Origin of the sequence: Burkholderia stagnalis, assembly GCF_902830275.1 — a bacterium.
Classification (GTDB): Bacteria; Pseudomonadota; Gammaproteobacteria; order Burkholderiales; family Burkholderiaceae; genus Burkholderia; species Burkholderia stagnalis.
The window spans coordinates 1-47,936 of record NZ_CADESW010000033.1 but is presented as its reverse complement, the minus strand read 5'-3'; the positions used below and the strand labels follow the sequence as shown (position 1 = coordinate 47,936).

At 65.8% G+C, this 47,936-nt stretch carries 41 protein-coding genes, 1 tRNA gene and 2 pseudogenes; 24 read left to right on the top strand and 20 right to left on the bottom strand.

Annotated elements, in window-relative coordinates:
* A pseudogene (locus HWY45_RS34230) lies at positions 1 to 125 on the top strand (3-hydroxybutyrate dehydrogenase); the annotation flags it as partial.
* Positions 126 to 241: 116 nt separating this feature from the next.
* Here HWY45_RS34230 and HWY45_RS34225 read toward each other — a convergent pair.
* Complete coding sequence (locus HWY45_RS34225) at positions 242 to 1,441, bottom strand: amino acid aminotransferase (protein ID WP_059878805.1); 1,200 nt, start codon at positions 1,439 to 1,441, stop codon at positions 242 to 244.
* A gap of 248 nt (positions 1,442 to 1,689) precedes the next feature.
* Between HWY45_RS34225 and uvrB the strand changes: the two genes are divergently transcribed.
* From uvrB to HWY45_RS34200, 5 genes are all read left to right on the top strand, one after another.
* The gene (gene uvrB / locus HWY45_RS34220; RefSeq protein ID WP_059567696.1) at positions 1,690 to 3,780 is read left to right on the top strand and encodes an excinuclease ABC subunit UvrB; all 2,091 of its coding nucleotides are present in this window, start codon (positions 1,690 to 1,692) and stop codon (positions 3,778 to 3,780) included.
* Positions 3,781 to 3,998: 218 nt separating this feature from the next.
* Positions 3,999 to 4,550, top strand: coding sequence for an iron transporter (locus HWY45_RS34215; protein ID WP_059878808.1), 552 nt, complete (start codon positions 3,999 to 4,001; stop codon positions 4,548 to 4,550).
* 56 nt (positions 4,551 to 4,606) lie between these two features.
* A complete protein-coding gene (locus tag HWY45_RS34210) occupies positions 4,607 to 4,939 on the top strand; it encodes a cupredoxin domain-containing protein (RefSeq protein ID WP_010090024.1) in 333 nt (110 codons plus the stop codon).
* A 52-nt stretch (positions 4,940 to 4,991) separates the two neighbouring features.
* On the top strand, positions 4,992 to 5,834 hold the full coding sequence (locus tag HWY45_RS34205; protein ID WP_059567692.1) for an FTR1 family iron permease: 843 nt from the start codon (positions 4,992 to 4,994) through the stop codon (positions 5,832 to 5,834).
* Entirely contained in the window at positions 5,831 to 7,228 is a 1,398-nt protein-coding gene (locus HWY45_RS34200; RefSeq protein ID WP_059878811.1) for a 4Fe-4S binding protein, read from the top strand. Before HWY45_RS34205 ends, HWY45_RS34200 begins: the two co-directional genes overlap by 4 nt.
* A gap of 261 nt (positions 7,229 to 7,489) precedes the next feature.
* Here the strand turns inward: HWY45_RS34200 and hemP are convergent, their stop codons facing one another.
* From hemP to HWY45_RS34185, 3 genes are all read right to left on the bottom strand, one after another.
* A complete protein-coding gene (gene hemP, locus HWY45_RS34195; RefSeq protein ID WP_059809818.1) occupies positions 7,490 to 7,738 on the bottom strand; it encodes a hemin uptake protein HemP in 249 nt (82 codons plus the stop codon).
* A gap of 139 nt (positions 7,739 to 7,877) precedes the next feature.
* Positions 7,878 to 8,360, bottom strand: coding sequence for an SRPBCC family protein (locus HWY45_RS34190; RefSeq protein ID WP_059567686.1), 483 nt, complete (start codon positions 8,358 to 8,360; stop codon positions 7,878 to 7,880).
* Between the two features lie 101 nt (positions 8,361 to 8,461).
* Positions 8,462 to 9,334, bottom strand: coding sequence for a pirin family protein (locus tag HWY45_RS34185; RefSeq protein WP_059878814.1), 873 nt, complete (start codon positions 9,332 to 9,334; stop codon positions 8,462 to 8,464).
* Positions 9,335 to 9,455: 121 nt separating this feature from the next.
* Between HWY45_RS34185 and HWY45_RS34180 the strand changes: the two genes are divergently transcribed.
* Positions 9,456 to 10,430: a LysR family transcriptional regulator gene (locus HWY45_RS34180; RefSeq protein WP_059878817.1), complete on the top strand. Its 975-nt coding sequence runs from the start codon at positions 9,456 to 9,458 to the stop codon at positions 10,428 to 10,430.
* Between the two features lie 339 nt (positions 10,431 to 10,769).
* Here HWY45_RS34180 and HWY45_RS34175 read toward each other — a convergent pair whose 3' ends face one another.
* The 9 genes from HWY45_RS34175 to HWY45_RS34135 form a co-directional block, all read right to left on the bottom strand.
* On the bottom strand, positions 10,770 to 11,198 hold the full coding sequence (locus HWY45_RS34175; protein ID WP_059567681.1) for an ExbD/TolR family protein: 429 nt from the start codon (positions 11,196 to 11,198) through the stop codon (positions 10,770 to 10,772).
* Positions 11,199 to 11,211: 13 nt separating this feature from the next.
* A complete protein-coding gene (locus tag HWY45_RS34170; protein WP_059567679.1) occupies positions 11,212 to 11,943 on the bottom strand; it encodes a MotA/TolQ/ExbB proton channel family protein in 732 nt (243 codons plus the stop codon).
* A 35-nt stretch (positions 11,944 to 11,978) separates the two neighbouring features.
* A complete protein-coding gene (locus tag HWY45_RS34165; RefSeq protein WP_059567677.1) occupies positions 11,979 to 12,713 on the bottom strand; it encodes an energy transducer TonB in 735 nt (244 codons plus the stop codon).
* A 220-nt stretch (positions 12,714 to 12,933) separates the two neighbouring features.
* Positions 12,934 to 13,170 (bottom strand): (2Fe-2S)-binding protein, encoded by a 237-nt coding sequence (locus tag HWY45_RS34160; RefSeq protein ID WP_017331683.1) that lies wholly within the window; start codon positions 13,168 to 13,170, stop codon positions 12,934 to 12,936.
* Between the two features lie 138 nt (positions 13,171 to 13,308).
* Positions 13,309 to 14,169 (bottom strand): glutamate racemase, encoded by an 861-nt coding sequence (murI, locus tag HWY45_RS34155; protein WP_059809809.1) that lies wholly within the window; start codon positions 14,167 to 14,169, stop codon positions 13,309 to 13,311.
* A 51-nt stretch (positions 14,170 to 14,220) separates the two neighbouring features.
* The gene (gene bfr / locus HWY45_RS34150) at positions 14,221 to 14,697 is read right to left on the bottom strand and encodes a bacterioferritin (RefSeq protein WP_059567672.1); all 477 of its coding nucleotides are present in this window, start codon (positions 14,695 to 14,697) and stop codon (positions 14,221 to 14,223) included.
* Positions 14,698 to 14,856: 159 nt separating this feature from the next.
* Positions 14,857 to 16,380, bottom strand: coding sequence for a fumarate hydratase (locus tag HWY45_RS34145; RefSeq protein ID WP_059567671.1), 1,524 nt, complete (start codon positions 16,378 to 16,380; stop codon positions 14,857 to 14,859).
* 34 nt (positions 16,381 to 16,414) lie between these two features.
* Entirely contained in the window at positions 16,415 to 17,035 is a 621-nt protein-coding gene (locus tag HWY45_RS34140) for a TIGR00645 family protein (RefSeq protein WP_059567669.1), read from the bottom strand.
* Positions 17,036 to 17,152: 117 nt separating this feature from the next.
* A complete protein-coding gene (locus HWY45_RS34135; protein WP_059878820.1) occupies positions 17,153 to 18,052 on the bottom strand; it encodes a DMT family transporter in 900 nt (299 codons plus the stop codon).
* A 302-nt stretch (positions 18,053 to 18,354) separates the two neighbouring features.
* Here HWY45_RS34135 and acs point away from each other — a divergent pair, with 302 nt between their 5' ends.
* From acs to HWY45_RS34110, 5 genes are all read left to right on the top strand, one after another.
* Entirely contained in the window at positions 18,355 to 20,337 is a 1,983-nt protein-coding gene (gene acs, locus HWY45_RS34130) for an acetate--CoA ligase (protein ID WP_059878823.1), read from the top strand.
* 76 nt (positions 20,338 to 20,413) lie between these two features.
* Positions 20,414 to 20,758 carry a DUF4212 domain-containing protein gene (locus tag HWY45_RS34125; RefSeq protein WP_059878826.1) on the top strand — a complete coding sequence of 115 codons (345 nt, stop codon included), beginning with the start codon at positions 20,414 to 20,416 and terminating at the stop codon, positions 20,756 to 20,758.
* Positions 20,759 to 20,761: 3 nt separating this feature from the next.
* Complete coding sequence (locus tag HWY45_RS34120) at positions 20,762 to 22,777, top strand: sodium:solute symporter family protein (protein WP_059878828.1); 2,016 nt, start codon at positions 20,762 to 20,764, stop codon at positions 22,775 to 22,777.
* A 60-nt stretch (positions 22,778 to 22,837) separates the two neighbouring features.
* Positions 22,838 to 22,927: transfer RNA gene (locus HWY45_RS34115), tRNA-Ser, on the top strand.
* Between the two features lie 206 nt (positions 22,928 to 23,133).
* Positions 23,134 to 23,454 (top strand): hypothetical protein, encoded by a 321-nt coding sequence (locus tag HWY45_RS34110; RefSeq protein ID WP_230946947.1) that lies wholly within the window; start codon positions 23,134 to 23,136, stop codon positions 23,452 to 23,454.
* Positions 23,455 to 23,478: 24 nt separating this feature from the next.
* Here the strand turns inward: HWY45_RS34110 and HWY45_RS34105 are convergent, their stop codons facing one another.
* Positions 23,479 to 24,219, bottom strand: coding sequence for a hypothetical protein (locus tag HWY45_RS34105; protein ID WP_059878836.1), 741 nt, complete (start codon positions 24,217 to 24,219; stop codon positions 23,479 to 23,481).
* Between the two features lie 324 nt (positions 24,220 to 24,543).
* On the opposite strand from HWY45_RS34105, the gene HWY45_RS34100 reads away from it, so the two are divergent.
* From HWY45_RS34100 to HWY45_RS34050, 11 genes and pseudogenes are all read left to right on the top strand, one after another.
* Positions 24,544 to 27,321, top strand: coding sequence for a type VI secretion system Vgr family protein (locus tag HWY45_RS34100; protein WP_059878839.1), 2,778 nt, complete (start codon positions 24,544 to 24,546; stop codon positions 27,319 to 27,321).
* An 18-nt stretch (positions 27,322 to 27,339) separates the two neighbouring features.
* A complete protein-coding gene (locus tag HWY45_RS34095; RefSeq protein ID WP_059879036.1) occupies positions 27,340 to 29,592 on the top strand; it encodes a T6SS effector phospholipase Tle3 domain-containing protein in 2,253 nt (750 codons plus the stop codon).
* Positions 29,589 to 31,070, top strand: coding sequence for a virulence factor (locus HWY45_RS34090; RefSeq protein WP_081069692.1), 1,482 nt, complete (start codon positions 29,589 to 29,591; stop codon positions 31,068 to 31,070). The genes HWY45_RS34095 and HWY45_RS34090 overlap by 4 nt, the downstream gene beginning before the upstream one ends.
* A gap of 11 nt (positions 31,071 to 31,081) precedes the next feature.
* Positions 31,082 to 31,345, top strand: a complete 264-nt coding sequence (locus tag HWY45_RS34085) for a PAAR domain-containing protein (protein WP_059878842.1) — start codon at positions 31,082 to 31,084, stop codon at positions 31,343 to 31,345.
* 125 nt (positions 31,346 to 31,470) lie between these two features.
* Positions 31,471 to 32,756 (top strand): annotated as a pseudogene (locus HWY45_RS34080) (virulence factor).
* A 412-nt stretch (positions 32,757 to 33,168) separates the two neighbouring features.
* Entirely contained in the window at positions 33,169 to 34,233 is a 1,065-nt protein-coding gene (locus HWY45_RS34075) for a toxic anion resistance protein (RefSeq protein ID WP_059878845.1), read from the top strand.
* A gap of 10 nt (positions 34,234 to 34,243) precedes the next feature.
* A complete protein-coding gene (locus HWY45_RS34070) occupies positions 34,244 to 34,996 on the top strand; it encodes a VWA domain-containing protein (protein ID WP_059878848.1) in 753 nt (250 codons plus the stop codon).
* 49 nt (positions 34,997 to 35,045) lie between these two features.
* Complete coding sequence (locus HWY45_RS34065) at positions 35,046 to 36,062, top strand: DUF475 domain-containing protein (protein ID WP_059809792.1); 1,017 nt, start codon at positions 35,046 to 35,048, stop codon at positions 36,060 to 36,062.
* Between the two features lie 90 nt (positions 36,063 to 36,152).
* Complete coding sequence (locus tag HWY45_RS34060) at positions 36,153 to 36,809, top strand: TerD family protein (protein WP_059567647.1); 657 nt, start codon at positions 36,153 to 36,155, stop codon at positions 36,807 to 36,809.
* Positions 36,810 to 36,845: 36 nt separating this feature from the next.
* Positions 36,846 to 37,688: a hypothetical protein gene (locus tag HWY45_RS34055; RefSeq protein ID WP_059878851.1), complete on the top strand. Its 843-nt coding sequence runs from the start codon at positions 36,846 to 36,848 to the stop codon at positions 37,686 to 37,688.
* A gap of 113 nt (positions 37,689 to 37,801) precedes the next feature.
* Positions 37,802 to 38,422, top strand: coding sequence for an HAD family hydrolase (locus HWY45_RS34050; protein WP_059878854.1), 621 nt, complete (start codon positions 37,802 to 37,804; stop codon positions 38,420 to 38,422).
* Positions 38,423 to 38,469: 47 nt separating this feature from the next.
* Here the strand turns inward: HWY45_RS34050 and pelG are convergent, their stop codons facing one another.
* From pelG to HWY45_RS34020, 6 genes are all read right to left on the bottom strand, one after another.
* The gene (gene pelG / locus HWY45_RS34045; RefSeq protein WP_059878857.1) at positions 38,470 to 39,840 is read right to left on the bottom strand and encodes an exopolysaccharide Pel transporter PelG; all 1,371 of its coding nucleotides are present in this window, start codon (positions 39,838 to 39,840) and stop codon (positions 38,470 to 38,472) included.
* A 39-nt stretch (positions 39,841 to 39,879) separates the two neighbouring features.
* Positions 39,880 to 41,535 (bottom strand): GT4 family glycosyltransferase PelF, encoded by a 1,656-nt coding sequence (gene pelF / locus HWY45_RS34040; RefSeq protein ID WP_230941857.1) that lies wholly within the window; start codon positions 41,533 to 41,535, stop codon positions 39,880 to 39,882.
* Between the two features lie 14 nt (positions 41,536 to 41,549).
* On the bottom strand, positions 41,550 to 42,461 hold the full coding sequence (locus tag HWY45_RS34035) for a hypothetical protein (protein WP_059878860.1): 912 nt from the start codon (positions 42,459 to 42,461) through the stop codon (positions 41,550 to 41,552).
* Positions 42,448 to 43,896, bottom strand: a complete 1,449-nt coding sequence (locus tag HWY45_RS34030) for a PelD GGDEF domain-containing protein (protein WP_059878863.1) — start codon at positions 43,894 to 43,896, stop codon at positions 42,448 to 42,450. Before HWY45_RS34030 ends, HWY45_RS34035 begins: the two co-directional genes overlap by 14 nt.
* A gap of 83 nt (positions 43,897 to 43,979) precedes the next feature.
* On the bottom strand, positions 43,980 to 45,932 hold the full coding sequence (locus HWY45_RS34025; RefSeq protein WP_059878866.1) for an Agd3-related carbohydrate deacetylase: 1,953 nt from the start codon (positions 45,930 to 45,932) through the stop codon (positions 43,980 to 43,982).
* Positions 45,933 to 46,009: 77 nt separating this feature from the next.
* On the bottom strand, positions 46,010 to 46,249 hold the full coding sequence (locus tag HWY45_RS34020; protein ID WP_059878869.1) for a hypothetical protein: 240 nt from the start codon (positions 46,247 to 46,249) through the stop codon (positions 46,010 to 46,012).
* 607 nt (positions 46,250 to 46,856) lie between these two features.
* On the opposite strand from HWY45_RS34020, the gene HWY45_RS34015 reads away from it, so the two are divergent.
* Positions 46,857 to 47,936: endo alpha-1,4 polygalactosaminidase (locus HWY45_RS34015; protein WP_176118433.1), on the top strand; the 1,080-nt coding region annotated here is incomplete at its 3' end.

Here is a 47,936-nt window from a genome sequence, read left to right as displayed (position 1 = left end):
CCGTCGACGGCGTGTTCACGACCGTCGAGGACGTCGCGCAGACGGTGCTGTTCCTGTCCGCGTTCCCGAGCGCCGCGCTGACCGGCCAGTCGTTCGTCGTCAGCCACGGCTGGTTCATGCAGTGAAGCCGTGCCCGTTGCCGAGACGCGCTGCATTGGCGACATAAAAAAACGCGCTCCACGGAGCGCGTTTTTCACATCGGCGGGGGAGCACCAGGCGATGCCGCCCCCATGCCGACCCATTACTTCAGGACGGCGGCGACCGCGTTGGCGACCACGTCGAGGTTGCGCGTGTTCAGCGCGGCGACGCAGATCCGGCCCGTGCCGACCGCGTAGATGCCGAACTCGTCGCGCAGGCGGTCGACTTGCGCCGACGTCAGGCCCGAGTACGAGAACATCCCGCGCTGTGCATTGATGAAGCTGAAGTCGCGATCGACGCCGCTCGCCTTCAGGCGCTCGACGAGGCCGTTGCGCATCGCGCGGATGCGATCGCGCATTTCGCCGAGTTCCTGCACCCACGAGGTGTGCAGTTCCGGCGATGCGAGCACGGCCGCGACCACGGCGCCGCCATGCGTCGGCGGGTTCGAGTAGTTCGTACGGATCACGCGCTTGAGCTGCGACAGCACGCGCGTGGCTTCGTCCTTGCTCGACGTGATGATCGACAGCGCGCCGACGCGCTCGCCGTACAGCGAGAACGACTTCGAGAACGACGACGACACGAATGCATTCAGGTCCGCTGCGGCGAACAGGCGCACGGCGGCCGCATCGGCCTCGATGTTTTCGCCGAAGCCCTGGTATGCGATGTCGAGGAACGGCACGAGGTTGCGCGCCTTGACGACGTCGACGACCTGCTGCCATTGCGCGTCCGTGAGATCCACGCCGGTCGGGTTGTGGCAGCACGCGTGCAGCACGACGATCGTGCCCGGCTCATAGCCGTTCAGCGCCGACAGCATGCCTTCGAAGTTCACGCCGTTGGTCTGCGCGTCGTAGTACGGGTACGCGACGACTTCGAAGCCGGCCGCTTCGAACAGCGCGCGGTGGTTTTCCCAGCTCGGATCGCTGATCGCGACCTTCACGTTCGGGTTCACCGTGCGCAGGAAATCCGCGCCGATCTTCAGCGCGCCCGTGCCGCCCAGCGCCTGGGCCGTGACCACGCGGCCCGCCGCGATCAGCGGCGAATCGTTGCCGAGCAGCAGCTTCTGCACGGCGGCGTCGTATGCGGCGATGCCGTCGATCGGCAGGTAGCCGCGCGGCAGGCCCGCGTCGACACGCACTTTCTCCGCCTCACGGACCGCGCGCAGCAGCGGAATCTTGCCTTCCTCGTTCGTGTACACGCCGACGCCGAGATTGACCTTGGTCGGACGGGTATCGGCGTTGAAGGCTTCGTTCAGGCCCAGGATCGGGTCGCGGGGAGCAAGCTGGACAGCGGAGAAGAGCGACATGATGGTTCGGCAGTAGTGAAAAGAGGGTCAGGCTTTCTTCAGGCGGGGCGGGCGCGGCAGGCCGCGCGCGGACAGGCATGACGCCGAAAGCGCAGCAGTCCGTCATTGTAGCGAATCCGCGCGAGTTTTTCGCATGGCGATGTGCCGCGTCACGATTTCCGGCGGCGACCGGGCGTCAGGAGCGGACAGCAGTCCGGGCGGCCGCGAAGCGCTAGAATGGCCTTTTGTTTTCGCCCCGGCCGCATTCCATGTCCGAACATCACGCCGCAGTCGGCGACGCGCTCGACGAATCGAAATTCGTGACCTTCGAAGGGTCGCCTTTCCAGCTGTACCAGCCGTATCCACCCGCCGGCGACCAGCCGACCGCGATCGCGACGCTCGTCGAGGGCATCGAGGACGGCCTCGCGTTCCAGACGCTGCTCGGCGTGACCGGCTCGGGCAAGACCTACACGATGGCGAACACGATCGCGCGGCTCGGCCGCCCGGCCATCGTGTTCGCGCCGAACAAGACGCTCGCCGCGCAGCTCTACGCCGAATTCCGCGAGTTCTTCCCGCGCAATGCGGTCGAGTACTTCGTCTCGTACTACGACTACTACCAGCCCGAGGCTTACGTGCCGCAGCGCGACCTGTTCATCGAGAAGGACTCGTCGATCAACGAGCACATCGAGCAGATGCGGCTGTCGGCGACGAAGAGCCTGATGGAGCGCCGCGACGTTGTGATCGTCGCGACGGTGTCGGCGATCTACGGTATCGGCAACCCGTCCGAATACCACCAGATGATCCTGACGCTGCGCACGGGCGACAAGCTCGGCCAGCGCGACGTGATCGCGCGGCTGATCGCGATGCAGTACACGCGCAACGAGCAGGATTTCCAGCGCGGCACGTTCCGCGTGCGCGGCGACACGATCGACATCTTCCCGGCCGAGCATGCGGAGATGGCGGTGCGCGTCGAGTTGTTCGACGACGAAGTCGACACGCTGCAGCTGTTCGACCCGCTGACGGGCCGCGTGCGGCAGAAGATCCCGCGCTTCACCGTGTATCCGTCGTCGCACTACGTGACGCCGCGCGACACCGTGATGCGCGCGGTCGAGACGATCAAGGACGAGCTGCGCGAGCGCCTCGAGTTCTTCTACGGCGACAGCAAGCTCGTCGAGGCGCAGCGCCTCGAGCAGCGCACCCGCTTCGATCTCGAGATGCTGCAGGAGCTCGGTTTCTGCAAGGGCATCGAGAACTACTCGCGGCACTTTTCCGGCGCGGCGCCGGGCGAGCCGCCGCCGACCCTCGTCGATTACCTGCCGCCCGACGCGCTGATGCTGCTCGACGAGTCGCACGTGCTGATCGGCCAGCTGAACGGCATGTACAACGGCGACCGCGCGCGCAAGGAGAACCTCGTCAACTACGGCTTCCGGCTGCCGTCGGCGCTGGACAACCGGCCGCTCAAGTTCCACGAATTCGAGCGCAAGATGCGCCAGGTGATCTTCGTGTCGGCGACGCCGGCCGACTACGAAAAGCGCGTGACCGGACAGATCGCGGAGCAGGTCGTGCGCCCGACCGGGCTCGTCGATCCGGAAATCGAAGTGCGCCCGGCCAGCTCGCAGGTCGACGACGTGCTGACCGAGATCAACGCGCGCGTGAAGGCCGGGGAGCGCGTGCTGATCACCGTGCTGACGAAGCGGATGGCCGAGCAGCTCACCGAGTTCCTCGCCGATCACGGCGTGAAGGTGCGCTACCTGCACAGCGACATCGATACCGTCGAGCGCGTCGAGATCATCCGCGACCTGCGGCTCGGCACCTTCGACGTGCTGGTCGGGATCAACCTGCTGCGCGAAGGACTCGACATCCCCGAAGTGTCGCTCGTCGCGATCCTCGACGCGGACAAGGAAGGCTTCCTGCGCGCCGAGCGCTCGCTGATCCAGACGATCGGCCGCGCGGCGCGCAACGTGAACGGCAAGGCGATCCTCTACGCGGACAACATGACCGAGTCGATGAAGCGTGCGATCGGCGAAACCGAGCGGCGCCGCGCGAAGCAGATCGCGTACAACGAGCAGATGGGCATCACGCCGCGCGGCGTGGTGAAGCGTATCAAGGACATCATCGACGGCGTCTACAACGCCGACGAGGCGCGCGCGGAGCTGAAGGAAGCGCAGCAGCGCGCGAAGTTCGAGGACATGTCCGAGAAGCAGCTCGCAAAGGAAATCAAGCGCCTCGAGAAGCAGATGGCCGATTACGCGAAGAACCTCGAGTTCGAGAAGGCGGCGCAGACGCGCGACCAGCTCGCGCTGCTGCGCGAGCGCGTGTTCGGTGCGAACGTCGGCGACCACATCAGCGGCGGCCGGTAAATCTTTCCAAGTGTGAGCAAAGGCACCCGGTAATCGGCCTGTAAGCCTTGTCGGATCAGGGTTTTGCACCGTTGCCGGTTTGTCCGGTGGCGCGTTCGGTGCTACACTTCGCGAGAATTGAGAATAGTTCGCATTAACGTTCTTCGTCGCGTTAGTGTTCATCGGCGACCGTTCCATGGGACGGCCGTGCTTCTGTCAGAGAAAAACAAGGAGTGTCCATGTTGGGTTCTTCGTTCATCCGCACGTCGGTTGCGGTAGCGGCGGCGCTGGCCGCCATGTCGGCATCCGCCGCCGAATATCCGATCGGCAAGCAGCAGATCCAGGGCGGAATGGAAATCGGCGCGGTGTACCTGCAGCCGATCACGATGGAACCGGAAGGGATGATGCGCAAGGCATCGGATTCGGACATCCACCTCGAAGCCGACATCCACGCGGTCAAGAACAACCCGACCGGCTTCGCCGAAGGCGACTGGATGCCGTACCTGCAGGTCACCTACAAGCTGACGAAGCAGGGCGACGCGAAGTGGAAGGCGGAAGGCGACCTGATGGGCATGGTCGCGAGCGACGGCCCGCACTACGGCGACAACGTGAAGCTGAACGGCCCGGGCAAGTACCACCTGACGATGACGGTCAAGCAGCCGATGCAGACGGGCCACATGGCGTTCGGCCGTCACGTCGACAAGGAAACCGGCGTGGGCGCGTGGTTCAAGCCCGTCACGCTCGAGTACGACTTCCCGTTCGCCGGCATCGGCAAGAAGGGCGGTTACTGATCGGTGGCATAACGGACGGCGCGCCTCGGGCGCGCCGTCGTCGTAGAGAACCAAGAATGAAATTCCCCCAGAAATTCGTCGCCGCGGCCGCCGCGCTGCTGCTCGCCGGCGCCGCGCAGGCCGCCGATCTGCCGACGTTCAAGCTCGAGATGGCGGACGGCAAGCTGAATCCCGCCCGTATCGAGGTGCCGGCCGGCCAGCGCTTCAAGATCGAGATCAGGAACACCGGCAAGGGTGCCGCCGAATTCGAGAGCGTGCAGCTGCGCAAGGAGAAGGTGCTCGCACCGGGCGCCGACTCGTTCGTCGTGGTCGCGCCGCTTTCGCCGGGTGAATACAAGTTTTTCGACGATTTCCACCAGCAGGCGCAGGGCGTGATCGTCGCGAAGTAATGCGGTTTTGTCTGCGTGCGGGGGCTGATGTCCCGCGCGTCAGGAGGGTTCAATGGGTCAGATCTTGTTCATCGTCTGGCGGGAGAGCGTCGAGGCGCTGCTCGTCGTCGGCATTCTCTATGCGTGGCTGAAGAACGGCGACGACGACGCCCGTCGCGGCATTCCCTATCTGTGGACCGGCGTCGCGGCCGGGTTGCTGATGGCCGTCGGGCTCGGCGCCGCGCTCGTCGGGTTCACCGAAGTGCTGTCCGGCGACGCGCAGGATTATTTCCAGACGGCGATGGTGTTGATCGCGTGCGTGCTGATCGTGCAGATGGTGCTGTGGATGCGCCAGCACGGACGCACGCTGAAGCGCGACATGGAACAGTCGCTGCAGCAGAGCACGCGCGATTCGAACTGGTGGGGCGTCGCGGTGCTGGTCGCGCTCGCGATCGCGCGCGAGGGCAGCGAGACGGTGATTTTCCTGTACGGTCTCGGCTTCGGCCAGTCGGGCCATGTGGACGGCGGCCAGATGCTCGCCGTCATCATCGGCCTCGGCCTCGCGTTCCTGACGTTCTATCTGCTGCAGCTCGGCGGCAAGTACTTCTCGTGGCGGCATTTCTTTCGCGTCACCGAAGTGATGCTGCTGTTCCTCGGCGCGGGCCTGTTCCAGACGGGCGTCGACAAGCTGATCGACAAGGAAATCCTGCCGCTCGGCATCTCGCAGGTGTGGGATACGTCGGCGATCCTCGACGACTCCGGCACCTTCGGTTCGCTCGTCGCGACGCTCACCGGCTATCGCGCGCATCCGGCGCTGATGAACCTGATCGCGTACGCGGTGTACTGGGCGGTGGTCTGGCTGCTGCTCAAGCGCGCGAGCCGGCGCCCGGCCGTTGCCGCAGGGCGCGCCGCATGAGTACCGTCGCCGGCGCAAAAGCGGGCTGGCTCGCCCAGGCCGGCCAATGGATGCAGCGCCACGGCGGGCTGATTCGCGGCATCCAGTGGGGCGTCGTGGCCGTTTATGCGTTTCTGATTCTCGTGCCGGCGATCCTGCCGCTGCCGGACGATTCCGCCCATCTGTGGAGCAACCTCACGCTCATCGCGCAGTTCGCGTTCTGGGGCATCTGGTGGCCGTTCGTGCTGCTGTCGATGGTGATGCTCGGCCGCGTCTGGTGCGGCGTGCTGTGTCCGGAAGGCGCGCTCACCGAATACGCGAGCAAGTTCGGCCGCGGCGGCGCGATCCCGCGCTGGATACGGTGGGGCGGCTGGCCGTTCGTCGCGTTCGGGATCACGACGATCTACGGGCAGATGGTCAGCGTGTACCAGTACCCGCTCGCGGTGCTGTTCGTGCTCGGCGGCTCGACCGTCGGCGCGATCGTGATCGGCGTGCTGTACGGCCGCGAGAAGCGCGTGTGGTGCAAGTACCTGTGCCCGGTCAATGGGGTGTTCGGGCTGCTCGCGCGGCTCGCGCCGATGCGCTACAAGGTCGACGAGGACGCGTGGCGCCGTTCGTACAAGAACGGCGAGCACGGCCATCGCGTGATTCCGATCAACTGCGCGCCGCTCGTGCCGTTGCGCAACATGAAGGGCGCGGCGGACTGCCATATGTGCGGCCGCTGCAGCGGGCATCGCGACGCGATCTCGCTGTCGTGGCGCTCGCCGTCGGACGAAGTCGTGACGCTCGGCGCGCAGAAGGCGAACCCGTGGGACACCGCGCTGATCCTGTACGGCCTGCTCGGCGTCGCGATCGGCGCGTTCCACTGGACCGTCAGCCCGTGGTTCGTGCAGATCAAGCAATGGCTCGCGGGCTGGCTGATCGATCGCGACATCACGTGGCCGCTCGAGACCAATGCGCCGTGGATCCTGCTCACACATTATCCGGACCGCAACGACGTGTTCTCGTGGCTCGACGGCGGGCTGATCGTCAGCTACATCGTCGGCACCGGGCTCGTGTACGGCACGGCGCTGCTCGTGCTGCTGGCCGGCGCGACGCTGATGCTCGGCCGCTTCGATCGCGTCCGTCTGCACCATCTCGCGCAGTCGTTGATCCCGATCGCCGGCGCGGGCGTGTTTCTCGGCCTGTCGGCGACCACGGTGTCGCTGTTGCGCGCGGAGCATGTACCGCTCGGCTGGGTCGCAGGCGTGCGCATGGCGATCCTGATCGGCGCGAATGCGTGGAGCGCCTGGCTCGCGTGGCAGGTGGCCGGCCGTTATGCGGGCTGGCCGCGCCGCGTGGCGGCATTCGCGTGGTTCGTCGCGGGGCTGGCCGTCATCGACAGCGCGTGGTGGCTGATGTTCTGGGGCTTCTGAAGCGGGCGAGGGCCTGACGCTGTTCCGGCTCTCGCGATGAACCTTCGCGAACGAGCGGATCGATGAAATGAAAAAGCGACACGTCATTCGACGTGTCGCTTTTTTTCTTGCTGCGAGAACCAAAAAAGTGGCTTGGCTTGCTGCAACGGCTGCTTGAGTGTGTTTGCACGAAGGGGTCTAGATCTCGCGTGCAAGCCGTTACGCTGGCTAATGCCCAACACCTCTCAGGGAGGTGGTCCCCACAATACCCTGTACAACGTACTACTTCGTCAGAATCAACTTGCCGAGCCGCGTGGCGCGCAACTGATAGGTTTCCCCATTGTGCGCGATGCTGACGTGGCTACGGCCCTGCAACAACGCATCGCTGCTGACGACGCGCGTGCCTGAGTCGCGGCTTGCGCTGGCGGGCTTCGCCGGCGTCGTGACCGCTGCCGTTTTCTGGCGGCTGACGCCTGGGGCGCCGGTGCTACGGCGCAAGGTCAGCGTGGTCTGGCGCGTGATGTCGGTCATTCGGTTGATCGGTCAATGTCGATACGATGGAATGAATTCTAAATGATAACCATTCCCATTTACTAAGACTCTTTATCGATCGAAATCGACATGCCGATAGCTTGAATCAAATGGCGGCCGAGGCCGGCCGCCGTTGCCGTCAGTGCAGCGGATCGGGATCCTTGCGGCCTTGTGCGTATTCGCGGATCAGCCTCACGGTATCGATATCCGACGTGCGATACGCTTCCTTGACGATCTCGTGGGTCTGTCGCGCATCCTCGGTGTCGTTGCTGACGGCGAGCGTCGTGCGGTACTCGAAGCGCAGGAACAGCTCTTGGTCGTCGCGTTCCTCGATCGTCATCGTCAGCGTGCCGCCGATTTCGCCGTCCGCCGCGTGAATGTCGTAGCGGACCTGGTGGTTCGGCGTGAACGTCACGCGGTCGCGCACGGTTGCGCTGCCGTAGTGCAGTTCGCGCTCGAGCGTGGTGTCGGTGCGCTCGTGGACGACGCAGCTGTCGAGGCCGATCACGAACAGCTGCGGCTGCTCGGCGCGCAGCACAAGACCTTCCCAGAGCTGCTCGCGGGTCAGGGTTGGCACGGCCGGATCGTCGGCGTTGATCTGGATCAGGTGTTCGAAGTTCAAGGGGACGGGTTCCTGGTGGTGGCGGGTGCCACATGGTTCAAGAACTTATTGTGACGTAAATCCGGCGCGTTCGCGGCACCCGTGCACCCGAATCGACACGGTCAGGATGCAATGCGGCCCATGCGTCCGCTCTGGTAGTCGGCCACGGCCTGCCGGATCTCGTCCTCGGTGCTCATCACGAAGGGGCCGTAGCGCACGACCGGCTCGTTGAGCGGCACGCCGCCGATCAGCAGCAGGTCGAGCGGGTCCGCGCCGGCGGAGAACGTGACTGTGTCGCCGTCGCACCGATAGATGACCATGTGGCGCGCGTCGATCGCCTGCCGGTCCGGTCCATAGAGGCCGGTGCCCGCGATCGGATACGCGAATACGCGATAGCCGGCCGGCACCGGCTGCGTGACCGTCGCGCCCGGCTCGAGCGTGAAATGCTGGTAGAGGATCGGCGTGCGCGTCTCGATGGCCGCCTTGACGCCGAATGCCTCGCCGGCGATCACCCGGACGCGTGCACGGCCGTCCGGCGACGTCGCGGTCGGGATGCGATCGGCGGTGATCTCCTGGTAGCGCGGCGCGATCATCTTGTCGCGGCGCGGCAGGTTGACCCATAGCTGGAAGCCGTGCGAGCGGCCGCCGGTGCGCGCGAAGGCCGGATCCGGCATCTCGCTGTGCACGACGCCGGCGCCGGCTGTCATCCATTGCACGTCGCCGGGGCCCAGCGCGCCTGCATGACCGGCGGAATCGCGGTGCCGAAAGCGCCCGTCGAGCACGTAGGTCACGGTCTCGAAGCCGCGGTGCGGATGATCGGGGGCGCCCTTGGCTTCGCCCGGGCCGTAGTCGACCGGGCCCATCTCGTCGAGCAGCAGGAACGGATCGAAGTCCATCAGCAACCGGGTCGGAAACGGACGATGGACCACGAAACCGCCGCCTTCGGTCGTGCGAAGCGCGGGATACGTGCGGTCAAGCGAGCGAGCGATCGTCATGCGGGGGCCCTCGAAAAATTGGAATAGCGTCATTTTTGAAACATGCGGCTATTATATTGGGCGATTTACCGATTAATTCGCTGCAGTTCGCAATGGATTGTTCTGCAGATGGAACGATGACATGAATATCGATGCACATAACCTGAACGACCTGATGTACTTCTCGCAGGTCGTCGAGCATGGCGGCTTCTCGGCTGCCGAACGCGTGCTGGGGATCTCGAAATCGCGCCTGTCGCGGCGCCTGACGGAGCTCGAGGCGGCGCTCGGCGTGCGGCTGCTGCAGCGCTCGACCCGCAAGCTCGCGCTGACCGAGGCGGGGGAACTGTTCTACCAGCATTGCCAGGCGATGCTGGCCGAAGCGCAGGCCGCGATGAACGCGGTGCAGCAACTGCGTGCGTCGCCGCGCGGCTCGGTGCGGGTCAGCGTGCCGGTCACGCTGTCGCAGACGATGCTGTCGCGGATCCTGCCCGAATTCCTGCACCGCTACCCGGAAGTGAAGGTCCACATTCGTGTGACGAACCGCGTGATCGACCTGTTCGAGGACTCGATCGACGTCGCGCTGCGCGTGCGCTCCGAGCCGCCGCAAAACGCGAACATCGTCGTGCGGCCGCTGTGGCGCACCGAGCAGATGCTGGTCGGCGCGCCGAGCCTGCTGAGCCAGAACGCGCCGCCGCTCGTGCCGGACGACCTCGCCCATTTCGAGACACTCGACACGCCGAGCGTCGACGGCCGCCACGTGTTCAACCTGATCGCACCGGACGGCACGCGCCATGTGCACGAACACGATCCGCGCCTCGTGACCGCCGACCTGATGACGATCCGCGAGGCGGTGCTCGACGGCCTCGGGATCGCCGCGCTGCCGGAGATGATGTACGGCAACGCGCTGCGCGCCGGGCAGCTGTCGCCGGTGATGCCGGGCTGGACGCTGCCGGTGCCGCAACTGTATGCGGTGTTCGTGTCGCGCCAGGGGATGCCGCCGGCGGTGCGCGCGTTCGTCGACTATCTGGTCGAGAAGCTCGACCATGGCGAATACCAGCAGCCGGGCTGCCCGGAACGCACGAAGAAAGAGGCGGCCGAAGGCGCATCGGCCGACTGATCACGGACCTTCAAGTACTGCAAATTTGTTTTGTCATTGAAGCGTCGCCTGCAATCGCAAGTTTCAATCGGGGAAGCCTTGAATGCGCGGGCGGGCGGGCCTATATTGGAATCCCATTTCGCGAAGGATGTTCTGAGCGGAGTACGGTGGCCGCATATGTTGCGAGCCAGATAGGGCAGAAAGCGCAGTCCGTGCAGACCACGGTAGCCGCATTTGCGTTGCTCGAGGCGCAACCGATACCGCCGAAGAGCCCGCCGCCCGAAGGCGCCCGCGTGCGCATGAAAAAAGGCCTTCATCTGGCGATGAAGGCCTTTTACTTTGTGTGCGCCCTGGCGCGCGTTACTTCGCTTTCGCCTTCGGCTCAGTCACGAAGCCGAGCTTCGTCAGGCCGCCGGCCTGCGCATCCGACATCACTTCGGCAACCCGCTCGTACGCCACCTTGCGGTCCGCGCGCAGGTGCAACTCGGGTTGCGGCTTGCGTTGCGCGGCCTCGGCGATGCGTGCCTGCAGCTGTTCGCGCGTGACCGCGTGATCGTCCCACAGGATCGAGCCGTCGCCCTGGATCGCGACATCGACTGTTTGCGGCTTGTCTTCGACCGGCTGGCTGCTTGCGTGCGGCAGGTCGATCTTCACCGCATGCTGCATCGCCGGGATCGTCACCAGGAAAATAATCAGGAGTACGAGCATGACGTCGACGAGCGGCGTCATGTTGATCTCGCTCATCACGCCATCGTCGTCATCGTCGCTGAAACCGGTGTTCATTGCCATCGTTCACCCCGCTTCAGCTTGCGCGGGCTGCGAGACGCAGGCCGTCGCGGGTCGACGACGATGCGAGGCGCGCGCCCGTCACGAAGTAGGCGTGCAGGCCGTGCGCGAAGCGGCGCAGCTTGCTGACGACGCCCTTGTTCGCACGCGTGAGCGCGTTGTAGCCGAGCACCGCGGGAATCGCGACGAACAGGCCGAAGGCCGTCATGATCAGCGATTCGCCGACCGGGCCCGCGACCTGGTCGATCGACGTCTGGCCGGTTGCGCCGATCACGAGCAGCGCGTGGTAGATGCCCCAGACCGTGCCGAACAGGCCGACGAACGGCGCGGTGCTGCCGATCGACGCGAGGATCGCGAGGCCGCTCTGCATGCGCGAGATGCCTTCGTCCATCGTGTCCTTCAGGCAGCGCGTGACCCAGTCGGACACGTCCATCCGGTCGTGCAGGTGCGGCTGCGTCTGGTGATGATGGTCGGCGGCTTCCTTGCCGGAGAGCGCGAGCGCGAGGAACGGGTTGTCGGCCGGCGTCGATGCCGCGAGGCCGAGCTTCTTGATGCCGTCGTCGAAATCGTCCGAATGCCAGAACGCCTGTTCCGCGTTCTTAGTGAGACGGTTCAGGCGGATCACGTTCCAGCCCTTGATGACGATCACCATCCACGACAGGATCGACATCACGAGGAGCGCGATCGCAATGGCGCGCGTGACGAAATCACCTTGCGCCCAGACGTGCGCGATACCGTAGCTTTGCATTTTTCTTCCTTTTGGATATTCCGGATGAGGCAGTGTTAGTCGGTGAGCCCGAAGTTGTAGGGCTGGGTACGGGCGGCGCGGATCGCCTGCCCGTTCTCGATGTAAGGACGGCACGTCGTGGCGCGCATCGCGGCAAGCGCAGCCTCGTCGAGGCGCGGATAGCCGCTGCTCTTCTGCAGGTCGATGCTTTCGATCTTGCCCGTCACGCCGACGACGAAATGCACGTAGGCGGTGCCCGATTCGCCGCGGCGGCGCGACATCGACGGATAGTCGGGTTTCACGAACGCGCATTGCAGCGTCGGGACATTCTTCGGCGCGCTGACTTCCATCGTCTCGCGCGCGGGCCCGGCCGCGGCCGACGGCGCGGCTGCAGCCGGCGCGGCGGCTGCCGTTGGCGTCGGCTCGGCCGCGGGGGCGGGCGTCGGCGACGGCACCGGCGAAGGCGCGACCGGCTGCGGCGTGGGTTTCGACACCTTCTGCACCGGCTTCGGCTCGACCTTCGGCTTCACGCGCGGCGTGGGCTTCGGCGGGGCCGGCTGCGGGATCGACTCGGCGGCGACCTGCTGCGCGATCGGCGCGGGCGTGATCAGCTGCGCGGTGATCGACTGGACCTCGACGGATTTCTCGGGCAGCGCGTTGCGATGGAGCCAGGCCGCCGTCAGCAGGACCGCGTGCACGGCGACCACGCCGACCGCGGCAGCGATGACTCGGGGATTCATACGGGGGGCAGCCGGCCAGGCGCCGGCTGGAGCGGAATGCGAAGCCTGCATGTTAGCTAGAAAGAACGGCGCTGCCCGCGGAGGGCAGCGGGGTGACGTGCCATCACTTGCGGAAGATCAACAACGAGATGCACACGGTGGTAACGAATCCGATCAGCAATTCCATGACAGGCTCCTGGGCAGGTAAGCCGTTGGCTCGCGCTGATGCTGGGCTTGCTGACGGGCGAAAAACAAAAAATGCGGCCTGGGCCGCACGCACACTCGACGCCGGTCAGGCCGCCTTGCGCTCGTAGAACGACACGGGAACCGGATGCGCGTGGTGCTCGACGCCGCACCGGCTCGCGCAGACGCCTTGCTCCGCCATGAGGTCGCGCACGGACTCCTCGCACTTGCCGCAGCAGGTGGCCACGCCGAGTTCGAACTGGAGTTCATCGAACGTATCCACGCCTTCCGCGAGGGACGCGCGAATCGTGCGATCGGAAACAGACTTGCACACGCAGACGATCATGATGAGTGCGATAGCTAACGTTAATGCGAATTATTATCATTAAATTCGCGGACGTTGACAAGCCTGATTCCGGCTTTTTTGTAACAAAACCAGACCCTTAGAGGGGTTACTGCGCGGCTGGGCGGCTGGCGGCCGGTGTCAGGCGGCCGCGCACGCGTGCGCGTTCGGCGAGGAAATGGTGACGGATTCGACCGGCACATCGAGACCGAGCAGGGTCGACGCGAGCGCGCGCAGCTGGTGGCCGTCGCTCGTCGAGCAGAAGCGCGGCGGCGCGGCACGCGTGCCGGCCGGCGCGCGCAGGCCGCGTTCGTCGAGCACCCGGGCGAGCTGGCGGGCGATGGCGTCGCTCGTGTCGACGATCGTCAGGCGGTCGCCAACAAGGTCACGAATCGTTTCGATGAAGAACGGGTAGTGCGTGCAGCCGAGCACCAGCGTATCGGCGCCGTCATCGAGCATCGGCTGCAGGTAGCTGTCGAGCAGCGCGCGCAGCGCGGGCGAATTTGTGTCGCCGCGTTCGATCGCCTCGACGAGCCCGTGGCCCGGTTGGCAAATGAAGCGGCGGCCGGCGCCATAGCGATCGAGCAGCGCCTGGAAGCGCGGGCTGTTCAGCGTCGATTGCGTGGCGAGGACGCCCGCGATGCCGCTCGCGGACACGGCAACGGCCGGCTTGATGCCCGGCTCGACGCCGACGAGCGGCATCGGCAGGCGTTCGCGGATGGCCGCGATCGCGCGCGCCGTGGCGGTGTTGCATGCGACGACGAGCGCTTTCGCGCCCTCGCGCGCGAGCCATTCGCCGATTGCCAGCGTGCGCTCGGTAATGAACGCCTCGTCGCGCGGGCCATACGGCGCATGGTGCGAATCGGCGACGTAGACGAATGATTCGTCGGGCAACTGCGCGCGCACGGCGCGCAGCACCGACAGTCCGCCCAGCCCGGAATCGAAGATGCCGATGGGTGCGGCCGCAACGGCCGTCGTGGAGATAACGGAAGGCGTCGACATGATCGGGCGGCGTGCGATAGCGGGGAAGGGCGGGAGCGGATCGACCCAGGCTTACTCGGGCGAGCCCATCATCGTCTGGTGGTAGTTCTGGATGCCGACCTTGCCGATCAGGTCGATCTGCGTTTCCAGCCAGTCGATGTGTTCTTCGGTGTCGTCGAGGATCTTCTCGAAGATCTCGCGCGACACGTAGTCGCGAACCGACTCGCAATACGCGATCGCTTCCTTGCAGGTCGCCTGGGAGATCTGCTCGAGCTTCAGGTCGCACTTCAGGATCTCTTCGGTCTCCTCGCCAACGAGCAGCTTGTGCAGATCCTGCAGGTTCGGCAGCCCGTCGAGCATGAACACGCGCTCGATGAGCCAGTCCGCATGCTTCATCTCGCCGATCGACTCGTCGTATTCGTGCTTGCCGAGCTTCTCGAGGCCCCAGTGCTTGTACATGCGCGCATGCAGGAAGTACTGGTTGATCGCCGTCAGCTCGTTCTTCAACTGGGCGTTCAGGTATTCGATGACTTTCTTGTCGCCTTGCATGGCTTGTTTCCTTCTTGATGGTGGGGCTTCAGATCCCGAACGATAATCGCTCGAAAGCGAAATGCCAAGTTTCCCGCGCTCGTCCGAACGGCCAACGCAGCGGGATGAGAATGAGAAGCAAAAAGGCCGGACAGTGTCCGGCCTTTCGAGCACTCGCGCTTACGCTGCGGCGACCGGGATCTTGCCGATCTTCGCCTGCCACTCCTTCGGACCGGTCTGGTGAACCGACGTGCCCGACGAATCGACAGCAACCGTTACCGGCATGTCCTGCACGTCGAACTCGTAGATCGCTTCCATGCCGAGGTCTTCGAACGCCAGCACCTTCGCGCCGCGGATCGCCTTCGACACGAGGTACGCCGCGCCGCCGACCGCCATCAGGTACGCAGCCTTGTGCTTCTTGATCGCCTCGATCGCGACCGGGCCGCGCTCGGCCTTGCCGACCATCGAGATGAGGCCCGTCTGCGCGAGCATCGTCTCGGTGAACTTGTCCATGCGGGTGGCCGTCGTCGGGCCGGCCGGGCCGACGACTTCGTCACGCACCGGGTCGACCGGGCCGACGTAGTAGATCACGCGGTTCGTGAAGTCGACCGGCAGCTTCTCGCCCTTCGCGAGCATGTCGGCGATGCGCTTGTGCGCGGCGTCGCGGCCCGTGAGCATCTTGCCCGACAGCAGCAGCGTCTGGCCCGGCGTCCAGCTTGCGACTTCTTCCGGCGTCAGCGTGTTCAGGTCGACGCGCTTGCTGGTTTCCGTGTTCGGCTCCCAGTTGACCTTCGGCCATGCGTCGAGCGACGGCGCCTCGAGCTTCGCCGGGCCCGAGCCGTCGAGCACGAAGTGCGCGTGGCGGGTGGCCGCGCAGTTCGGGATCATCGCGACCGGCTTCGATGCCGCATGCGTCGGCGCGGCCATGATCTTCACGTCGAGCACGGTCGCGAGGCCGCCGAGGCCCTGTGCGCCGATGCCCAGCGCGTTGACCTTCTCGTGCAGCTCGACGCGCAGTTCCTCGACCCAGTCCTTCGGGCCGCGCGCGATGATCTCCTGGATGTCGATCGGCTCCATCAGCGATTCCTTCGCCATCACCATCGCCTTCTCGGCGGTGCCGCCGATGCCGATGCCGAGCATGCCCGGCGGGCACCAGCCCGCACCCATCGTCGGCACGGTCTTCAGCACCCAGTCGACGATCGAATCCGACGGGTTCAGCATCACGAACTTCGACTTGTTCTCCGAGCCGCCGCCCTTCGCCGCGACCTGCACGTCGACCTTGTCGCCCGGCACGATCTCGTAGTGGATCACCGCCGGCGTGTTGTCCTTCGTGTTCTTGCGGCCGCCTTCGGGCGGGTTCACGATCGACGCGCGCAGCACGTTGTCCGGATGCGTGTAGCCGCGGCGCACGCCTTCGTTGATCATGTCGGTGAGGCCCATCGTCGCGCCGTCCCAGCGCACGTCCATGCCGACCTTCACGAACACCGTGACGATCCCCGTGTCCTGGCAGATCGGGCGCTTACCTTCCGCGCACATGCGGCTGTTCGTGAGGATCTGTGCGATCGCGTCCTTCGCGGCCGGGCTCTCTTCCAGCTCGTACGCGCGGCCGAGGGCCTGGATGTAGTCGAGCGGGTGGTAGTAGCTGATGTACTGCAGCGAATCCGCGATGCTCTGGATCAGGTCTTCCTGTTTGATGACGGTCATGGCTGAGACTCTGTGGGGACTGTGGGGAATACGGTTATGCGTTGACGGCGGGTTCGACCGATTTGCGGGACGCGGCCGGCGCGGGCGCATGCGTCTCGTGGAAATGGGCCGGGTGCGTGTGGGTCGTCAGGCGGTCGACCCACGCCATCACGAGCGCCGACACGAGGAACGACACGTGGATCAGCACCTGCCACATGATCGCGTGCGTGCTGTGCTGGTCGGGGTTGATGAAGGTCTTCAGCAGGTGGATCGACGAAATGCTGATCAGCGCCATCGACAGCTTGACCTTCAGCACGCCCGCGTTGACGTGGTCGAGCCATTCGGGCTCGTCCGGGTGGCCCTCGATGCCGAGCCGCGACACGAATGTCTCGTAGCCGCCGATGATCACCATGATCAGCAGGTTCGAGATCATCACCACGTCGATCAGGCCGAGCACCGCGAGCATCACGCCGATCTCGTCGAGGCTGGCCGCGTGCGACAGCAGGTGCCAGACCTCGTGCAGGAACAGGAACGCGTAGACGCCTTGCGCGACGATCAGGCCGAGATACAGCGGCACCTGGAGCCAGCGGCTCATGAAGATCAGGGCGGGCAGCGGGCGCAACGGGCGGGCGGCGCGACGGCCAGACGAATGCGGGTCGGTCGGCGAGGCTGACATGGTGGAACGGGCGCGGGTATCGGGGGCAGTAATCTTGGAAAAGCGCGCTATTGTAGCGCGTCGGCCCGCATGGCTGCAGCGATGCGCCCCGCGGCCGGACGGGGCGCCGGGGACGGATCAGGGCGCGACGGGCGGCGAGTGCTTCACGCGCAGGCTCGCAAGCACGATGCCGGTGACGACGCATGCGAGCGCGACGCCGTGCGCGAGCGTCGGGCGCTCGCCGAGGAACGCGATCCCGTAGACGGCCGCGGCGACCGGCAGTACCGCGCTGAACACGCCGGCGAGGCTGCCCGGCACGTGCCGGATGCCCTTCATCCACATCCAGAACGAGAAGATGCTGGCCGACAGGCCATACCAGACGACGAGCGCCCAGATGTTCGACGGCACGCTCGCGTAATCGAAATGCCACATCGCGCCGGCGCCGAGCGGCAGCATCAGCAGCAGGCCGAACAGGTGCGTGTACGCGCAGATGTCGATCGGCGCGAGCGTCTGCGTGAGGCGGCGCGACAGGATCACGTAGATCGATTCGCAGCACACCGCGCCGAGTATCAGCAGGTTGCCCGTCAGCGAACCGGCCGATGCGTCCGCGGCCATCGCGCTGCCGTTCGCGACGTTGATCGTCACGACGCCGACGATCGCGAGCGCGATCGACACGAGCGCACGGCCGTTCGGTTTTTCGCGCAGGAACAGCCACGCGAACAGCGCGACGACGGCGGGGATCGTGCTCGTGATGACGCCGGCCGCGACCGCGCTCGTGCGCTGCACGCCGTTCAGCATCAGCAGCGTAAACATGAAGGTGCCGAAGAACGCCTGCAGGAACAGGTTCAGCCATTCGGCGCGCCTGACCGCGCGCATCTTGACCGGACGGAACAGCGGCCACAGCACGGCGATCGCGATCACGAAGCGCAGCGTGGCGAGAATGGCGACGGGGACGAACGCGACGATCGATTTGCCGATGCCGACGTTGCTGCCGACGAGCAGCATCGACGCGATGAGGAAAAGTGCGTAGCGATTCAAGCTGGAATCCGGAAGGCGAAGTCAGTTAGGATTGTAGGGTCGCGGTCGAAACAGCGCAAAGCGAGCCGCCCGGTGTGCCGCCGGCGGCGCCGCGTAAGTGACGGGTAAGTTCAGGCGCTTATGGTGGAAGCTGTCGGATCACGCCGCCGCCGTCGTGCGGCGTGGTGCGGTGCAACATCGCATGCGCCCCCGGTGGGGGCGTGCGGGTGGTAGGAGACAGCGGCGCGCATGCGCCGGCCAAGACGCGGCGTGCACGACACGCGCCGGCAATCAGAGGATTCATGTTCACCAAGGGGTAGTCGATGTCTGCGATTGAATCGGTTCTTCACGAAAGCCGCCAGTTTGCGCCGCCCGAGGCGCTCGTGAAGGCGGCGGCCATTTCCGGCATGCAAGCCTATCGTGCGCTTGCCGACGAGGCCGAGCGTGATTACGAAGGATTCTGGGGGCGCCATGCCCGCGAGACGCTCGCGTGGCACAAGCCGTTCACGAAGGTGCTCGACGAGTCCGATGCGCCGTTCTACAAGTGGTTCGAAGACGGCGAGCTCAACGCGTCCTACAACTGCCTCGATCGCCACGTCGCCGCCGGCAACGGCGAGCGCGTCGCGGTGATCTTCGAAGCGGACGACGGCACCGTCACCCGCGTCACCTACGCCGACCTGCTCGCGCGCGTCGCGCGCTTCGCGAACGCGCTGAAGAAGCGCGGCATCGCCAAGGGCGACCGCGTCGTGATCTACATGCCGATGTCGGTCGAGGCGATCGTCGCGATGCAGGCCTGCGCGCGCATCGGCGCGACGCACTCGGTGGTGTTCGGCGGTTTCTCGGCGAAGTCGCTGAACGAACGGCTCGTCGACGTCGGCGCGAGCGCGCTCGTCACCGCCGACGAGCAGATGCGCGGCGGCAAGACGCTGCCGCTCAAGAGCATCGCCGACGAGGCGCTCGCGATGGGCGGGTGCGACGCCGTGAAGAGCGTGATCGTCTATCGCCGCACCGGCGGCAAGATCGACTGGCACGCGGATCGCGACCTGTGGATGCACGAACTGACGGCGGATGAAGCCGATACCTGCGCGCCGGAATGGGTCGGCGCCGAGCATCCGCTGTTCATCCTGTATACGTCGGGCTCGACCGGCAAGCCGAAGGGCGTGCAGCACAGCACCGGCGGCTATCTGCTGTGGGCCGCGCAGACGATGAAGTGGGCGTTCGACTGGAAGCCGGAAGACGTGTTCTGGTGTACCGCCGACATCGGCTGGATCACCGGCCATACGTACATCACGTACGGCCCGCTCGCGTGCGGCGCGACGCAGATCGTGTTCGAAGGCGTGCCGACCTATCCGGACGCCGGGCGCTTCTGGAAGATGATCGCCGACCACAAGGTCAGCGTGTTCTATACCGCGCCGACCGCGATCCGCTCGCTGATCAAGGCGGCCGAGGCCGACGACAAGGTCCATCCGAAGAGCTACGACCTGTCGAGCCTGCGCATCATCGGCACCGTCGGCGAGCCGATCAACCCCGAAGCGTGGATGTGGTACCACAAGCACGTCGGCCAGGAGCGCTGCCCGATCGTCGATACGTGGTGGCAGACCGAAACCGGCGGCCACATGATCTCGCCGCTGCCGGGCGCGACGCCGACCGTGCCCGGTTCGTGCACGCTGCCGCTGCCGGGCATCATGGCGGCCGTCGTCGACGAGACCGGCCAGGACGTGCCGGACGGGCAGGGCGGGATCCTGGTCGTCAAGCGTCCGTGGCCGTCGATGATCCGCACGATCTGGGGCGACCCGGAGCGCTTCAAGAAGAGCTACTACCCCGACGAACTCGGCGGCCGGCTGTATCTCGCCGGCGACGGCACCGTGCGCGACAAGGAGACCGGCTACTTCACGATCATGGGCCGGATCGACGACGTGCTGAACGTGTCGGGCCATCGGCTCGGCACGATGGAGATCGAGTCGGCGCTGGTCGCGCACGAGCTCGTGGCCGAGGCGGCCGTGGTCGGCCGGCCGGACGAGACGACCGGCGAGGCCGTCGTGGCGTTCGTCGTGCTCAAGCGTGCGCGCCCGGAAGGCGAAGAGGCCGCGAAGCTCGCGAAGGAACTGCGCGACTGGGTCGGCAAGCAGATCGGGCCGATCGCGAAGCCGAAGGACATCCGCTTCGGCGACAACCTGCCGAAGACGCGTTCCGGGAAGATCATGCGACGCCTGCTGCGTTCGCTCGCGAAGGGCGAGGCGATCACGCAGGACACGTCCACGCTCGAGAACCCGGCGATCCTCGACCAGCTCGCCGAAGCGCGCTGAGTTCGCGCGTCGCGGCATGCACCCCTGCGCGGCAATCCCGATTGCCCGCGCAGGGGCTTCGATGCCACACCTGCGCATGACCGCTCCGTCCCGTCCCGCACCTGCTGCGCCGCCGCCCGTGCCCGCGTCGCTCGCGCGCGCGCATGCGCGCTACTGGCGCTTCAACGTCGTGCTGATCGCCGTGCTGATGGCGACCGGCTTCTCGGTGTCGTTCGTCGTGCCGTTCTTCGCGCCCGCGCTCGCGGGCGTGCGCTTTGCCGGATTCAGCCTGCCGTTCTATGTCGGCGCGCAAGGCGCGATCCTCGTCTACCTCGTGCTGATCGTCGTCTACATCGGGCTGATGCAGCGCGCGGACCGCATCCTGCGCCGCGCATACGACGACTACGCGGCGCAAGCCGCCGCCGCACGCACCGGGCGCTGACGCATGCTGACGCGTCGCCTGATCCGCGCGTATGCGCTGTATACACTCGGCTTCCTCGGCTTCGTGCTGCTGCTGTGGCGGATCGAGCGCGCGGCCGGTTCCGGCGTGTGGATCGGCTACGTGTTCCTGTTCGTGCCGATCGCCGTCTATGCGGTGATCGGGCTGCTGTCGCGCACGTCCGACCTCGTCGAGTATTACGTCGCCGGGCGGCGCGTGCCGTCCGCGTTCAACGGGATGGCGACCGCCGCCGACTGGCTGTCGGCCGCGTCGTTCATCGGCCTCGCCGGGTCGCTGTACGCGACCGGCTACGACGCGCTCGCCTACCTGATGGGCTGGACCGGCGGCTTCTGCCTCGTCGCGTTCCTGCTGGCGCCGTACGTGCGCAAGCTCGCCCGCTACACGATTCCCGATTTCCTCGGCACGCGCTTCTCGAGCACCGCGGTGCGCGCGCTCGCGGCCGGCGCGGCGATCCTGTGCTCGTTCGTCTACCTGGTCGCGCAGATCCAGGGGATCGGGCTGATCGCGACGCGCTTCATCGGCGTCGATTTCGCGATCGGCATCTTCTGCGGGCTCGCGGGCATTCTCGTGTGCTCGTTCCTCGGCGGGATGCGCGCGGTCACGTGGACGCAGGTCGCGCAGTACATCATCCTGATCAGCGCGATCCTGATTCCCGTGTCGCTGATCGCGGTGAAGAACGGGCTCGGGCCGGTGCCGCAGTTCAATTACGGACAGCTGATGGAACGCGTGGCCGCGCTCGAAGCGCAGGTGCGCGATGCGCGCGACGAACAGCAGGTGCGCGACGCGTATCGCCGGCGGGCCGGATACATCCAGACGCAGCTCGACCGGTTGCCGGCTTCCTATGCGGACGCGCGCCGGCAGCTCGTCGAGCAGCTCGCCGAGCTGCGGCGCCACAACGGGCCGCTGCGCGAGATCAACCAGCGCGAGCGGGAGCTCGCCGACTTCCCGCGCGATCCCGCAGCGGCGCGGGTGGTGTGGACGCAGGCCCGCGACGAGCTGCTCGCGCGCGCGGAGCCGCCGGTGCCGATGCACGAACCGTTTCCCGCCGCGAGCGAGGACGAGCGCAAGCCGCGCGAGCGGAATTTCCTCGCGCTGCTGCTGTGCCTGTCGCTCGGCACCGCGAGCTTGCCGCATATCCTGACGCGCTACAACACGACGACGTCGGTCGCGTCCGCTCGGCGCTCGGTCGGGTGGACGCTGTTCTTCATCGCGCTGTTCTATCTGAGCGTGCCGGTGCTCGCGGTGATGATCAAGTACGAGATCCTCGCGAACCTGGTCGGGCGGCCGTTCGCGGAGCTGCCGGCGTGGGTCACGCAGTGGCATCACTTCGAGCCGGATCTGATCAGCGTCGTCGACGAGGTGCGCGACGGGATCGTGCACTGGTCCGAGATCCAGATGCAGCCGGACATGGTCGTGCTGGCCGCGCCCGAGATCGCCGGGCTGCCGTACGTGGTGTCGGGGTTGATCGCCGCGGGCGCGCTCGCGGCCGCGCTGTCGACCGCGGACGGGCTGCTGCTGACGATCGCGAACGCGTTGTCGCACGACGTGTACTACCACATGGTCGCGCCCGACGCGACCAGCCAGCGGCGCGTGACGATCTCGAAGGTGCTGCTGCTCGGGGTCGCGCTGTTCGCGTCGTATGTGGCATCGCTGAACACGGGGAAGATCCTGTTCCTGGTGGGCGCGGCGTTTTCGCTGGCGGCGTCGAGTTTCTTCCCGGTGCTCGTGCTGGGCGTGTTCTGGAAGCGCACGACGACGCGCGGCGCGATCGCGGGCATGGTGACGGGGCTCGCGGTGTGCGTGTACTACATCGTGTCGACGTATCCGTTCTTCGCGCAGCTGACCGGTTTTGCCGGGCCGATGTGGTTCGGGATCGAACCGATCAGCTCCGGCGTGTTCGGCGTGCCGGCGGGGTTTGCCGTGGCGATCGTCGTCAGCCTGCTCGACCGCCGGCCGGACGACTACACGCGTGCGCTGGTCGACTACATTCGTCATCCGTGACGGCGGGGTGAAGAGGGAGTGGCGGGGCGGCGCAAGAGTTTGCTATACTCTCGCTCTTCCGGAGAGATGGATGAGTGGTTTAAGTCGCACGCCTGGAAAGCGTGTATAGGTGAAAGCCTATCGGGGGTTCGAATCCCCCTCTCTCCGCCAGATTCAGAAAAGCCCCGCAAGTTCATGGACTTGCGGGGCTTTTTCATGTCCGGCTCCGAAGGCCGGCACGTCGCTGACGGAGTCGGGAGGGCGCGGGAAGCATGAATCCGGTCGACCGGTTTTCAATCGAAACGCACGCGGGGCCGTACGAATCCTGGCCGAGGCGATCGCGCGTCCTCGTCGGCGGCAGGCCTGCCGATGTCACGGTGTCGGGCTACACGCTGCTGCGGCAATTCGAAACCCGGGCCGGCTATCTGCTGGTGACCGATTACGATTGCCCGTTCGAGGAGGCCGTTACGTTTTCGCTGCTCTCGAAGGATCTCGGCAAGGTGCTGGCGCAACGGACGGTGGGGGCAATGTACAGCTCGTACTGGCTCGACGACGTGACGTGGACGGACGAGCGCCGCTTTACGGCGACGTTCGTGGACGTCGAAGGGCGCTGGGAATTCACGATACGCGACTGGTCGCTGCCGTTCGTTTTTTCACGCCTGAAGATGGCGCGCGTTGCATCGTCCGATCGCGCGTAGCAGCGCCCCTTCATGCTGTCGGCGTCAGCCGTCCGTTTCGTGCGAGAGACTTGCCTGCAGGTGCGCGCGCAATTCGGCGAGTTGCCGGCGAACATCCCGCCGCAACGCCTCGCGAGACACGACGTCGACAGACACGGAACTGTCCATGTACCCGCGCTCGACATGCAGCAGGACGTCGCCGGTGAAGAACGTCCCTTCGATGAAAGCGCCGCGCTCCTGGGCCACGCCTTGCCACCCCGGCGGCGCGTCGAGCCATGCGGCGAAGGCTTGTTCGAGATGGGCGATGTTCCCGTACGCGCCATGAATGTAGCCGCGCTCGCCCCATGAGACATAAGCGGAGATCTGCAGGTTGTCGACCGGGTTCTCTGCAAGCGCGGGGATCAGGTCGATCGGGATCTTGCGCAGCAGTACGCTGATGACGAGATTCGTGGACTCCGGCAGAAGGCGCTCGTTGGCGTCGCGAACGTGGCGGTCGAGTGCGCCGCGCTCCACGAGCATGGCGGTCATGTCGTGCTGTCGCGCGGGGATGCTGACCGTCGCCATGAGTTCGACGCGATCGATCGACGCAAGCTCCGGCTGGTCGGCGAGTTTCCATTCCGGTGCGGCCGCCGGCACCGATGGGGGATGCGCCTCGGGCGCTGCCGCGGTGTCGCCGGCGTCGGGAAATGACGCTGCCGTTGCTGGCCGTGCCGTCGCCCGTTTGAGCACGCGTGCGACCAGGTAAAGGGCGACGCCCGCAAGCGCGGCAATGACCCAACTATTCATTTTTGTCCTGTCCGAATGATCGTCGCGGATACACGAGTCGCGTCTGTGATTTTTACCGATTGGCGAGTGCGCAAATGCACGAGTTGCGTCGGCAATGCGTGAAAATTACCGATCCCGCACTGCGATCTCAGTGAAAGAAAGTGAATTTCTAAAGCAGAAACCCGTCGCGCTCAATTGGTTATTCTAAATACTGTCAGAACAGGTTCATATTTTTGACAAATTTGCTATGCTCCGCCAAAACGAGATGGGCGGTGCCCAAGGTTACATCGCAGGCGCGCATGCCCGGTGAATAACGAAGTAAAACAAGAACCTGAGAGTGACGCTGTGAATACAGCCGATTTGCTGCGCGCATTTGCATCCGGGGTAGTCGACCAGAACAATCGACCCATCCGCCTGAACTGGGGGCAGGCCCAGCGTACGCTGGAGCAGGTCCTGGCGCTCCAGTACGCGGACATACGGGAAGGGCTGATGACGGGGATCGCCGGTCACCTGACGTGCGTGTCCGCACGGGCCGACCTGCCGATCCGCAGCCTGATCGGGCTGCCGGTTTCCGTCCAGATGACGACTGATCGCGGGCGTCTGCATGCGATCAACGGGATCGTGACCGACGTCCGCGCCGGGCAATCGGACGGATCGCTCGCGTGCTACCAGCTGACGATCCGCGACGTGCTGTCCGTGATGGAGCGGCGGACCAATTCGCGGATTTTCCGCTCCAAGAGCCTGCCCGACATTCTCGACGTGCTGCTGCACGAATGGCGCCAGCGCAGCCCGGCACTCGCGCGGGCGTTCGAGTTCGACCTGTCGGGGCTGCGGCGCGAACGCTATCCGGCGCGCGAGCTTACGCGGCAGGTGAACGAATCCGATGCGCATTTCATCCGGCGGCTGCTGCGGCGCGACGGCGCGACGGTGTTCGCGAAGGCCGGCAAATCCGGCGACAGGAACGACGGCGCGGCGGCCGACACGCCGATCCATACGCTCGTCTTCACCGACGATCCGATGAAGCTGCCCGAGACCGAAGCGGGCACGGTGCGCTACCACCGCGACGCGGCGACCGAGGCGCGCGACTCGATCACGCTGTGGGCGACGCGCCGCAGTCTGATTCCGGGCAGCGTCGCCCGGCCGACGTGGGATTACAAGAACGGCCGGATGTCGCAGACCGAGCAGGCGACGATCGTCGACCAGGGCGAGGCCGGCAACGACATCGCGCACCTGCTCGCCGACGCGGTGATCGATATTCCGCACGCGGGCGATTCGTCGTCCGACCTCGACCGGATCGGCAAGGATCGGATGCTCGCGCACGAGCTGCGCGCGGAATCCGTCGACGGCGCGGGCGGCGTGCGGGATCTGGCGGTCGGCCACTGGTTCACGCTCGCCGAGCATCCGCAACTCGACACGCTGCCGGTCGAGCAGCGCCAGTTCATCGTCACGTCGCTGCACCACCGTGCGCAGAACAACCTGCCGAAGGCGCTCAACGCGCGCGCGCAATCGCTGTTCGCGGCGAGCCGCGCGCTGTTCGATGCGGCGCCGCCCGACACCGGCGGGAAGCCGGCCGGCGACGACGATACGCGCTACGAGAACACCTTCTCGTGCGTGCGGCGCGGCGTGCCGCTGACGCCCGCGTACGACCCGGGCGTCGACTTGCCGGCGGTGCATCCGATGACGGCCGTCGTCGTCGGCCCGGAAGGCGAGGAGGTGTTCTGCGACGAGATGGGACGCATCCGCGTGCAGATCCAGGGGCTCAGCGCGGACGACCACGCGCACGCGCAAGGCGCGGGCACCAGCGGCGCACCGGCCGACAGCGCACCCGTGCGCGTGGCCTGCGCGCTCGCGGGGCCGACCTTCGGCGCGAATACGCTGCCGCGGGTGGGCATGGAAGTGCTGATCGGGCATATCGGCGGCGATCCGGACCGGCTCGTCGTGCTGGGCGTGCTGGCGAACGGGCCGAACATGCCGGCGACCTTCAGCCATACGGGCGCGCTGCCGGGGAACCGCTACCTGTCGGGTACGAAGACGAAGGAGATCAAGGGGCAGCGCTACAACCAGATCCGCTTCGACGACACGCCCGGGCAGATCAGCAGCCAGCTCGCGAGCGAGCATGCGCACAGCCAGCTGAATCTCGGGTTTCTGACGCAGCCGCGCGAGAACGGCCAGGGCGCGGCGCGCGGCGAAGGCGCCGAACTGCGCAGCGACGCGCATGTCGCGATCCGCAGCGGCAAGGCGATGCTGATCTCGGCATGGCAGCGGCTGCGCGCGAGCGACGGACATCTCGCGCGCGACGAGTATCTGCAGCTGATGCAGGAGTGCGTGGAACTGTTCAAGAGCCTCGGCGATTACGCCGCGCAGCATCAGGGCGTCGCGATGGACACGCAGCCGCACGATGCGCTGATGACGACGGTGCGGGGCTGGCCGAATGGCGAGGCTTCGGGAGGCGACGGCGCATCGGGCGGCGAGCAGGCCGCGATCGGCATCACGGCGCCGGCGGGGATCAGCGTCGCGACGCCGAAGACCGTCACCACCCATGCCGGCGGCAACGTCGATACCGTCGCGCAGAACCATCTGCAATACACGAGCGGGCAGCGGATCAACCTGCACGCGGGGCATGGCGTGCAGATGTTCGCGCACAGCGAAGGGGTGTCCGCGATCGCGAATCAGGGGAAGGTGCGGCTGCAGAGCCAGAACGACGACACGCAGATCGATTCGGCGAAGAACATCCAGATGACGGCGGCGGGCGGGAAGTTGGCGGGGATGGCGAGCGAGCAGGTGGTGTTCGTCACGTCGGGCGGCGCGTATCTGAAGCTGCAGGGCGGGGATATCGAGCTCGGGTGTCCGGGGAGTTTTACCGTGAAATCGGCCGCGCATACGTGGGCCGGGCCGGCGAATATGAGCACGGATTTTCCGAAGTTCGAGCATGCGCCGTTGGGGCGGGTGCCGAAGCTGGTGAGGGCGACGGATGGGCAGCCGGTGGAGGGGATGGAGGCCGAAGTGCGGAAGGCTTCGGGAGAGGTGATCAAGGGTAAGACCGACGCTGCAGGAACGTTGTCGCCCGTCAGCAGCGATCAATTCGAACAACTGGCCGTGCGGTTTTTCAAGCCGCGAACCTGAGTGATTGAGAACGATAACATGTCGAGCCGTAGCGTAGATTTTTCGAACAGGGCGACAGCGCAGCCATCTGCCTCCGATCCATCCCAGATTACGGTTGGCAACGGACTGGGCACGGTGCTGCCCGACCACAAGAACCAACTGGAATGCGTGATGCAGATGCCGCTTCCGGGCGTCGTCATCTTCGTGCACGGTGTGAACTCCGAAGGGGAGTGGTTCAAGGAGGCGGAGAAGGGGCTGTGTGCCGGCCTGAATCGGCGCATGGGCCGTTACAGCGACCAGTTGTTCCAACAAGGGCCCTCTGCAGGGCAAATGTCACCTGTCAGTTACATCGAAAGCCTGACTCCAGACGGGTTTCTGAACCCGGAGATGTCTTCGAAGACGTACATCAAGCCGGACCCGTCTTTTTCCCCCGTCATTCATTTTCGATGGGGGTACTCCGCGAACTCGACCGAATTGAAAGAGTATGGCGACAAGATCATGCTCAATGAGAAGAACTACTGGGGAGGCGGACCGTTCGCGGGTGGCTGCTCAAGTCTGCCCGATTTGTGGAATGAAGGGCTGAACGACCGATTGTTCCTCTGGATCACGGTTCAGCACTTGAATTCCGTAGGCAATCGTCAGGTCTACTCGACGCCGTCTCGCACCTACGGCGTACTGGCCGCGCTGCGGCTTGCGCGCCTGATCGAGTCGATCCGCAAGAAGCAGGCCGACGTGCCGATAACGGTCGTCTGCCACAGCCAGGGGAACATGGTTGGCATCTCGGCGGCGTTTCTGGGCGATCGCCTGCCTGAAGTCAAGGATCAATGGGGCAAGAGTGGACGTTGCGTTGCCGACACTTACGTCCTCGCGAATCCTCCGTACAGTCTCGTGGAGGGAATCGGGACCGACACCTGGGCGCAGCGCGGGATGCGGGACAAGGACGGGCGCGCAGGGCGGGAAACCTATGTCGCCCGCAAGGAAACGCTGAGAGAGTACTTCGATATCCTCCGTGCACGAGCGGATCTCGAGATGCCGGTGGAGGATCTCGATCGAGCGATGGAAAACTCACGGCCGTCGCAGAACGGCGGAAAACCGTATAGTGCGGCCAAGGATCGGGCGGCACATGGGTTGTATGGGGAGAAAACTTACGGGCGTGTGACGCTGTACTGCTGCCCGCATGATCAGGTCATATCCGCGACGACGGTGCAAGGAATCGGCTGGCGTGGCATGAATATCGAAGAAATCAATGCGACCAATGGATGGGGCGTGTTCTCGCAGCGGGTTTTTGCATCGGGTTTCGAGGTTGGTGGAGAAGGCAAGCTTTATCGGTATTGGGAGGATGACTGGCGTCATGAGACAAACAAGGAGGAGGGATTCTGGTATCCGAAATCGCCGGATGCCCGATTCGCACTTGGGCGTGCATTGCATTCCAATCAGAATTGGCTTGCAAAATTTTTTACGGTTGTATCGAGTCCGGCGCTCTATTTGTTCAATCTGACAAGTGTGAAGGTCAATGCTGATCCGCCGGAAAAATGGGAGATCCCGATTACGGCGCCGATGCTCGACAAGGAGACACGATTCAAGCCAAGGGCGACGCGCTATGACCAGTCGTCGGGAGCCAATGAAAAAGAGGGCGCCTTCAATGAAGGTTACGATCCTCCCTCGGCTGCGCGGGACGCCGGAAAGAAGGAGAGGAATACCGATGATCCGTACGATAATTTCGACAGTAAATCGGAGAAGTTTCCGGCTAACGCGAAAGAACTGACGGCGCAGGGCAACGTGCAGACTGAAGCAGCGCAGCGATACGAGGACCATGCGATTCTGCGTATGGAGGCGAGACGGGCAAAAAATGCCGATTGGGTTGGCGCGGACGGAAAAGTGGCTGGGGAGGACGATCCTGCTCAAGCAAGTGCGGATTATGCGAAGTGGCGCGATAGGAAAATATTCGATATTCTGAATAACGGGGATAAGAACAACCCAACGAATCATTCGACGATCATGACTAATTCGGATCATGCGCAATATGCCTTGGCTTATGATATTGCGATTGGACTGTGTTATCTGACGGAGGGTGAATTTCTCAAGCTCAGAATTGAGGCTGACTGGAGATTTGTCGGCGGGTTGGGCGAAGATAATCCAAGTCATGCATTTGGCGACTATATTTTGAGTGGAAAATATAAGACGATGTTCCTGCATGAATGGATTGCAAAAGACGGTGATGCAAAAATGCCCGCGAAGATACATGATGAGCGTGATGGAGGGTTCTTTATGAAAATCGGGAGCTATGTATGAGGGCGAGCATCGCCACTTGGCAGCGCCGAGCGGCGTTGGCCTGTGTTGTGATGATATTGGCCTCGGGAATATCCTTGACGATGATGGCCTCGTCTGATGGAACAGCGTTTGATTTGTTAAGCACGGGAGCATTGATGAAGCGATTGGCATTGGTGCCTGGACTCTTGGCAGTTGTGGTGTTTGCATTTACGACGGTGATTGCAACGCCACGGGCAGTGGCAGCTCCGTCACGTGATTCGGGAGTGCCGGCGACCGCGACTGAGTCATCTAAGCCGTTCGTAGCGCAGGTCGTTGGCCTCGAATGGTTGAACCCGCTGCAACGCCGGGATTATCCGACGGAATGGCAGTTGCTATGGACTCTCGGCCTGGCAAAGCCGAACAAAAATGATGATATGGTTCGTACGAACCCCAAAAAATACTCGACGCTACAGCCTATATCGATTGTGGCGGATGGTCAGTGGGGTGGTGAGTCATTCAAAGGGTTCTACAAAAAATATATCGATAAGACTTTGTTGGTTTTTCGGACTCGGTATGTAACGGATGGAGGTTATTTTTATACGGTAAATCCGAGTGATAGGAGCAAGTGGCGCGAATTGGCGGGTGTTCACGTTGAACTGGCGATTCCTGCTGGTCGCCTTGATCCGGCACTGGCCAAATCTCATCTCAGTGATCGGATGGTCGATTTCTTTGAAATCGGAAACCCGTCCGCGAAGGATCTATGGAGTCGTGATACGCCACCAGATGTGCACGTCACGTCTGGCCGAGAGAACGCCGGTTTCACGTCGCTCGATGCCGCACTCGACTATCTGCAGGCGCACCCCGACAAGAGTGTCTGGGTGATGAACTGGGACGCACCGAGCTTTCCGCCGAGCGACGAGCAACTCAACGAGAATCTGGCGCTGCTGATTCTGGCAGGCCCGAATCTCAAGACCGGGCGCGAGCCGCTCGCATGGATTGGCAAGGCCGCGAAAAGCAACGTCAAAGACTTCGACGCCAAGCAGGGCGCGAGCCGATCAGTACAAGCCTGGAAGGCGACGATTGACACGGCTGCACACAATGCCGGGGTAACTGTCCCGTCACTGAACTACATCGTTCATGACGCAGGCAAAGGAAGCGACGCGGCATCTGCGCGTATCGGTTCTCTGTCACAGTCTCTGACCGAAGTGCTCCCGGAATACGATTTCAGCAAGCAGATGTTCAATACCTCCGCGCTGCTCGGTGACATGGGTGCCGGTACGGCGCTGACCAATGTTGTGCTTGCGATTGGACGTGCCAATCACTTGGGCGGAAATGTGCTTGTCGCGGGCACGGCTGATTCAGATCATCCGACGGCGGTCGTGGTTGTAGCGCCTTCGAAGCTCACGCCGATCGATCCCGACAAGGACTGGTTCCGTGCGCGCGGCGAGAACAACGCGTATCTGCCGTGGTGGGGCCGTCGCCACGACGCGCGGCCGGGGTCCCAGGGCTACTCTGAATAAGCGTTGGCCCTATGCGCGGAATCATTCGAGTTGGAGATGCGACGAGCCACGGCGGCAAGGTCGTGACGGGCAGTGCCGTCAGCGAAGTAATGGGCAGGCCGGTCGCCCGGCTCGGCGACATGTGTGTCTGCCCGATCTCCGGCCACCAGGCGTGCTTCATTGCCGAAGGCGACCCGCAAGTCATCGTCGACGGGAAGCCTGCCGCGTTCGACGGCCACAAGACTTCCTGCGGGGCGACGCTGATTTCGAGTGTGCCGTCTTCCGGGCGGGAGTAAGCACCCGAATTACCGCCGTCAGGAACTCCACCGCGCATAGTGCGATGTGGTTCCGCCGACAACAGGGCAACGGGACAATGCGGCTAGCACGGTACCCGCTGCCCTCTGTTCAACCTCGAACATCCATGCATCGTTTCATTTTCCCCAAGCGCATCGGGATCGCAGCAATCATCTTGACGGCAATCTGGTCGGGCTCGGTAGCACGTGCCGAAGTGAGCGCCACGCCGGCGAAACCAGTCCCGGATACATCTTCCAAGCCCTTTGTTGCCCAAGTAGTCGGCCTTGAATGGCTTAATCGGCTACAGCGTCGTGATTACCCGACCGAATGGCAGCTACCGTGGACGATGGGGCTCGTTCAGCCGAACAAAAATGATGACATGGTAAGGAACTATCGTCAGAAATTTAGTTCGACTCAACCCATTTCTATTGTTGTGGATGGGAACAGGGGGAAAGAAATTTTTCGCGGGTTTTATAAGAAATATGTAAAAAAATTGTTGGGTTTGTTTGCTGAAAATATGTTTTAAATCCATATTATTTCTATACCGTATCTCCCGATAATGTGGGTAAGTGGAGGGGGCTCGCCGGTATTCGCGTTGAGCTTGCCATCCCTAATCGACTTGATGCTGGCGAGGCAAGCGGATATTTGGCCGATCAGATAAAGGGCTATTTCGAAATCGGGAATGAAGACGCTAAGGAGCTTTGGAGCAGAAATGTTCCAGCGGACGTTCGCGCGCATGTCGGCGGAGCGAATGCCGGATTCGCGTCGTTGAATGCCGCGCTTGATTATCTGCAGGCACATCCTCAGGAAAGCGTCTGGGTAATGAACTGGGACGCCCCGAGCTTCCCGCCGAACGACGAGCAGACCAACGAAAATCTGGCGCTGCTGTTCCTCGCGGGCCCCAACCTGAAGACCGACCGGGAACCGCTGACGTGGATCGGCAAGACGGCGCGAAGCGCCGCCGACGCCTTCACCGAGAAGCCCGGCGCAAGCCGCCGCAAGCAGGCCTGGACGGCGGCCATCGAAGCCGCCGCACGCAATGCCGGCGTAGCCGTTTCATCAGTGAGCTATGTGATCTACGACGCAGGCAGGCAAAGCGACGAGGCGCCCGCGCGCGTGGATGTCCTGTCTCAGGCGGTCGACGCATTGCCGTCGGACGACGGCACCGAGAGGGAAGGCTTCAACACCCCGGCGCTGCTCGGTGACATGGGCGCAGGCACGGCGCTGACGAACGTCGCGCTGGCGATCGGCCGTGCGAACCATCTGGGCGGGAGCGTATTGGTGGCCGGCACGACCGACGTGGATCATCCGACTGCCGTCGTGATCGTCCCGCCATCGAAACTCACCCCGATCGACCCCGACAAGGACTGGTTCCGCGCACGCGGCGAGAACAACGCCTATCTGCCGTGGTGAGGGCGTCGCCACGATGCGCGGCCGGCGGCGCAGGGTTACTCGGAATAGGTGCGCCGGACCCCCGGTTACGCCTCGTCGCGCGGTCAGCGATCCGTAATGTGAGATCGAAGCGCATCCCCCACGCATCTTTCAATATCTTTTCATTCATGCAAGCCGCAACCAACCGTCACGCCCTTGTCACAAGCCCAACAGGTCTGCCCCCAATAGGAAGAATTTTCCACGCCTTTCACAGTTCCCGACGTTCCACTTCACCAACGAATGCAAATTGAAAGCATTCTCTTGACGCAGAGCATTCACCCCATTTATTGTCCGTCTGCCGCCGTCGTGAGAGAGCACGGCCGGAAATCGCGGATGCCTGTCATTGGGGCACGACAACCCGCAGCAGAAGCAGAAAAGGAAACGTGGTAGCCACATGAAGCCGCTGTTCGATGACAAGAAATCCGACGCGGTCAGCGATCGTCCTTCCGGCCCGTCTTCGTCTCCCGTCGTCATGCCGCTCGCGGCCGACACCACGCACCCGATCACCCTCGACGAAATCGACCAGCTCGGCGCGGCGCAGGGCACCCGCATCGCCGCGTTCTCCCAGCAGATACTCGCGAGCGTGCGCGCGTCCGACGCGGACCAGTTCGGCGACAAGCTCAACGAACTGATCGCAACGGCCAAGGGCCTCGACCCGCGCAGTGCCGACAAGGGCGGGCTGCTCACGCAAGTCACCCGGCTGTTCCGTTCGACGAAGGAAAAGCTGCTGTCGCAATACGAATCGGTCAGCAAGCGGATCGACACGCTCGTCACCGAGCTCGAACAGCACGCGCAGCGCCAGAAGGCCGGCATCGACGCGCTCGAGCAGATGTACAACGACAACTACGCGCTGCACCAGGAACTCGCGCAGGCGAAGGCGCGCGGCGAAGCCGCGCTCGCCGCGCTGCGCGCGCGCCTCGCGGCCGGCCGGCAGCAGGCCGACGACGCGTTCGCCGCGCAGCGGCTGCTCGACGTGCAGCGCACGGCCGACGCGCTCGGCAGCAAGCTCGACGATCTCGACCGCGCGATGCTGATGTCGAAGCAGCTCGCGCCGCAGATCCGGATGGAGCAGGACCAGAAGCGCACGCTGACGTCGAAGTTCATGACGATCAGAACGGTGCTGATCCCCGCGTGGACCAACGCATTCGCGCTCTACCTCGAGCAGCTCGGCACGAAGCGCGCGGCGGCGCTCGCGAACGCGACGTACGACGCGGCCGACGAGGCGATCCGCGCGCAGGCGGACCTGAACCGCGCGAACGCGCAGGAAGTCGCGAAGCTCGGCCAGCGCCCGGTGATCTCGGCCGACACGTTCGAATACGCGCAGCAGCAGCTGTTCGGCGCGTTCGACGACGTCACGAGGATCATCGCCGAAGGCAAGCGCCAGCGCGACCAGGACGCGCCGCGCCTGCGCCAGCTCGAACAGGACCTGATCACACGTTTCGCTCCGAAGCACCATTGAAGGACACCGCATGATTACGCTTGAGAAACGCGCGGCGAAGGTCGCGATCGTCCTCGAAAAACGCCGGATGCTGAAGCCGCCCGTCGTGCGCGTCGGCGCGGCGCTCGACATCTCCGGCTCGGCGAAGGCGCTCTACCAGTCGGGCGTGATCCAGGAAACCCACGACCGGATCCTCGGCATCGCGCTGAAGTTCGACGACAACGGCGAAGTCGACACGTGGACCTTCACCGAGGGCTACGACCGGCTGCCGACCGCGACGCCGGACAACTACGGCGCCTACATCACCGACTACGTGCTGAACGGCAACATCACGAAGTGGGGCGGCACGCAGTACGCGCCGGTGATGAACGACATCGTCGACTTCTTCTTCCGCGCGCCGGAGCCGAAGCGCGAAGCGAAACGCGGCTTCCTGAGCCGGCTGTTCGGCAGCGCGGGCAGCGCCGGCGACGCGCCTGCCCCGGCGAGCGCACCGGCCCCGGCCAACGGCCACCTGCCGGCCTGGGTGCTGTTCGTCACCGACGGCCAGAACCCGAAGCACGATCGCAAGCGCGTGCGCCAGCTGCTGACGGAGTCGCAGCACTACCCGCTGTACTGGTCGCTGGTCGGCGTCGGCGATCCGCGCGAATTCGACTTCCTCGCCGAAACGGCCGGCGCGATGCCGAACGTCGGCTTCCTGCATCTCGAATCGCTCGACGTGACCGACGAGCAGATCTACGAACAGCTGATCACGCAGGAATTCTGCGACTGGGTGCGCGCGAAGTGAGCGCGGGCCCGCACAGCCTCTTTTTTTTCAAACCGAGTCACATCCCATCATGCTGAAAGACTTCAAGATTCCGCTGTCACTGACGGCACTCGCGCTCGTTGCGGCGTACCTGCTCGGCGGCTTCAAGGACATGCTGATCGTCGCCGTCCTGTGCGTGCTCGAGATTTCGCTGTCGCTCGACAACGCGGTGGTCAACGCGTCGGTGCTCAAGAACTGGTCGGAGAAGTGGCGCAACCGCTTCATGGTGTTCGGCCTGCCGGTCGCGGTGTTCGGCATGCGGCTCGTGTTCCCGCTGCTGATCGTCGCGGTGATCGGCCACATCGGCATGTGGGAGGCGCTCACGCTCGCGATCGACGCACCGGAAAAGTACGCGGCGATCCTCACCTCCGCGCATCACCAGGTGTCCGCGTTCGGCGGCGCGTTCCTGCTGATGGTGTTCTTCAAGTTCATGCTCGACACCGGGAAGGACGAGCACTGGATCGGCTTCCTCGAAGGCCCGATGAGCCATCTTGGCCGGATCACGGCGCTCGAGGTCGCGCTCACGCTCGCGATCGTCATCATCGCGTCGCTGTACGTGCCGTCGGCCGAGCAGGTGAGCTTCCTGCTCGCGGGCGCGTTCGGCGTGATCAGCTTCGTGATCGCGCACGGCATCGGCGACCTGATCGGCGGCGAGGACACCGGCACGCGCGTGGTGCGTGAAGGCGTCGCGGGCTTCATGTATCTCGAAGTGCTCGATTCGTCGTTCAGCTTCGACGGCGTGATCGGCGCGTTCGCCCTGTCGAACAACATCTTCCTGATCGCGCTCGGCCTGGGCGTCGGCGCGGCCTACATCCGGGAGATGACGCTCGTGCTGCTGAAGAAGGGCACGCTCGCGCAGTACCGCTATCTCGAGCACGGCGCGTTCTGGGCGATCGGCGCGCTGGCGGCCATCATGTTCCTCGGCGTCAAGCTCGAGGTGCCGGAGGTCATCACGGGCCTGATCGGCGCGGCGATGATCGGCGCGGCGGTGTGGTCGTCGATCGTCGCGCAGCGCAAGGAAGAGCGGGCCGAGGCGGCCGGCAAGTAACGCCGCTGCGCGGATATCGCGACGACGGGCTGCCGGACGCAGCCCGGCTTGGCCGCCGGCGACCGGCGGGTTGCAGCAGGAGAGGTTCAGATGATCAATTTGTCGAAGGGCGGCCGCGTCAACCTGTCGAAGGAGGCGCCCGGCACGCAGAAATTCCGCATCGGCCTCGGCTGGGATGCGAACGCGACGGATACGGGCACGGATTTCGATCTCGACGTGTCGGTGTTCCTCTGCAAGTACGACGCGCAGAACAATCCGAAGCTGATCTCGGATCAGCACTTCGTGTTCTACAACAGCGAAGTGCGCACGATGGACCGCAGCGACACCTTCATCCAGCCCGGCCACGATTTCCCGAAGCGCGGGATGCCGTCGTCGACGTGCCTGGGCGTCGTCCATAGCGGCGACAACCGCACCGGCAGCGGCGGCGGCGACGACGAGGTGATCTTCATCGACGCGACGAAGCTCGCGACGGACATCGAGGAAATCTCGGTGGTCGTCACGATCGACCAGGCCGACGTGCGGCGCCAGAACTTCGGGCAGGTTCGCAACAGCTACATCCGGATCGCCGACGAGGTGACGGGCGCGGCGATCGCGCAGTACGCGCTCGAAGAGGATTTCTCGATGGAGACGTCGGTGCAGGTCGGCAGCTTCTACCGGCGCGACGGCCACTTCATGTTCAAGGCGGTCGGCGCGGGCTACAACCGCGGCCTCGGCGATTTCGTCCGGGCCTATGGCGGCGTGGTCTGACGGGCCGCGGCCCGGTGCGCCGGACAGGACGCGGCGATGACCGGCCCGCCTGACGAGCCGAAGGCGCTCGACTTCGACGACGGCGCGCCCGCGCGCGTGCCGGGCCGTCTCGTGTTCGGCGCGCCGCCGGCCGACCGGCCCGAGCCGAAGGCGCTCGATTTCGGTCCCGCCCCCGAGCGGGACACGCGCGCCTTGCCGGCCGCCGCGGCCGGCAAGGCGCTGTTCGGCGAAGCGAACCATCCGCTGCTGGAACAGTGCTTCGACGCCGCGCAGCGCGCTTTCCCGAATCTCTATCCCGACTACGCGCCGCGCATCGAGCGGCACATCCGGCAACTGGTGCCGCTCAGGCTCGCGAGCGTGGCGACGATCGGCGACGGCGCGCTCGAAAGCGCCGGCAATCTCGTCGAGGCCGTCGCGGCGACGACGCGCGAATTCAACGAACTCGACGCGGCCGACCTGATGGCGGGCCTGCTCGCGCAGGCTACACGCAGGGCCGGCATGCTCGAACGCTGGCTCCGGCCGTCGTCCGGGCAGCTCGACTACCGCGCGGCGCTCGGCGCGCTCAAGCAGTCGCTCGGCTTCTTCCCGGGCCGGACCGGGGAGCTGGCCGCAAAGCTCCGGCACGCGGAAGAAAGCCTCGTCGTGGTGCTCGCGGCGTTGAGCGCGGTCGCGGACGTGGTGCGCGCGCCCGACGACGCGGGGCTCGAGCGCATGCTGTTCGACCGCCGCAACATCGTCGGGCAGGCGGTGCAGCAGATCCGCATGCAGCCGGCGCAACTGCGCAGGCTCGACGAGCGCGTGACCGACCTGCTGTCGCGCGCCGATCACCTGATGAACGTGGTGCTGCCCGCGGCGGCCGCCGCGCGCCTGCAGGGCTGAGCGGAGCGGGCGACGGGCGGGGGACGGCCTGCCCGCCGTCGCGCCGCGCATGGGCGCGCCGCCGCGAGTCTGCTATCTTCCCGGGCATTCCATTGCATTCCGACCGATTCTCCATGACCGACCGCATCGTCGCCGCATTCGATTTCGACGGCACCATCACCACGTCCGACAGCTTCCGCCATTTCGTCCGCCATGCGATCGGCACGCCGCGCTTCGCATGGGCGGGGCTGCGCGCGCTGCCGTGGATCGTCGCGATGAAGGCGGGGTGGATCTCGCGCGGCGACGCGAAGGCGAAGTTCGCGTGGTTCGCGTTCGGGCCGATCCGCGAGGACGCGCTCGACGCGCTCGCGCGCCGTTTCGTCGACGCGGACCTGCCGCGGCTCGTGCGCCCGGAGATGCTCGAGCGGGTTCGCGCGCATCGCGCGCTGGGCCATGAGCTGGTGCTGGTGAGCGCGTCGCCGTCGCTGTACCTGGAAAAGTGGGCGCAGGCGGCCGGCTTCGACGCGGTGCTCGCCACGCAGCTGGCGTTCGAGCGCGGCGCGTTCGCCGGCCGGCTCGACGGCGAGAATTGCTGGGGGCCGCAGAAGGTCGTGCGGCTGGGCGCATGGTGGGGCCAGCACCCGCCGCAGAAGCTGTTCGCGTATGGCGACAGCCGCGGCGACAAGGAAATGGCCGAACGCGCGAACTGGGCGTGGATTCGCGGGCAGGGGCCGATGCCGCCGATCGATGCGTGACGCGTGATGCGTGATGCCCGACGCATGGCGCGCGAACGGCGCGCCGCTCACTGCAGCATGAAGATCTCGTATTCGAGCGTGTCGAGCTTGCGGTCCAGCCAGCCGAGCCCGACGAGCACCACCACGAGCAGCGAAATCGCGAAGCCGTAGCCGTAGAACACCGGGCCGGCGGCGAGCGTCGCCGCGGTCAGGCACCCGTTCAGCACGCAGAACGCCGCGATCAGCACGAGCGCCGGGCGCCGCCGGTCGAGATAGATGAAGCTGTTCATGATCGCGAGGAACACCATCTGCAGGCTGGTCGCGATCACCTGCACCGACAGCAGCGGCATGTAGAGCCGCGAGATGCCCATCGCGTCGAGCAGCAGCGGGCCGGTCGCGAGCACGACGAGCACGGTCAGCGTCTGCACCTTGACGATGTCGAACAGCGCGCTGCGCAGCGACTGCGCCATCGCGTCGTGCGCGTATTCGATCTGCTGCAGCGAGCCGCCTTCGCGGATCGCGGTGTTGAACGCGCCGTAGTGCCGCGCGAACTCGGTTTCGACGCGCAGCAGGAACACCGCCATCCCCGGCGTGATCGCGAGGTACGCGAGGAAGATCGGAATGTCGTAGATCACCGACGCGTGCAGCGGCCCGACCACCGACTGCCCGGTGCCCGGCGAATACCAGAACATGATCTTGTCGATCCAGATGCCGACGTTGTACAGCAGCCCGATCAGTATCAGCGTCGGATAGCGGTGCACGCGCCGGAACAGGTCGAACGAGATCACGCGCGTCGCCGGGAAGCCGCCGTAGACACGGGTCAGCAGCAACAGCAGCAGCAGCGTTTGGCCGAGCACGAAGCCGTACAGCAGCCCCTCGAGGCCGAAGTGCTTGAGCGCGACGGCCGCGACGGTCGTCACCGCGTAGCCGACGAAGAACGCGCGCAGGATCCCGCTGTATTGCTTGAGCCCCGCGAGGAAGACGCTCGCGATCCAGATGTCGCACAACAGCACGAAGCCGGTGACCATCAGCGCGCGATACAGCCCGCGTTGCGCATCGAACACGAAGCCGGCGGCGAGCAGGCCGAGCACGATCGCGCCGGCCGTGACCGCGAGCAGCGCGCCGGTGAAGTTCGGCACGATCGCGTCGAGCTGCTTGTCGAACAGGCGGTCGCTCGTGAAGCGGGTGAGCGTGAGCTGCATCGGGCCGGTGACGATCAGGCTCGCCGCGATCAGGTAGGTCGCGGACACCTGGAAGTCCGACACGATCGCGTTCGGCAGCAGCGGCGACGCGCCGAGCAGCCCGACGAGCAGGATGCCGACGATCGACCAGATCCACGGCCCGGCGCCGACCAGCCCCGCATACGCATACGCGCGCATGATGCCGAGCAGCGAATTGTGCCGCGCGAGCCGGCGCAGCTTGATTCCGATGGCGGACATCGATCGCTCCTTCGTCGAGGGCCGGTTGCCGTGGCGCCGCTAGCCGCGCGCCGCGTACGGACACGACGCGGTGCTGACCACGCGCCCCGGGTCCGGCATGTGCCGGTCCGGCGCGCCGGCCAGCGTCGCATACAGCGCGCGGTACGCGCCGACCATGCGCTCCTGCGAATAGAAGCGCTCGACGCGCGCGATGCCGGCCACCTGCGCGGCGTGCCATGCGTGGCCGTCGGCCAGCAGCGCGACGGCCTCGCGGGCGAGCGCGACCGGATCGGCGATCGGCACGATCCGGCCCGCGCTGCCGAGCGCGGCGTCGTCGGCATCGGCGCCGTGGATCAGCTCGGCGCACGCGCCGACGTCGGTCGTCACGACCGGCACGCCCGCGGCGAACGCTTCGAGGATCACGAGCGGCAGCGCTTCCGAGATCGAGCTGAGCACCAGCACGCCGATCTTCGGCAGCAGCTCGTCGATGCGCTGCATGCCGAGCAGCGTCACCTTGCCGGCGAGGCCGAGGCGGTCGATCAGTTCGCGGCATTCGGCCGCGTAGGCGGGATCCTCGTTTTCCGGGCCGGCGATCCAGGCCTCGGCGTCCGGCATCGTCCGCACGACGGTCAGCATCGCGCGGATGAAGGTCTTCACGTCCTTGATCGGCACGACGCGCCCGATCAGGCACAGCACCTTCGGCGCGTCGGCGGGCCGCTGCCAGCGCAGCGGCGCGAGGCGCCGCAGGTCGACGCCGTTCGGGATCGTGCGCGTCTTCGACGGCGGCGCGCCGTCGACGATCTGACGGCGCCGGTTGCCTTCGTACAGCGCGACGATGTCGTCGGCGGCTGCGTAGGTCATCCGGCCGAGCGACTCGAAGAAGCGCGCCCACATCTCGTGGAAGTAGCCGATATGCGACGCGTCGTATTCGATCAGGTTGCGGTTGTCGCGGATCCACTGGCTCTGGAACAGCTCGATCTTGCGTTCCTTCGTGTAGATCCCGTGCTCGGAGATCAGCAGCGGCCGCCCCTGGCGGTGCCGCAGCAGCGCGCCGAGAAAGCCCGCGTAGCCGGTCGACACCGCGTGATACATGCGCATCGGGATCAGCCGCTCGGCGATCCCCGCGAGCTGCCACAGCGGCCGGTGCATCAGGCGCACGGACCAGAAGTAGTCGGAGAACGACGGGTCGCTGCAGTGCGCGCGATACTGGTCGGTCAGGAACGTCCATGCCTCCTGGCTGTACAGGAACTGCGCCTCGTCGAGACGGTGCTCCTCGGTCAGGTCGTCGACGACGCGGCGCACGAGCTTGTTGTCGAGCGGCGCATCGGCGGGCCGGCGCAGCTGCTCGTGCAGCGCCGCGATCCGCTCGAACGCGTCGCGGTTGCCGCGCACGCCCTGCACCTGCGCGGGCGGCGGGCCGGCGTCGTACAGGTAGTGGTTCTCGAGGTGGACGACGTTGGTCGGCAGCGGGTAGGCCATCTTCGGATAGTCGTCCGGCTTGCTGCCGAGAAAGCACAGGCCGAACGTGTACTCGGGGAACGCGCGGACGATGTCGTGCACCCACGACGACACGCCGCCGCTCACGTACGGATAGGTGCCCTCGAGCAGCAGCCCGATGTCGGCGGTCAACGCGCGCGGCAGCACGTTGCCGAGCGCGTCGGTGACGGTGGCCGGCCGGCGGCCGGAGTGCGCAGCGAGACCTGGGTCGCGCATCATGATGAACGTCCTCGTCACGTTTTCCAGTAGTCGGCGATCGGCGCGAGCAGGTGCGGCGGCACCGGCGGCAGGTCGCCGAGGTAGCGCCGCACGGCCGCGTAGTCGCGCCGGCGGTAGGCGATCTCGGCGAGATAGGGCAGCACCCGCATGCGCGGAAAGCCGCACGCGATCGCTTTCACGAGCATCGCCTCGGCGTCGTCGAGGCGGCCGGTCTCGAACGCGAGGCGGCCGCGCAGCCGCCACAGCGCACCGTCCTGCGGCTGATGGTGGAGCGCGCGCAACGCATGCGCGTCGGCCTGTTCGAGCGCGTTGCGATACACGTCGCCTTCGACGAGGCGCGCGTAGACCAGCTCGCCGTGCAGCTCGGCGAGCGTCTTGTCGATGCGGTAGCGCTCGTCGTCGCTGATGCGCCGCGCGAGTTTCGCGCGCTCGACGACGATCTGCTGCGTGACGCGCTTCTCGCTCTTGTCGAGCATCCCGTACGCGAGCAGGCGCACGTCGTCGGCCGGATCGTTCAGCAGCGCGTGCAGGATCGGGCTCGCGGCGCGCACCGGCATCGTGCGCATCGCGACGAGCGCGGTCACGCGGTGGCCGACCGCGGTGCGCCGGTTCAGCAGGCCTTCCTTGACCTGGTGCTCTTGTGCGTAGGACAGCGTCGCGAGCAGGTGCGGCGTGAACTGCGGCTCGCGCACGAGCACGATCAGCACGCCTTCGTCGAGGCGCGGGAACGCGAACGCGCGCAGGCGGCTCGCGAGGCGCGCGATCGCGTCGGCGGCGTTGCGGCCGGCGCCGCGCGTCGCGTGCAGCGCGCGCGCGCCGGGCCAGCCCGACGGCCGCTGAGACAGCCCGGGCGACCCGGGCGGCGCGAGGTGGCCGCCACGTGCGCGGGCATGGCGCGATGGGCGGGCGGATTCAACGGGTTTCATCGCAGGCGGCCAGCAGTTGGCGCAGCGCGCCGTCGGACGGCGTGCCGTCGAGGGGCGACCAGCGCGCGACGATGCGCGCTTCCGCGAAGCCGATGCCGTACTGGTCGCGCACGTCGGTCTCGATGCGTTGCATCTGCGCCTCGACCGCCACTTCGTCGCACAGCGGCATGATGAAGACCAGCGCGCACTTGCCGCCGGCATGCAAGGCCCACTGCACGTGGAAGTCGAGGTTCGCGCGCTCGACGTGCTCGAAGATCGCCTGCGCCTGCCGGCTCGCGTCGAACTGCAGCATCACCACCGACGACGCGACACCGTTCGTGCGCCGCAGGTCGGCAAGCCGCGCGTATTCGAGCGCGAAGTCGTACGGGCAGTCGGGGAACGCCTGCAGCAGGTCGTGCGTGAGCGCCGCGTGCCGCACGCCGTTCGCGTAGTAGCTGCTCATCACGATCAGCAGCTGCAGGTTGTCGGTGGTCAGCGCGAGGAACGGCAGCTGCGACACGACGAGCATGCCGACCACGTCTTCGCCGGCGCCGATCAGCGGCGCGCATGCGACGTAGCGGGTCCGCGCGCGGTCGCGTGCGTCGAGCGACTGGAGATGCGCGAGCGACAGCTCGTCGAGCGCGGCGATCACGAGCGGATCGTACGCGTCGAACTCGAATGGCGTGCCGATGCCGGCGACCGGCGCGGCGACCAGCTGGCCGTCGCGCACCGCGTGGATCTGCGCGGCTTCGATCTGGCACGCCTGCGTGACGGTTTCGAGGAAGCGCTGCGCGCCGGGCAGCGGCGCGTCCGGCGTCGACACGCTGTCTTCCAGCATCATGTCGCGCAGCCGCGCGAGCGCGTCGCGCAGCGTCGCGGGCCGCACGAGCAGATCCTGTTCGAGCTGGTCATGCGACAGCCGCAGCAGGAACTGGTTGTTGGTCAGCACCGACAGGCGCTCGCTCAGGTACGCGTTCGACGTGCGCGCCTGCGACAGCCGCGTCGCCCACGTGTCGCTGAACTGGCCGGCGACCAGCATCGTGATGAAGCCGCCGACGAAGAAGTCGCGCGGAAATACGTCGGCGAGCGGCAGGCGCGCATAGAACACGCCCCATGCGCCGACCAGCAGAAGTGCGCCGCCCAGGCCGGCGACGGTGCCGTAGCGCAGCGCGACGAACAGCGGCAGCAGCCACATCCACGGAAATGCCTTGCCGAGCAGCAGCGGATCGGCCGGGGAGAGCACGCGGCACAGCGCGAAGACGAGCACCGACAGCACGAGCGTCTCGAGCGCGACGTAGGTGGCGGTGTGGTCGCGCGGCAGCAGCGACGCGAAGCGCGCGGCCGACGTGCGATGCAGGATGCGTGCGCGCAGGCTCGGATGCTGGGCGCGGGGTGGCGTGTCGCCTTGCGCGTCGATCCCCGCATCGAATCGCGTCGATTTGGAATCAATGGCCATCGAAAACCTCGCGCATCCCGATTGTTGTCGTATGTTGCGGCCCCCGCGGGGGCGGCGGCCGCGCCCTGGAGTTCATCTGCGTGTCACCATGCCGGGCCGGGAACGGTGAGCGTGCCGCCCGCGGGCAGCGCGATGCTGGAAATCGGCTGGCCGCCGTAGGTCTCGACGCTCGTGCCGTAGCTGATGCCCGTGACGGGCACGGTGACGGCCTTCGTCGTCGCGAGCCGGATGCTGTTGCCGGTCGCGCCGAGCAGCAGTGTGCCGCCGGCGCCGGATGCGTTGTACGCCATCCGCGCGGCCATCGCGGCGCCGATGTCGTGCTCCGCGAGGCTGAGCACCGGCAGCGCGAACAGCGCGTTGTACTTGTTCAGCGTCGCGCCCATCAGGTCGCCGAGCAGCGTCGACGTGCTCAGTAATCCGTACTGCGCGAGATTCGGCTGGTGGAACATGATCGGATCGATGTCGTACTTCAGCATGTAGCGCAGCCAGATCTCCGATTCCTTGTCGAGGATCTCGCTGTAGCTGAGCGGATGGTCCCAGGTCGGGAAGAGACCGCCCGGCGCATAGAAGTGGTTGTATTCCGACACCCACTGCGCCGGCGTGGTCACGTTGTAGTACAGGTTGGTCGGGTGGCGCGGGATGATCAGCATCGACGGCTGGTACTGGCTGGTGAAGCCGGTGTTCGGGCTCGGGTTGTTCCAGGCCGGCTGCGACGTGTCGGAGACCAGGTAGCGGATCCCGAACGCGTTCGCGGCGCTCAGGAAGTTCGGGTTGCCGAGCCCCGACACGTCCGGCTGCACCATGCTGTCCGCCGTGAACAGCCGCAGGCCGAGCTGCCGCGCGATCTGCACGTTCTTCTGCAGCTCGGTGGTCGCGGCGGCCGAGCTGATCGCGTCGAGGTTTGCATGCGTATACGTGTGGCTGATCCAGCGGAACGCGCCCTGGTTGAGCGCGACGACCGGCGTCAGCGTATCGAGCAGGTAGATGCCCGTCGCGCCCTGGCCGACGAACGGCCATTCGATCTTGACGTTCGCGGCGTTCGGCACGTTCCGGTTCAGGTTGCCCTGCCACGCGGCGGCATTCAGGAAGTCGGTGCCCGTCATCCGGTACGTGAGGCCCGTGGTGTCGCTCAGCGAGCGCGTATCCCAGATGTCGTCGTCGATCAGGATGTCGTCGGGCTGCGGGCTCATGTAGACATGGCGCTGGCCGAGGAACACGCCCTTCGACACCCAGTTGATCACGCCGTACGCGAGCTGCAGCGTGTGGCGCAGGTCGGGATTCTCGTCGGCGGTGATCGTCAGGTTCTGGCGGCCGTCGGCCGACGTGTAGATCGACGCGATCGCATAGCCGTTCGACGTCGACAGCAGCGGCACGACGTTGCTGCCGGCCGGCGTCGCGAGGTAGGTCCACGCGTTGGTGATCGTGATCGGGTTCGCGCCGTTCACGTAATTGAAGATGCCCTTGCCGGCCGCCGTCAGCGATGCCTGCAGCGGCGTGGCGGTGGTGTTCGCGTAGGTGATCAGCGTCAGGCCGTAGTTGTCGGGGAAACCCGACGGATACGTATACAGCGTTGCCTGCCGCACGCGGAACGATTGTTCGTAGTTCCACAGCGCCTGCCATTGCGCGGCGCTGAACGCGCTCTCGTAGTTGCCGGTCGCCGGGTTGAGGTAGCCGAGGTTGCCGGTGCTCAGCAGCACGCCCTGGTAGCGGCCGTTGCCGAGGCCGTCGGACAGCATGCCGGCGGTGAGCGGCGTCTGGGTCGCGATCAGCGTGTCGTACGGCACGCCGACCTGCTTGAGCACCGACGTGATCGCGGCGAAGCTCGGCTCGGTGCCGTTGGCGGATACGACGAGCAGCTTCATTGCAATGGATACGGGCGTTTCGGCGACGGCGCGCAACGGCAGCGCGCCAAGTGCGACGAGCATCGCGAGCGCCAGTGCGGCAGCGGCGCGCGAGGCGGCCGCGCGTGCGCGCACGAGGCGGCGGGTGGCGGCTGCGCATGACTGGCACAAGCGGGAAGCCGGGTTCGGATGCATGATGTTCCCCTCGACCGGGCGATCGGAAACGTGGCTCGTATGCGATGGCAATGTAGTGAGTTATGCGATCCGGTTCGTTACCGGAGCTTGCGGACTTCCTGCTGCGGCTGCGTCGGGTAGGACGGCGGCTGGGCCGGGCCGCGCTGGGCCTGGCGCTTGATCTTGAAGACGAGCGGCGGCGCCGCGTTCTTGTCGCCGTTCGGCGGCGACTGGGTGGATTGCGCGAGGGCGCAGGCCGGGCCGACGGCGAGCGCGAGCGCGACGCCGCACGCGGCGACGGCTCTGCGGCCCGGAAGGCCAGAGATTCCGCAAATCATGATCGATGCTCCGCGTTGTCGAGGCGCCGGGCACGGATGCGCCGTCGATGCTGCCCCTCGCCGTGACGCAAGTAACGTACCAATGATCGGGCCTCCTTGCGCAGGGCGGCCACACGGCGCGCAGCGGGTTGGCGTGCGCCGAATCGCGCGGGTTTTGTTTCATCGCTGATACATCGGAACCGGATTCGGCGCGTGGGCGCCCGGCGCGTTCTCGCGCGCGCATGTGGGGCGGCATCCACCGCATGCGCGTGCAACGGCCCCGCGACGAATCGCCTGCGGCGGCCGTCATCGGTTGCGCGGGCAAGGTTGCAGCGGCGCGTAACAGATGTGCAACGGCGCGCAGGGCACGCGCCGGCACTACGGGAAAATACCGCCCGACGTTTCGCCGTCCTGCAGGGTTCATCGCCTTGAACTTCGAAATGTCTTGGTCTATTTCTTCATCCAAGGCATCGCGCATTCACGCAGTCACGCGCGACCGATTCGATAGCGCGGCGCGTTCGTGTGCAGTCGTGACACGAAACCAGGGATGGCACGCCGCGACGCAAGAAAGACAACACGGGGGTTTGCTGTGCAGAGCCAACAGCCGTTGGGCCCGGGGGGCATGGCCATGTTGGGGAGGATTCGGCGTCGCCTGGTCGGCGTGCGCGCGCTCGTCGCGTGCCTCGCGCCGCTGTCGGCGTCGGCGCAGGCTGCCTCTCTCGACACGGTTCCGCTTCCGGCCGATTCCGCCACCGCGATCGCGGCGCCGCGTGCCGCGGACGACGCGGGTCAGGCGCGCGCGGGCGAGCCACGCGCGAGCGCGGCTGCTGCCGCGGTTGCAGCCGTCGCGCCGCAGCCGGCCTTCGCGTTCTTCTACGGCGCGCACGTGCCGGTTGCCGCGCTGTCGACGTTCGACAGCGTCGTCGTCGAACCCGACAGCGATTTCGACCCGCGCGCGGCCGACACGCCGCACACCGCGTGGCTCGCGTATGTGAGCGTCGGCGAGGTGACCACCGCGCGCGCGTATTACAAGGACATCCCGAAAGCGTGGCTGCACGGCGAGAATCGCGCGTGGGGTTCGGCGGTGGTCGACCAGGCCGCGCCGAAATGGCCCGCGTTCTATGTCGAACATGTGATCGCACCGCTGTGGGCGCGCGGCTTTCGCGGCTTCTTCCTCGATACGCTGGACTCCTATCAGATCGTCGCGAAGACCGACGCCGAGCGCGCGCGCCAGCAGGCGGGCATCGTCGCGGTGATCGACGCGATCAAGGCGCGCTTCCCGTCCGCGCGGCTGATGCTCAACCGCGGCTTCGAGCTGTTGCCGCGCGTGCATGCGAGCGTGTATGCGGTCGCGTTCGAGTCGCTCTATCGCGGCTGGAACCAGGCGCAGCAGCGCTACACCGAAGTGACGCCGGCCGATCGCGCATGGCTGATGCTGCAGGTGGACGCCGCGAAGGCGTATGGCCTGCCGGTCGTGTCGATCGACTACTGCCCGCCGGCCGACGACGTGTGCGCGCGCGATACCGCCGCGCGAATCCGCGCGGCCGGCGTGATTCCGTACGTGACGGGCCCGGCGCTCGACGTCGCCGGCTTCGGCGCGGCCGTCGCGCTGTCGCTCGCCGCCGTGTTTCCGCGCGGCACGCTCGAACGCGCGCTGCTCGACAGCCATGAGACCGATTCCCTCACCGTCGCCTATCTGCGCGCATGG

Excerpts from the sequence above, each read along its gene's own strand:
- HWY45_RS34225 (WP_059878805.1), bottom strand. The coding sequence starts at position 1,441 with ATGTCGCTCTTCTCCGCTGTCCAGCTTGCTCCCCGCGACCCGATCCTG.
- uvrB (WP_059567696.1), top strand. The coding sequence starts at position 1,690 with ATGTCCGAACATCACGCCGCAGTCGGCGACGCGCTCGACGAATCGAAA.
- HWY45_RS34215 (WP_059878808.1), top strand. The coding sequence starts at position 3,999 with ATGTTGGGTTCTTCGTTCATCCGCACGTCGGTTGCGGTAGCGGCGGCG.
- HWY45_RS34210 (WP_010090024.1), top strand. The coding sequence starts at position 4,607 with ATGAAATTCCCCCAGAAATTCGTCGCCGCGGCCGCCGCGCTGCTGCTC.
- HWY45_RS34205 (WP_059567692.1), top strand. The coding sequence starts at position 4,992 with ATGGGTCAGATCTTGTTCATCGTCTGGCGGGAGAGCGTCGAGGCGCTG.
- HWY45_RS34200 (WP_059878811.1), top strand. The coding sequence starts at position 5,831 with ATGAGTACCGTCGCCGGCGCAAAAGCGGGCTGGCTCGCCCAGGCCGGC.
- hemP (WP_059809818.1), bottom strand. The coding sequence starts at position 7,738 with ATGACCGACATCACGCGCCAGACCACGCTGACCTTGCGCCGTAGCACC.
- HWY45_RS34185 (WP_059878814.1), bottom strand. The coding sequence starts at position 9,334 with ATGACGATCGCTCGCTCGCTTGACCGCACGTATCCCGCGCTTCGCACG.
- HWY45_RS34180 (WP_059878817.1), top strand. The coding sequence starts at position 9,456 with ATGAATATCGATGCACATAACCTGAACGACCTGATGTACTTCTCGCAG.
- HWY45_RS34175 (WP_059567681.1), bottom strand. The coding sequence starts at position 11,198 with ATGGCAATGAACACCGGTTTCAGCGACGATGACGACGATGGCGTGATG.
- HWY45_RS34170 (WP_059567679.1), bottom strand. The coding sequence starts at position 11,943 with ATGCAAAGCTACGGTATCGCGCACGTCTGGGCGCAAGGTGATTTCGTC.
- HWY45_RS34165 (WP_059567677.1), bottom strand. The coding sequence starts at position 12,713 with ATGCAGGCTTCGCATTCCGCTCCAGCCGGCGCCTGGCCGGCTGCCCCC.
- HWY45_RS34160 (WP_017331683.1), bottom strand. The coding sequence starts at position 13,170 with ATGATCGTCTGCGTGTGCAAGTCTGTTTCCGATCGCACGATTCGCGCG.
- murI (WP_059809809.1), bottom strand. The coding sequence starts at position 14,169 with ATGTCGACGCCTTCCGTTATCTCCACGACGGCCGTTGCGGCCGCACCC.
- bfr (WP_059567672.1), bottom strand. The coding sequence starts at position 14,697 with ATGCAAGGCGACAAGAAAGTCATCGAATACCTGAACGCCCAGTTGAAG.
- HWY45_RS34145 (WP_059567671.1), bottom strand. The coding sequence starts at position 16,380 with ATGACCGTCATCAAACAGGAAGACCTGATCCAGAGCATCGCGGATTCG.
- HWY45_RS34140 (WP_059567669.1), bottom strand. The coding sequence starts at position 17,035 with ATGTCAGCCTCGCCGACCGACCCGCATTCGTCTGGCCGTCGCGCCGCC.
- acs (WP_059878823.1), top strand. The coding sequence starts at position 18,355 with ATGTCTGCGATTGAATCGGTTCTTCACGAAAGCCGCCAGTTTGCGCCG.
- HWY45_RS34125 (WP_059878826.1), top strand. The coding sequence starts at position 20,414 with ATGACCGCTCCGTCCCGTCCCGCACCTGCTGCGCCGCCGCCCGTGCCC.
- HWY45_RS34120 (WP_059878828.1), top strand. The coding sequence starts at position 20,762 with ATGCTGACGCGTCGCCTGATCCGCGCGTATGCGCTGTATACACTCGGC.
- HWY45_RS34105 (WP_059878836.1), bottom strand. The coding sequence starts at position 24,219 with ATGAATAGTTGGGTCATTGCCGCGCTTGCGGGCGTCGCCCTTTACCTG.
- HWY45_RS34095 (WP_059879036.1), top strand. The coding sequence starts at position 27,340 with ATGTCGAGCCGTAGCGTAGATTTTTCGAACAGGGCGACAGCGCAGCCA.
- HWY45_RS34090 (WP_081069692.1), top strand. The coding sequence starts at position 29,589 with ATGAGGGCGAGCATCGCCACTTGGCAGCGCCGAGCGGCGTTGGCCTGT.
- HWY45_RS34085 (WP_059878842.1), top strand. The coding sequence starts at position 31,082 with ATGCGCGGAATCATTCGAGTTGGAGATGCGACGAGCCACGGCGGCAAG.
- HWY45_RS34075 (WP_059878845.1), top strand. The coding sequence starts at position 33,169 with ATGAAGCCGCTGTTCGATGACAAGAAATCCGACGCGGTCAGCGATCGT.
- HWY45_RS34070 (WP_059878848.1), top strand. The coding sequence starts at position 34,244 with ATGATTACGCTTGAGAAACGCGCGGCGAAGGTCGCGATCGTCCTCGAA.
- HWY45_RS34065 (WP_059809792.1), top strand. The coding sequence starts at position 35,046 with ATGCTGAAAGACTTCAAGATTCCGCTGTCACTGACGGCACTCGCGCTC.
- HWY45_RS34060 (WP_059567647.1), top strand. The coding sequence starts at position 36,153 with ATGATCAATTTGTCGAAGGGCGGCCGCGTCAACCTGTCGAAGGAGGCG.
- HWY45_RS34055 (WP_059878851.1), top strand. The coding sequence starts at position 36,846 with ATGACCGGCCCGCCTGACGAGCCGAAGGCGCTCGACTTCGACGACGGC.
- HWY45_RS34050 (WP_059878854.1), top strand. The coding sequence starts at position 37,802 with ATGACCGACCGCATCGTCGCCGCATTCGATTTCGACGGCACCATCACC.
- pelG (WP_059878857.1), bottom strand. The coding sequence starts at position 39,840 with ATGTCCGCCATCGGAATCAAGCTGCGCCGGCTCGCGCGGCACAATTCG.
- pelF (WP_230941857.1), bottom strand. The coding sequence starts at position 41,535 with ATGATGCGCGACCCAGGTCTCGCTGCGCACTCCGGCCGCCGGCCGGCC.
- HWY45_RS34035 (WP_059878860.1), bottom strand. The coding sequence starts at position 42,461 with ATGAAACCCGTTGAATCCGCCCGCCCATCGCGCCATGCCCGCGCACGT.
- HWY45_RS34030 (WP_059878863.1), bottom strand. The coding sequence starts at position 43,896 with ATGGCCATTGATTCCAAATCGACGCGATTCGATGCGGGGATCGACGCG.
- HWY45_RS34025 (WP_059878866.1), bottom strand. The coding sequence starts at position 45,932 with ATGCATCCGAACCCGGCTTCCCGCTTGTGCCAGTCATGCGCAGCCGCC.
- HWY45_RS34020 (WP_059878869.1), bottom strand. The coding sequence starts at position 46,249 with ATGATTTGCGGAATCTCTGGCCTTCCGGGCCGCAGAGCCGTCGCCGCG.